The 57,671-nt window shown below is 60.1% G+C and carries 50 protein-coding genes and 1 pseudogene (2 of these 51 only partly in view); 12 read left to right on the forward strand and 39 right to left on the reverse strand.

Annotated elements, in window-relative coordinates:
• Positions 1–546: the beginning of a multicopper oxidase domain-containing protein gene (locus tag BMS17_RS02920; protein WP_046027952.1), read on the reverse strand. The gene continues 2,262 nt to the left of window position 1, outside the view; only the first 546 of its 2,808 coding nucleotides appear in the window; its start codon is at positions 544–546; its stop codon lies off the left edge, out of view.
• Between the two features lie 186 nt (positions 547–732).
• Positions 733–2,181, reverse strand: a complete 1,449-nt coding sequence (locus BMS17_RS02925) for a sensor histidine kinase (RefSeq protein WP_046027953.1) — start codon at positions 2,179–2,181, stop codon at positions 733–735.
• A 291-nt stretch (positions 2,182–2,472) separates the two neighbouring features.
• On the opposite strand from BMS17_RS02925, the gene BMS17_RS02930 reads away from it, so the two are divergent.
• Genes BMS17_RS02930 through BMS17_RS02945 form a run of 4 tightly spaced genes read left to right on the forward strand, consistent with a single transcriptional unit; the run spans position 2,473 to position 8,096 of the window.
• Positions 2,473–3,819 (forward strand): hypothetical protein, encoded by a 1,347-nt coding sequence (locus tag BMS17_RS02930; protein ID WP_077430384.1) that lies wholly within the window; start codon positions 2,473–2,475, stop codon positions 3,817–3,819.
• 35 nt (positions 3,820–3,854) lie between these two features.
• Positions 3,855–6,101 carry an Ig-like domain-containing protein gene (locus tag BMS17_RS02935; protein ID WP_046027955.1) on the forward strand — a complete coding sequence of 749 codons (2,247 nt, stop codon included), beginning with the start codon at positions 3,855–3,857 and terminating at the stop codon, positions 6,099–6,101.
• 60 nt (positions 6,102–6,161) lie between these two features.
• Positions 6,162–6,623 (forward strand): curlin, encoded by a 462-nt coding sequence (locus tag BMS17_RS02940; RefSeq protein ID WP_046027956.1) that lies wholly within the window; start codon positions 6,162–6,164, stop codon positions 6,621–6,623.
• A gap of 27 nt (positions 6,624–6,650) precedes the next feature.
• A complete protein-coding gene (locus BMS17_RS02945; RefSeq protein WP_046027957.1) occupies positions 6,651–8,096 on the forward strand; it encodes a curlin in 1,446 nt (481 codons plus the stop codon).
• A gap of 70 nt (positions 8,097–8,166) precedes the next feature.
• On the opposite strand, the gene BMS17_RS02950 is transcribed toward BMS17_RS02945, so the two are convergent.
• The 26 genes from BMS17_RS02950 to BMS17_RS03075 all read right to left on the reverse strand — a co-directional run bounded on the left by BMS17_RS02950 (position 8,167) and on the right by BMS17_RS03075 (position 36,822).
• The gene (locus BMS17_RS02950; RefSeq protein ID WP_077430385.1) at positions 8,167–9,549 is read right to left on the reverse strand and encodes an LLM class flavin-dependent oxidoreductase; all 1,383 of its coding nucleotides are present in this window, start codon (positions 9,547–9,549) and stop codon (positions 8,167–8,169) included.
• A gap of 57 nt (positions 9,550–9,606) precedes the next feature.
• Positions 9,607–10,371 carry an ABC transporter ATP-binding protein gene (locus tag BMS17_RS02955; protein ID WP_046027959.1) on the reverse strand — a complete coding sequence of 255 codons (765 nt, stop codon included), beginning with the start codon at positions 10,369–10,371 and terminating at the stop codon, positions 9,607–9,609.
• Between the two features lie 25 nt (positions 10,372–10,396).
• Positions 10,397–11,182 (reverse strand): ABC transporter permease, encoded by a 786-nt coding sequence (locus tag BMS17_RS02960; RefSeq protein ID WP_046027960.1) that lies wholly within the window; start codon positions 11,180–11,182, stop codon positions 10,397–10,399.
• Positions 11,179–12,081, reverse strand: coding sequence for an ABC transporter permease (locus tag BMS17_RS02965; RefSeq protein ID WP_077430386.1), 903 nt, complete (start codon positions 12,079–12,081; stop codon positions 11,179–11,181). Before BMS17_RS02965 ends, BMS17_RS02960 begins: the two co-directional genes overlap by 4 nt.
• A gap of 4 nt (positions 12,082–12,085) precedes the next feature.
• On the reverse strand, positions 12,086–13,198 hold the full coding sequence (locus BMS17_RS02970) for an ABC transporter substrate-binding protein (RefSeq protein ID WP_077430387.1): 1,113 nt from the start codon (positions 13,196–13,198) through the stop codon (positions 12,086–12,088).
• 36 nt (positions 13,199–13,234) lie between these two features.
• Entirely contained in the window at positions 13,235–14,146 is a 912-nt protein-coding gene (locus BMS17_RS02975; RefSeq protein ID WP_077430388.1) for a TauD/TfdA family dioxygenase, read from the reverse strand.
• 321 nt (positions 14,147–14,467) lie between these two features.
• Complete coding sequence (locus BMS17_RS02980; RefSeq protein ID WP_046027964.1) at positions 14,468–15,325, reverse strand: CsgG/HfaB family protein; 858 nt, start codon at positions 15,323–15,325, stop codon at positions 14,468–14,470.
• A gap of 31 nt (positions 15,326–15,356) precedes the next feature.
• Complete coding sequence (locus tag BMS17_RS02985) at positions 15,357–15,776, reverse strand: curli assembly protein CsgF (RefSeq protein WP_046027965.1); 420 nt, start codon at positions 15,774–15,776, stop codon at positions 15,357–15,359.
• Positions 15,773–16,165: a curli production assembly/transport protein CsgE gene (gene csgE / locus BMS17_RS02990; RefSeq protein WP_046027966.1), complete on the reverse strand. Its 393-nt coding sequence runs from the start codon at positions 16,163–16,165 to the stop codon at positions 15,773–15,775. The genes BMS17_RS02985 and csgE overlap by 4 nt, the downstream gene beginning before the upstream one ends.
• Positions 16,162–16,701, reverse strand: coding sequence for a type II secretion system protein (locus BMS17_RS02995; protein ID WP_046027967.1), 540 nt, complete (start codon positions 16,699–16,701; stop codon positions 16,162–16,164). The genes csgE and BMS17_RS02995 overlap by 4 nt, the downstream gene beginning before the upstream one ends.
• Positions 16,676–17,050 (reverse strand): type II secretion system protein, encoded by a 375-nt coding sequence (locus BMS17_RS03000; RefSeq protein ID WP_046027968.1) that lies wholly within the window; start codon positions 17,048–17,050, stop codon positions 16,676–16,678. Before BMS17_RS03000 ends, BMS17_RS02995 begins: the two co-directional genes overlap by 26 nt.
• A 4-nt stretch (positions 17,051–17,054) precedes the next feature.
• Positions 17,055–17,528 (reverse strand): type II secretion system protein, encoded by a 474-nt coding sequence (locus tag BMS17_RS03005; RefSeq protein ID WP_077430389.1) that lies wholly within the window; start codon positions 17,526–17,528, stop codon positions 17,055–17,057.
• A gap of 2 nt (positions 17,529–17,530) precedes the next feature.
• Positions 17,531–19,405 carry a secretin N-terminal domain-containing protein gene (locus BMS17_RS03010; protein ID WP_077430390.1) on the reverse strand — a complete coding sequence of 625 codons (1,875 nt, stop codon included), beginning with the start codon at positions 19,403–19,405 and terminating at the stop codon, positions 17,531–17,533.
• Entirely contained in the window at positions 19,402–19,923 is a 522-nt protein-coding gene (locus tag BMS17_RS03015; protein ID WP_046027971.1) for a hypothetical protein, read from the reverse strand. Before BMS17_RS03015 ends, BMS17_RS03010 begins: the two co-directional genes overlap by 4 nt.
• Positions 19,923–20,471: a GspMb/PilO family protein gene (locus tag BMS17_RS03020; protein ID WP_077430391.1), complete on the reverse strand. Its 549-nt coding sequence runs from the start codon at positions 20,469–20,471 to the stop codon at positions 19,923–19,925. Before BMS17_RS03020 ends, BMS17_RS03015 begins: the two co-directional genes overlap by 1 nt.
• Positions 20,458–21,003, reverse strand: a complete 546-nt coding sequence (locus tag BMS17_RS03025) for a PilN domain-containing protein (RefSeq protein WP_046027973.1) — start codon at positions 21,001–21,003, stop codon at positions 20,458–20,460. The genes BMS17_RS03020 and BMS17_RS03025 overlap by 14 nt, the downstream gene beginning before the upstream one ends.
• 1 nt (position 21,004) lies before the next feature.
• Complete coding sequence (locus BMS17_RS03030; protein WP_046027974.1) at positions 21,005–21,808, reverse strand: hypothetical protein; 804 nt, start codon at positions 21,806–21,808, stop codon at positions 21,005–21,007.
• On the reverse strand, positions 21,789–23,495 hold the full coding sequence (locus BMS17_RS03035) for a GspE/PulE family protein (RefSeq protein WP_046027975.1): 1,707 nt from the start codon (positions 23,493–23,495) through the stop codon (positions 21,789–21,791). Before BMS17_RS03035 ends, BMS17_RS03030 begins: the two co-directional genes overlap by 20 nt.
• An 84-nt stretch (positions 23,496–23,579) precedes the next feature.
• Positions 23,580–24,113 (reverse strand): response regulator, encoded by a 534-nt coding sequence (locus BMS17_RS03040; protein WP_046027976.1) that lies wholly within the window; start codon positions 24,111–24,113, stop codon positions 23,580–23,582.
• Between the two features lie 221 nt (positions 24,114–24,334).
• Positions 24,335–25,288: a peptidylprolyl isomerase gene (locus BMS17_RS03045; protein ID WP_077430392.1), complete on the reverse strand. Its 954-nt coding sequence runs from the start codon at positions 25,286–25,288 to the stop codon at positions 24,335–24,337.
• A 13-nt stretch (positions 25,289–25,301) separates the two neighbouring features.
• Positions 25,302–26,852, reverse strand: a complete 1,551-nt coding sequence (locus BMS17_RS03050) for an ABC transporter substrate-binding protein (RefSeq protein WP_077430393.1) — start codon at positions 26,850–26,852, stop codon at positions 25,302–25,304.
• A 7-nt stretch (positions 26,853–26,859) separates the two neighbouring features.
• Entirely contained in the window at positions 26,860–27,480 is a 621-nt protein-coding gene (locus BMS17_RS03055) for an SCO family protein (RefSeq protein ID WP_046027979.1), read from the reverse strand.
• The gene (locus BMS17_RS03060; RefSeq protein WP_077432163.1) at positions 27,477–28,133 is read right to left on the reverse strand and encodes an SCO family protein; all 657 of its coding nucleotides are present in this window, start codon (positions 28,131–28,133) and stop codon (positions 27,477–27,479) included. The genes BMS17_RS03055 and BMS17_RS03060 overlap by 4 nt, the downstream gene beginning before the upstream one ends.
• A gap of 13 nt (positions 28,134–28,146) precedes the next feature.
• Positions 28,147–30,099 carry a YncE family protein gene (locus BMS17_RS03065; RefSeq protein WP_077430394.1) on the reverse strand — a complete coding sequence of 651 codons (1,953 nt, stop codon included), beginning with the start codon at positions 30,097–30,099 and terminating at the stop codon, positions 28,147–28,149.
• Positions 30,100–30,183: 84 nt separating this feature from the next.
• The gene (mnxG, locus tag BMS17_RS03070) at positions 30,184–36,006 is read right to left on the reverse strand and encodes a manganese-oxidizing multicopper oxidase MnxG (RefSeq protein WP_077430395.1); all 5,823 of its coding nucleotides are present in this window, start codon (positions 36,004–36,006) and stop codon (positions 30,184–30,186) included.
• A 207-nt stretch (positions 36,007–36,213) separates the two neighbouring features.
• Positions 36,214–36,822, reverse strand: a complete 609-nt coding sequence (locus BMS17_RS03075) for a lytic transglycosylase domain-containing protein (protein ID WP_046027981.1) — start codon at positions 36,820–36,822, stop codon at positions 36,214–36,216.
• A gap of 194 nt (positions 36,823–37,016) precedes the next feature.
• On the opposite strand from BMS17_RS03075, the gene gspG reads away from it, so the two are divergent.
• From gspG to BMS17_RS30540, 3 genes and pseudogenes are all read left to right on the forward strand, one after another.
• Positions 37,017–37,451 carry a type II secretion system major pseudopilin GspG gene (gspG, locus tag BMS17_RS03080; RefSeq protein WP_046027982.1) on the forward strand — a complete coding sequence of 145 codons (435 nt, stop codon included), beginning with the start codon at positions 37,017–37,019 and terminating at the stop codon, positions 37,449–37,451.
• Positions 37,452–37,463: 12 nt separating this feature from the next.
• On the forward strand, positions 37,464–38,651 hold the full coding sequence (locus BMS17_RS03085) for a type II secretion system F family protein (protein WP_046027983.1): 1,188 nt from the start codon (positions 37,464–37,466) through the stop codon (positions 38,649–38,651).
• Positions 38,652–38,802: 151 nt separating this feature from the next.
• Positions 38,803–39,357, forward strand: a pseudogene (locus BMS17_RS30540) (hypothetical protein); the annotation flags it as partial.
• A gap of 500 nt (positions 39,358–39,857) precedes the next feature.
• Here the strand turns inward: BMS17_RS30540 and BMS17_RS03100 are convergent.
• The 8 genes from BMS17_RS03100 to BMS17_RS03135 form a co-directional block, all read right to left on the reverse strand.
• A complete protein-coding gene (locus tag BMS17_RS03100) occupies positions 39,858–40,754 on the reverse strand; it encodes a LysR family transcriptional regulator (RefSeq protein WP_046027984.1) in 897 nt (298 codons plus the stop codon).
• Between the two features lie 272 nt (positions 40,755–41,026).
• Positions 41,027–41,653, reverse strand: coding sequence for an isochorismate family cysteine hydrolase YcaC (gene ycaC / locus BMS17_RS03105; protein ID WP_008032694.1), 627 nt, complete (start codon positions 41,651–41,653; stop codon positions 41,027–41,029).
• A 70-nt stretch (positions 41,654–41,723) separates the two neighbouring features.
• Positions 41,724–43,562, reverse strand: a complete 1,839-nt coding sequence (locus BMS17_RS03110; RefSeq protein ID WP_077430397.1) for an amidohydrolase — start codon at positions 43,560–43,562, stop codon at positions 41,724–41,726.
• Entirely contained in the window at positions 43,559–44,152 is a 594-nt protein-coding gene (locus BMS17_RS03115) for an antibiotic biosynthesis monooxygenase (protein ID WP_077430398.1), read from the reverse strand. The genes BMS17_RS03110 and BMS17_RS03115 overlap by 4 nt, the downstream gene beginning before the upstream one ends.
• On the reverse strand, positions 44,145–44,561 hold the full coding sequence (locus BMS17_RS03120) for a DoxX family protein (protein ID WP_046027988.1): 417 nt from the start codon (positions 44,559–44,561) through the stop codon (positions 44,145–44,147). Before BMS17_RS03120 ends, BMS17_RS03115 begins: the two co-directional genes overlap by 8 nt.
• 478 nt (positions 44,562–45,039) lie before the next feature.
• Entirely contained in the window at positions 45,040–46,803 is a 1,764-nt protein-coding gene (locus tag BMS17_RS03125; RefSeq protein WP_077430399.1) for a hypothetical protein, read from the reverse strand.
• Positions 46,804–47,015: 212 nt separating this feature from the next.
• A complete protein-coding gene (locus BMS17_RS03130) occupies positions 47,016–50,864 on the reverse strand; it encodes an Ig-like domain-containing protein (RefSeq protein WP_077430400.1) in 3,849 nt (1,282 codons plus the stop codon).
• A gap of 317 nt (positions 50,865–51,181) precedes the next feature.
• Complete coding sequence (locus BMS17_RS03135; protein WP_046027990.1) at positions 51,182–51,541, reverse strand: DUF6124 family protein; 360 nt, start codon at positions 51,539–51,541, stop codon at positions 51,182–51,184.
• A gap of 502 nt (positions 51,542–52,043) precedes the next feature.
• Between BMS17_RS03135 and BMS17_RS03140 the strand changes: the two genes are divergently transcribed.
• The 4 genes from BMS17_RS03140 (at position 52,044) to BMS17_RS30555 (ending at position 53,273) form a co-directional block, all read left to right on the forward strand.
• The gene (locus BMS17_RS03140) at positions 52,044–52,190 is read left to right on the forward strand and encodes a transposase (protein ID WP_077430401.1); all 147 of its coding nucleotides are present in this window, start codon (positions 52,044–52,046) and stop codon (positions 52,188–52,190) included.
• Between the two features lie 62 nt (positions 52,191–52,252).
• Complete coding sequence (locus BMS17_RS30545) at positions 52,253–52,558, forward strand: IS3 family transposase (protein WP_046033372.1); 306 nt, start codon at positions 52,253–52,255, stop codon at positions 52,556–52,558.
• Between the two features lie 164 nt (positions 52,559–52,722).
• A complete protein-coding gene (locus BMS17_RS30550; protein WP_256577240.1) occupies positions 52,723–53,160 on the forward strand; it encodes a DDE-type integrase/transposase/recombinase in 438 nt (145 codons plus the stop codon).
• Positions 53,085–53,273 carry an IS3 family transposase gene (locus tag BMS17_RS30555; RefSeq protein ID WP_256577131.1) on the forward strand — a complete coding sequence of 63 codons (189 nt, stop codon included), beginning with the start codon at positions 53,085–53,087 and terminating at the stop codon, positions 53,271–53,273. The genes BMS17_RS30550 and BMS17_RS30555 overlap by 76 nt, the downstream gene beginning before the upstream one ends.
• A gap of 1,131 nt (positions 53,274–54,404) precedes the next feature.
• Here BMS17_RS30555 and BMS17_RS03155 read toward each other — a convergent pair.
• Both BMS17_RS03155 and BMS17_RS03160 read right to left on the reverse strand, forming a co-directional pair.
• Positions 54,405–55,328, reverse strand: coding sequence for a LysR family transcriptional regulator (locus tag BMS17_RS03155; protein WP_046027991.1), 924 nt, complete (start codon positions 55,326–55,328; stop codon positions 54,405–54,407).
• Between the two features lie 47 nt (positions 55,329–55,375).
• Positions 55,376–56,362, reverse strand: coding sequence for an MBL fold metallo-hydrolase (locus tag BMS17_RS03160; protein WP_046027992.1), 987 nt, complete (start codon positions 56,360–56,362; stop codon positions 55,376–55,378).
• Between the two features lie 210 nt (positions 56,363–56,572).
• Between BMS17_RS03160 and BMS17_RS03165 the strand changes: the two genes are divergently transcribed.
• Positions 56,573–57,019, forward strand: a complete 447-nt coding sequence (locus BMS17_RS03165; RefSeq protein ID WP_046027993.1) for a helix-turn-helix domain-containing protein — start codon at positions 56,573–56,575, stop codon at positions 57,017–57,019.
• A gap of 231 nt (positions 57,020–57,250) precedes the next feature.
• On the opposite strand, the gene BMS17_RS03170 is transcribed toward BMS17_RS03165, so the two are convergent.
• Positions 57,251–57,671, reverse strand: partial view of a catalase gene (locus BMS17_RS03170; RefSeq protein WP_305879761.1) — the final stretch only. Its footprint extends 1,022 nt past the window's final position; the window shows 421 of its 1,443 coding nt (coding positions 1,023–1,443); the start codon falls outside the window, past its right edge; the stop codon is at positions 57,251–57,253.

The following is a 57,671-nucleotide window of genomic DNA, read 5'->3' on the forward strand; positions in this document are numbered from 1 at the left end:
CGGCGTCAGCCCCGGTTGACGCATGAAGGCATCGAGTGCCGCGCTCGGTGGTGCACTGCGGGCCACACTGGTCGGGTCCTGCTGTGGCAACGGGCCGATCGCTGCCGGTGGAAACCCCAAGGGCGCCGCCGGTGTGGTGGGATCGAGTTTTTCCGGGCCGAACTCTTCAAACAGCACCAATTGCTGAGTAAAGGGCTGAGCACCAAACAACGGGCTCGGCTTGCCATTGGTGGGGTAATTGAAACTGGTCTGCACCGCAGGCGGCAGGACGTTCTCTATGCGCGTTTCGTCGCGGTTGCCCTTGACGCCATCGGGCAAATCGAAGGAGTCCTGGTTGGCCTCCGGCATGCTCAAAATCGCATTCAACGCCGTGGCTTCGTCAGCCGGCTCATCGTAGTAAGCCGAAGGGTCGGAGGGTTCAGGCTGTCGCTCGTCATCGATCGGGCTGGCACGCAGACTCGCTGTGCCCAGCGTCATCGTCAGAACGACGCCTACAGGCGTCAATAGGCCAAACCATTTGAAGGGATAACGCGCTTTTCTTTCCATCACCAGCCGCCTCGAAGTCGTGAAGGGGGTAATGGGGTTTTGCAAAGAGCTCGCCAGATTTGTAACTGATTTATACGAAAGTATTAAAACCTGACAAAACAATGGCTTATCAACATCAATGTGCCATACCAGGAAAAAAGCGACTGGGGCTTGACACCCGCTAACGGGGAAAGTTCATACCCGCTTTCAGGGAATCCGATTAAACGACAAACGGACAGTAGTGCCCTCGCCTTCACGGCTATTGAGGGTAACTCCGCCCCCGAAACGATCCATGATTCGCTTGACCAGCACCAGTCCGACCCCCAGCCCGCCTTGCTTGGTGGTGTAAAACGGACGGAACGCCATGCTGCGCTGTTCTTCGCTCATGCCTTTGCCAGTGTCGCTCACCACCACGCAAATACCTTTGGTATCGGTTGGCTCCAGCGTGATGGTCAGGGTGCCACCCTCGTCCATGGCTTCCAGTGCATTGGCCAGCAAACTATTGAGGATCTGCGTCAGTTGCACCTGCTGGCTCAACACCATTGGCGTTTCCTTCGGCTGAAACACCACGTGAATCCCCGCCTTGGCGATTTGATGCTCGAAGGCCAGCAGACTGTCATGCAAACACGCGACCAGGTTCACCGGCTCCGCCTCATCGTTGAGCGGGCGCAAGGATTGCAGCAATTCCCTGATCCACTTCGACATGCGGTCCACTTGCCCGATGATGTCGTTGATGTTCTTGTGCGCCGGGCCGCTGTCAAACTCCAGCGCCAGCTCGGCACTGGAGCGGATCGTCGCCAACGGGTTGCGCAGGCTATGGGCAACCGCCGAAGACATCTCCCCGAGTACAACAAAGGTTTCGTTGGTGATCAGTTGTTTTTGCTGCGTGGCCAATAGAATCGCCGCCCGCCGCACGATCCAGTACAGCCCCAGGTAAATCAGCCCTCCGCCCAACGCGGTGGCCAGCCAGATCAGCGCCAGGCCGCGCTCCATGCGTTCGATCAAATCCTTGGGCTCCTTGTAGATCTCGACCATTGCAGTGACGGTATCGCGGTCGGCATCGAACAGCGGTATGTAGTTCTCAATAAAGATGAAGTCCGGGGGGGTAATGAATTTTTGCTCCATGCGCGCCTTGTCCACGTTGTGATAGCTGGCGGACACCGGGGTTTTGGAAGCGAACGCTTGATCGAGATCGGCATCGGCATGAATCGTGGTGCCCATCAATGCCGGGTTGGTGGACCAGATCACCATGCGGTCAGGCGCATAAATATTGGCCAGGATCACGTCGGGCAAATGCTCGATATGGTCGAGGAACTCGCCCCGCGAGTTGGCACGGGCCAGCGGGTCAACGTCGGGAAAATCCTTGTCCTTGCGTGGGTCGAGCAGCTCACCCATGGTCCGCACGTGGGAATACGAGACATGGCGCTCCTCGGCCGCCGCAATCGCCTGAATGAACTGGGAGGTCAACAACGCATCGCGTTGCACGCTTTCGGTAATCACGAAACGCGTAGACACCACACCCAACGCCACTGCCACCGTGCCGATGATCGCCATGCTGATCAGCGAAAACCAGCGCAGCAGATTGAACGGCTGTTTGCGCGAGCTCAAGCGAATATCACCCTGTTCTTTGAGAAGGGCTGTTACTTGCGAATTCATGGCCGATGTTCCCCGGTACTCCCTATAGGGTTATAGCCCACTGCTCGGCGATTGCCCATTTCCGGGGGGGCTCCCTCCCCTCTTTTCCCCACCTACCCACTGACCCCATCCACCCCCAAAAGTGGGGACAGTCGCCCGCTTCAGTGTTCGTCGCCATCAGACCTTTGTAGCACCCCAAGCCTTCAATAACGGGCCTCTGCCGTCAGTTTTCAAAGATTGGTATGGAAGTTGCCGACCTCACCCGCAACTGACCCGCCCCCAAGGGACGGTACTCTGATAGAGGGAATACTCATGCACCCTTTACTGTCCAAAACCGCGACCGCCCTGGTCGTGACCGCTCTGGCTCAAGGCGTTGCGCACGCGACGCTGTTTGCCGTGGACACCGGGCCCTACTTGCCCGCCAACGGCAATTTCGCTGCGTGGTACCAAGACACCCACGGCCGCACCCTGGATTTATGCCTGTCAAAGGCTGTCAGCTCCAGGGTACCCAGCGCCCCTGGCGCCCCGACGTACATGTGCTCGTTGATTCCCGCACCAGGTGTTTTCGACGACACCCAACCGATGGTCTTCCCGACCAACTTCCCTGACGAAGCGTTCTGGGCGACCGGCGAAACCACCATCGTCGATGCGGCCCGAGGCATCGATCTAACCTATGTCTCGGCAGTCGAAGCCGCCTTCAGCGGCGGCGACCCCGTGGAAGGCGACCAGATCAGCTTCGCGCGAATCCGCATCCGCATCGATGTGCCCGTTGCCGGGACCTATGTCGTGACCCACCCCTACGGCGTCGAAGTGTTCACCGTCGATACCCCCGGGCGGCGGGCGATCAACATGACCCGGGACATCGGCATCGGCGCAGCGAAAACCTATGACGGCGCGCTCAAGGGCGATGTCGGGCCATTCTTGCGCAGTGTCAACGGTCCTTATACCGAGACCAACCCGGTCAACGGCGCCGCCGAACAATTCGTCGGCGACCCGAACCTCACGGAAGCCGTCACCGGCAGCCCGTTCAACACCAACTACGTGCGCATCGAAGGTCCCAATGGCCTGGACTTGCGTACCACCCTCTTTGCTGTCTCCGGCAAGCTGTCCAGCGTGGTCCGGCCAACCCCGGTCATTGCGCAACGCAGCACCTACTCACGGCATGCCGGCGCCAGTGCACCTGAGGCCCAGCAGGATGTTTTCGTCCTGGCCCCGCCGCCACCGGCGACTGTGACCCTGGACAGCAATAACCCGGTGCTGAACTTGACCGAAGCGGACAGCACCGGCCACTGGTATGCGCAGTCGTCGACCGATCCGACGTTGCCGAGCACCCTGCAAGTGACTGCCGACAACCACCTGGCCATCGCCAGTAGCACTCCCACTACCCTGTCGTCGCCCCTGACCGACCTGGTGGTGATTTCCCGTGCCGAGTACAGCCTGAACAGCGGACAAATCACCATCGTCGCCTCGACCAGTGATGAAACCTCACCACCGGTGCTCACCGCCACCACGGGTACGGGGGTCGCCATCGGCGCCCTCATTGGCGATGGCGCAGTGAAAAGCCTGGCCACCGGCATCTCGCCGAATCCGCCAGCCCAGGTTCGAGTGACGTCATCCAATGGCGGCAGCGACACCGAAGAAGTGGTCATCGTGCAATGAACGCTCTCATGCCCAGATCCTCATCAGGAGGCATCATGAACAATTGGCCACGCCTGGCGCTCAACGCCTTGGGACTGACTCTATCGCTGTCCGGCAGTGCTTTCGCGCAACTCGCTGCCGTTGACCCCGGCCCTTATACCTTTGCCTCCGGGAAGTTCCCGATCTGGTATCAGGACAACAATCTGCTGTCGATGGAACTGTGCCAGTCCCGAGCCGCCAGCTCGCGGGTCCCCGTCAGTGTGCCACCGGCTTACATGTGTACCCTGCTGCCGACACCTGGCATTTTCGACGACACCCAGCCGATGGTGTTCCCGGATAACTGGCCAGACGAATCCTTCTGGTTCCTCGCAGAAACCAATATCCCCAACAACGCCGCAGGCTATGGGATGGACGCCTACGTCGCCGGGATCGAGGCTGCATTTGCCGGCGGAAACCCGCTCGACGGTGATCAAATCAGCTTCGCGCGGATCCGTATGCGGATCAACATTCCCGTCGCCGGCACCTACACCATCACCCACCCTTACGGCGTGGAAACGGTCAACGTCACCAGCCCTGGCCGGCGTGCGATCAACATCACCAGAGACGTCGGCGTCGGTGCGCCAGGGGTCTTCAGCGGCGCGGTCAACGGTGCCATCGGGCCGTTCCTGAAAAGCGTCAACGGGCCTTATACGGAAGTGAACCCGGACACCGGCGCCATCGAAACCTTCGTTGGCGACCCGAACCTCACCGAAGCAGTGACCGGTAGCCCCAACAACACCAACTTCGTGCGCATCGAGGGGCCCGCCGGGACTATCCAGGCCAACCTCTTCACCCTGTCCGGCAAAGTGCTCGACAACCGTGCGCAAACACCGGTGGACTTGAGCCGTGCCACTTACCGCCGCACCTCAGGAACAGGGGGCATCAACACCCGCGTCGAAGTCTTCGGTAAAGCAGACACCGGCTCAACCCTGTGCTTCCGCGAAAGCATCGCTCTGGTCCCCGGCCCGCCTGTTTCGCCTTGCCTGACCACCATGGTGGGCGATAACAACGGCGTGTTCTTCGGCCAGCATCTCCTGGTCAATGGCGCTGTGCCTCCCGTCGTCGTGATCACCGCCACCAACCCGACCGGTTCGACCCGCCCGACGTCCGTGTCGAGCAAACTCTCGGACGTGGTGAAAATCCAGACGGCTCGCTACAGCTGGAGCAATCACAGCCTGCTGATCGAAGCCACCTCCACCGACGAAGTGGGCATACCTGACATGGTTGCCCAGGGTTATGGAAGGCTGTCGAAGAACGGCACTCTGCAGAGCTTGACCGTCCCGGATCTGACGCAGCCACCGGCCACCGTTACGATCAAGTCGGCCGCGGGCGGCAGTGACACCGAGCCAGTGGTCGTCGTGGGCAAGGCACCGGACACCGGTGAGAACCAGGCACCGATTTCCGTCGCCGACACGGGCAGCACCAGTTTCGGGGTGCCGGTCACCCTCAACCTGCTGACCAACGACAACGACCCAGACGGCAACGTGCCACTGACCATCACCGCACTGACCCCACCGGCGGCCGGGCAAGGCACCGTGGCATTGAGTGGCACAACAGCCGTGGTCTACACGCCACCCGCCACCGTCACGACACCGCTGACCACGACCTTTACCTACAAGGCCCAAGACTCTAAAGGACTGGCCTCGACCACCGCCGCGACCGTGACCATTACGGTGGCACCTAACCGGCCACCAGTGGCTGTCAACGATGCCGCTACGACCCTGGGCGTGGCGATACCGATCAGTGTGCTGGCCAACGACACCGATCCGGAAGGCAACGTGCCACTCAGCGCAGCCATCGTGAGCCAACCGGCGGCCGGTCGCGGCACCGTCAGCACCGACGGCACCGTCATCACCTACACCCCACCGGGCACGGTGACCACGGCCTTCACCACGACCTTTACCTACATCGCCCGGGACAGCTTCGGTGCCGCGTCGACGCCGGCAACGGTCACGGTGCAAGTCTCGCCAAGGCCTGCTGCGGAAACCTTCACGGTGACCACGGCCTCTGTGACGGCTCGCTCCAACAACCGCTTCACCTGGGACTTTGCGGGCACCTCATCGGTGACCACCGGCAACACCATCACCATCAAGGTGACCACCCCGACCGGGCTGGTAACCCTGGGCACCACCGCGGTACCGGTGAACGGTCGCTGGAAGCTCACGGTGAACAACACCACCACGGTCATTCCGTCGGTTAATCCGACGGCCACCATCAGCTCGTCCCAAGGCACCGTGCGCTCGGTGTCGGTGGTCTCGAACTGAGCCCTCGCCCCATCCACCGTCACGGTGGATGGGGCAGGCCGTTTGACAAAGGATTGAATCATGAAAACGCCGACCGCCGCCCTGCTCTGCCTGCTCCTGCTTTGCAGCAGTGCGGGCGTGCGCGCCGACGACTTGATGGAAAACGACGACCTCGGCCCGGGCACCGACCTTGGCGAGTTGCCACCGCCGGTTGGCCAGCATGCGCTGATCGATCAGAACGGTCAGGCCAATGTCGCGCTGTTGCAGCAGAACGGCCAGTCGCTGCTCGGCACCATTGTCCAGTCGGGCAGTAATCAGGAAGCGTACATCCTGCAACAAGGCAACGACCTGATGGCAATGATCAACCAGCAAGGTTCGGGCAATAACGCCGCCATCACCCAGAACGGCAGCCACAACCGTGCGCAGATTTCCCAGAACGGCAACAACAACGACGCCAGCATCGACCAGGCCGGTACGGGGCTCTCCAGCGCCGTGACCCAGTCCGGCAACGGCATGAGCGTTTCGGTCAAACAATATCGCTAAGCACTGCATCACTTTGGAGGTTTCACCATGTTCAAACTGACGCCCCTTACCGCCGCCATCCTGGTCATTGTCAGTGCCCAGGCCATCGCCGATGACAGCGTTTCCAACCAGAGTCAGTTCGGTGATACCAACATCGCCGATGTCAAACAGACCGTGGCCCCGTTCAGCACCGCCACCCAGCAGCAACAGGGGCTGGGCAACGACGCGGCGGCGGTGCAAGACCACGCCAGCAGTACCATCGACCAGAACCAGGTCGGTGAATACAACGCCGGCTATGCCGAGCAGTTATTCGAAGACGGCAGCACCATTACCCAGCAACAGGTCGGCTCCCTGAACGTCAGCCATGCCAGCCAGTCAATCGGTGTGGGCAGTAGCGAGGCGCTGCAACAACAGTCAGGCAGCGGCAACTTCTCGTTCATCTATCAGGACAGTCAGGACGCTACGACCGCCAAGACCTACCAGTTCGGTGACAACAACGAAGCCAACATCGAACAGACTGAACTGGGCGTCGCCAATAACGCGACAGTCATCCAGTACGGCAACGGCAACTACGGCACCGCTGAACAGACGTTCCAGACCAACGGCCAGATTGGCATCAACCAGGCCGGCAGCGGCAACTATGCCTACGGCGACCAACGTGACGGTGACGGCAGCACCCTGACCATCAACCAGTACGGCGACCTCAACGGCACCGAAGTCTGGCAAGACAGCCAACTCGCCAGCGAAACCACCATCAATCAATACGGGCAGTCCAACGAAACCGTAGTCGACCAGAGCTTCGGCGAAAACAACTCCGCGACAGTGCTGCAAGTTGGCGACCTCAACGCCATCTACGCCGACCAGTTCGAGTCCCTCAGCTCGACCGTCGCGCTGTACCAACAGGGCACGGGCAACGTGCATTTCACCTATCAAACCGGCGACGGCCATGTACTCAACGCCACCTCGATGGGTGACGGCAACAAGGTCTACGCCAGCAACTGGAAAGGTCCGCAAGCGGGTGGCCAGTTCGGCAGCAACCAAATGGCAACCGTCAATCAGTACGGCAGCAACAACGTCGCCAACTTCACCCAAAAAGACACCGGCCACATCATGACCACCAACCAGTCCGGCACCGGGAACAAAACCACGGTCAGCCAGGCTGATTCCTACAACGAGCTGTACTTCGACCAAAACGGCAGCGACAACATCCTGATCTCCGACCAGCGCGGTGAGACCAACCTGGCGCAAGGCAGCAGCAACGGTTACGGCAACAGCACCGAGTTCGACCAGTCCGGCAGCAGCAACCAGGCATACACCGCACAATACGGCAGCGACAACATGATCACGGTCAAACAGGCTGACACCATGAACGTGGCCTATGTGACCCAGGGGGGCAGCGGCAACATTGCCAGCGTCGACCAAAGCGGCATGACCCAGACGGCAACCGTGCAGCAATATGGCAGTACCAACAAGGCCACCGTGCTACAGCAATGATTTAATGGGGGGAAATGAACCGCGACCCTTGGTGCTGGGTCGCGGTTTTTTATTTTGGCGGATAAAGAAATCAAACAAAATCTGGAAGCGATTGCACTCCGTTGCGCAATGGCGAGATCGATGAGGCGGACTTCAAGGCAAAACGCGAAACCGGGCGACTCAGACCATAATGCTCTCGCAGCGTACTTCCCGCATATTCAGTTCGGAACAGGCCACGCTTGCGCAGAATCGGCAGCACTTCATCGAGGAACACTTCAAAGCCCTCGGGGAACGCTGGCGGCATCACGTTGAAACCATCAGCAGCGCCACTGCGGAACCACTGCTCAATCAGGTCGGCAATCTGCACCGGCGTACCGACCGGCACCCAATGCCCGCGAGCTCCGGCCAGGCGATTAATCAGCTGGCGCAGCGTCGGCTTCTCGCGGTCGACGATGTCGATGATCAACTTGAAACGACTGGACTGGCTTTCGCTGCTGTCGAAGTTGATCAATTGGCGCGGGAATGGCGCATCCAGATCGTGACCGGACAGGTCGACCCCCAACATGCGGCGTAGCTGGCCGAGTGAAACGTGCGGCAGCACCAACTCGTTGAGCTCGTCGAACTTGCGCTGGGCCTCGGCTTCGGTGCTGCCGATGTACGGGCTGATGCCTGGGAGAATTTTCAGCTGACGAGGGTCACGCCCCACCGCCTTCGCCCGGGCACGGATATCGTTGGCGAATTCAGTCGCGCTTTGCAGGGTCTGGTGCGCGGTAAAAATCGCTTCAGCATGCCTGGAGGCGAAATCGCGGCCATCCTCGGAAGAGCCGGCCTGCACCTGCACCGGTCGACCCTGCGGGGAGCGTGGCGAGTTGAATGGGCCTGCGACCTTGTAGTGAGTGCCCACGTGGTTGATCGAATGCACCTTGTCACTGTCGGCAAACACCCCGGAAGCCTTGTCCAGCACCAGTGCATCGTCCTCCCAGCTGTCCCACAGGTCACCGACCACCTGCACGAATTCTTCGGCCTGGGCATAGCGGTCATGAGCCGACGGATGTTGCTCCAGGCCAAAATTGGCGGCGGCTGCCGCCATCGACGTGGTGACGATATTCCAACCGGCGCGACCCTTGCTGAGGTGGTCCAGCGCACTGAACGAGCGAGCCAGGTTGTAGGGCTCGCTGTAGGTCGTGCTGGCCGTGGCGATCAGGCCTATGCGTTGGGTCACCGCGGCAATGGCCGCCAGCCAGGTAATGGGTTCGAAACGAATGCGCAAACCTTCACGCCCGCTTTCGGCCAGTGACGGCGAGTCAGCGAAGAAAATCGCATCAAGCTTCTCGCGTTCAGCGCGTAGCGCCAATTGCTGGTAATAGCCGATATCCATGGAGAATTCCGGCACCGACTGTGGGTGACGCCAGGCGGCTTCGTGATGGCCGTTGGGGTAGATAAAGAGGTTAAGGCTGAGCTGGCGTTCGGACATTTCCCGTTCCTTGAAAAAACACGCTTGAAAAGATGAGCTCGCGCGCGGCGCAAAGGCTTAGTGCAGCTCGGCGAAATCACTCAGCACATCGTCGCGCAGGGCGATGAAGCGGCTGTCACTGCGGTTGCGCGAGCGCGGTAGATCGATGTCGACAATGCGTCGGATGCGGCCGGGATTGGGCTGCATGACCACCACCCGATCGCCGAGGAATACCGCCTCATCCACATCGTGGGTGACCAGGATCATGGTGATTTTTTCCTTGAGCCAAATGTTTTGCAGCTCGCCCTGCAGGCGCGCACGGGTCAAGGCATCGAGTGCACCCAGCGGTTCATCCAGCAACAGCACGCTCGGTCGGTTGACCAGGCCGCGGGCTATCGCCACGCGTTGCGCCATGCCGCCGGATATCTGATGCGGATAGGCATCGATAAAATCGTGCAAGCCGACCAGTTCGACGTGCTCGCGCACAGTGTCGCGTTTCTGCCGGGCGCTCAGGGGTGAGTTCTTGAGGCCAACAGCGACGTTCTGCTCGACGTTGAGCCAAGGGAACAAGCGGTGATCCTGAAAGACGATGCCGCGTTCCAGGCCAGTGCCGTCAATGGGTTTGCCATCGAGCAGGATGCGCCCGTCGTATTCTTCGTCCAGGCCAAGTATCAGTCGCAGCAGCGTGGATTTGCCGCAGCCACTGGCGCCGACGATGCTGATGAACTCGCCAGGCGCAATGTCGAGCTGGATGTTGTCGAGTACTTGCAATTGAGTCGAACTACCCGGTCGGGAAGCGAAACGCTTGCTGATGTTTTCCAGGGTCAGGCCGTTGTTGAGCATGTTGCGATCCTTTTGAAAGTGCCAATCAACGAGGAGCGATGCCATACAGGCGCTGCATCCGCCGCTCAAGTGTCCGCGCCAATGCGTTGAGGCCCCAGCCCACCAGGCCGATAATCACCATTCCAAACAACACCAGGTCCATCATGAAATGTTCGCTGCCATCAATCAGCGTGTTGCCAATCCCCTCCCCTGATACCAACAGGTACTCCGCGCCGATGGTCGCCAGCCAGGAATAGACCAGCGCCAGGTAAAGCCCCGTGAAAATCGACGGTAAGGCGGAAGGCAGCATCACCCCGATGATGGTTTGCCAACGGGTGAAGCCATACACCCGCGCCACCTCCAACAGGTTGGGCGGGACGTTGCGCAAACCGTCACAGGTATTCACCACCACCGGCACCAGTGCGGCCAATGACAAGAACACCACCTTGGCCACATCGCCCAGGCCGAACCACACCGAGATCAACGGAATCCAGGCGAACAGAGAGATTTGCTTGAAGGTATTGAAGCTCGGCCCGACTAATCGCTCGAAATACCGCGACAGGCCCAACAGGCAACCCAGTACCAGGCCCAGCGTGGTACCGATAAAAAAGCCACTGAGGTTGCGCGCCAGGCTGGCAGAAATTGCCCGCCAGAATTTGCCCGAGGCCATTTGATCCCAGGCCGTAGCAGCGACTTTTTCTGGCGAAACGAACAGCCCCGATTGGCTCCATCCCTGGTTTGAAGCCAGCCACCAGACGGCTATGGCGGCAATGGGCAAGATCCAACCGCGATATCGGCGGCTACCGCGACCGACTGACAAGATCGCACTCATGACAGGCGCCCCCCGGCCGTTGGCCGCCCCCGATTGAGGCGTTTCTCCGCGTAATCGAAACCGCGGTCTATCAACAGGCCCAGCGCACCCACCACCACAACGGCCGCCATCACCAGGTCCAGCTGAAACAGCTGGCGCCCGTAGACGATCAGGTACCCCAGCCCCTCACTCGATGCCACCAATTCGACCACTACCAGCGATAACCAGGCTTTGGTGAAGCCCAGACGCAAACCGGTAAACAACGTCGGGATCGCCGCAGGCAAGACGATGGAGGTGACGCTTTGCCGACGACTGAAACCGTAGGCCCGGCCGACTTCCAACAACCCTTTGGGCGCCTGGCGGAAAGCCTGCAAGGTACACAGCGTGATCGGCACCAAGGCCGCCTTGGCAATCAGCACATACTTGAGCGTCTCACCGATGCCGAACAGCAACAGGGCAAACGGTAACCAGCCCAATACCGGTATTTGCACCAGTGCGTTGAAGGTGGGTAACAGATAATCCTCCAGGGTCCTGGACAATCCCATGGCCAGGCCCAGAGCGATGCCGATCAAGGCGCCCAATGTAAATCCGACGACCACCCGCTGCAGGCTGGCGGAGGCGTTGAGCCAGAGATCACCGCTGGTGACCAGGTCCGACAAGGTCTGGTAAACGTAGACGGGTGGTGGCAGCACCTGCTCTGAAAGCCAGCCGCGTTCCACCCCCAGGTACCATAAGCCCAGCAACACCAGCGGCAACAGCCAGGGCAAGGCCTTGTCACCCAGACTGACGCGCCAGGCTGAGGTGCGCGACACCTCAACCTTGCGTACTGGGCGGGCCGGTGACGGTGGAAAACGTTTGACGTTGTCGTTCGGTGCCGGCGCCGTGTACGGCTCTAGTCTGACGGTCTGTGCCCTGGCCATTTGCCTAGCTCCCTTGCTTGCTGGTCGCGGCCGCTACTGCATTACCAGCCGGCTGTTTGCCATCCGGTCCGTAGGGCGTCCAGTAATTCTCAAGCCCCTTGGTTTTGAGGGATTTTTGCAAATAACGGGTCTCGAACCAGCCATCGATACTGACGGGGCGACGGATCAGTTTTTCTTCCTTGGCTTGATCCGCCACAGCCTGATAGCGACTCAGCAAGAAGTTGTCGACCAGAGGCGAAGCCCTGTCCCTGATGCTGACCCCGGTAAAGTCGGCGCGCAGTGATTCTGCAGGCTCATTACTCTTGGCCCATTCAGTGAAGACCGCGTCACGATGGCTGTCTTCCGACGTCCATTTCGCCGCGTCCACTAGCGTATCGACGACCTTTTGCACGTTGTCCGGGTGTTCTTTTTCATAGGCCCCCCGAACCACCAGTGCAGTCTGCCGGGTGTAGCGCACATCCTGAGTGGGGTTGTCGTAAACGATGTCGATCAGACCTTTATCGCGCAGTTTGAACAGTTCGCGACCGCCAAATGCGGCATCTACCCCATTGGATACCAATGCAGCTTGAGTGCTGCCGGTATCGAGGTTGATCACCTTGATTTCGCGTTCGGTAAGACCGTGCTCCGCCAAGAGGTTGATTGCCACCAGGTGGCCGTTGGTGCCACGAAACAGGGCGACTTTTTTGTCTTTCAGATCCTCAATGCTTTTGATGGGAGAGCCCTTGGGCACGGCCAGGTAAAGATTGGCGCGTACACCCAATGCCGCCAGCAACTTGGTGTCCAGTCCATTGGAGCGCCCGACGACTGCGGGCAGATCGCCCTGGTAAGCGAAGTCGAGTTGCTGGTTTGACAGGGCTTCGTTGACGGCCGGACCTGCCCCCTTGAAGAAGAACCATTGCACCTCGGTTCCGCTTCCAGCGAAGGCTTTCTCCAACAATTGCTGGTTACGCACGATGCCCAACGTCGAGCCACTGAAGGTGACCGGGTCACCGCCGCCAGCCGTCGCTACACCAATACGCACTACATCAGCCTGGGCCAACGGTACCGTCAGTACCACCGCGAGCGCGGCAGCGATGCGGCCCTTGCGAAACAGGAATTCAGCTTTGAATGAGGCCATGGACACGTCTTCCTTGAATCAATGAGAGTCGGCCGGTCAGGCGGCGAGATGTTTTTTGTCGGCTTCGGTTTTCGGCGAGCGGGTGTCCGGGCTTGGCTTGATCGCCTGGCTCAAGCGACCATCCACCCCCACCGGCACATCACCGTCGATGGTGGTCCGGCGCACGATGCGCTGGGCGTCGCCGTAGTCGTTGATCGCAATGTGCTGCGTGGCGCGGTTGTCCCAGATCACCACATCGCCCTCCTGCCAGCGCCAGCGCACAGTGTTGTCGACATGGGTAATACGGTCGTGGAACAAGCGAATCAGTTGTTTCGAATCACCATGACTTACGCCCTGTATCTGTTTGACAAAGTGCCCCAACAACAAACTTCTTTCACCCGACTCCGGATGCACCCGCACCAATGGATGTTCAGTCTCGTAGACTTCAGCCGCAAACTGTTCGCGATAACGTTTAATACCCGACTCATCGGTATTACGCGGCGCCGCATAGTCATATAAGTTGGTGTGTAACGCGCGCAGATTATCTGCAAGTTGTTTTAATGGCTCGGGCAAATCAGCGTAGGCTGCCGCCGTATTAGCCCATACCGTGTCGCCGCCGTAAGGCGGAATGACCACACCGCGCAAGATGGATATTTTCGGGTAATTGGCAACGAAGGTCACATCGGTATGCCAGGAGTTGGCCCGGGTTTCCTTGGCATCAAGGTGCAGAATGGCGGTGCTTTGCTCAGCAGAACGTACGGTTGGATGCGGCACCTGGTCACCGAAGCGCCGGGAAAAGGCTTCGTGTTCAGCGTCATCCAGATGTTGGTCGCGAAAGAACAGAACTTTGTATTTCAGCAGTGCTTGATTAATAAACTCGAATTGTTCAGCACTGATATACCCATCTAATTTAACGCCTTCCAATTGCGCGCCAATTCGACCCGCGACCGGTTTGATTTGAATTGTCATCGAGCTACCTCCTGTCTCACGAGTTGTTGTGAGACAGATCATAAAGACATAAAAGCAGCCCTGACCAATCACAAATTATTATAAAGATATAAGTGCATCCATATGCTTAAGCCTCGATTAAATTCAGCGAAAAGCTATAAGAACACGGTTATTAGCTAATTACTTTTTAGTTGAATAGACGAACGAATATCGATACGAGTATCCGTTTCGATAGCCGTCTTTGAGAAAGGGTATCAATCGGCCAATCGCAGCCAGCTTCCCTATTTTGACCTGGGTACATCAAGGGGAAGAGCCAGGTTGACCCGAAGGCCGCCCCGGCGCTCACTCACTCTCCGGATCAACCTTGGTCTGAGTCAGGTACCGGTCCAGCGTCGCATTAGCGTCAGGCGTATTATCCCCCGCCACCTGCCACAACTTCCGCTCAATCCCCTGCGCCAGCAAATGCCCCACAGCCGACTCAATCGCCGACAACACACACAACTGCGCCGGCTCGTTCGTGGTGTACCCCACCTCAGCCTCAAGCAACTTCTTGAACTCGATAAACTTGAACACCCCCGCACTGCGGCCAACGGAATAAATCGTCTTGCTCGTCATCACGTTAGCCAGCACCTGCCCACTGCGCACATCCACCGCCCGCAAGTTCACCGTCACCTGATCCACCCGATACTCCCGGGAAATATCGATCCCCAGATAACGCGCGCCCTCCCCTCCACTGCGCACATTGGTGTCATAGGCAATGATCCCCCCCTCGAGCATCATGTTCGCCGCTTGCAGCGGAGGCAGCTCACCCTGGATATTCACCGGCGTATTAGGTTTTTTTTGCGAGGCACGAATGATCTTGCGCTCGGTCAGCAGGTTCTGCAGACCTTCACGTTCCAGCACCACAAACCAGCCGCTGGCCTGCAATGCATCCATCAACATACTCGCCGCACCCTGAGTCACACTGGTCGAAAACGAACTCGCCGGGGTCGGTTTGTACTGCCCCGTCTGATCGCGAAAACCGTACACCACTGCCATCAACCGGCCCTTGGGTCGAGGCAAGGCCAACAAGTCGTAATAGGTCGACGCCCGAGGTGTCAGGGTCGGGGTTTCGGTGTCCTGCTCGGCCGACATCGGCTGACGCAGATTACAGCCTTGCAACATTGCCACCATCAGCCCTAGCGCTATTATTTTTTTCATATCCCTAACTCCCCATCGTCCCAAAACCCCCTCAAGGGGCCAGGCCATTCACCTGAATTTCCGACACTTCACCGGTCGATCGGTCCGTCACTTCAATGGTCAGTGCACCGGAGTCATCGACAACGTTGACGATAAAAGCGTCGGTAGAAAGGCTCCCCGAGTTGCCCGAGGATATGTTGTCCAGCACTTGCCCCAGCAAGCGTGATTGCAACTGACTGGTGAACCGCTCCAAGGCCGAAGTCCCGGCCACAGCGGTGCGGCTTTTCAGGTCAGGGTCGTCGTAGTCGTTCTGCGCCTGGGCGTTGTTGAGCAGCCAGGTGCCGTTCAACGGGTTGCCGCCGAACGAGGGGTTGATGGGGGTGTAAACCAACTCCGTGGCCTGGACCACGCTACCGCTTCCAAGCCCGAGCAGTAGCATGCCGGTGCACTGCAAGAACGTTTTCGTTTTCATAATTCGTCCCTCTCCAGGTCCGTAGTGTCTTGCAACAAAGCCTCCAGCTTCTGCCGGACAATCTGCGCGCGGACCAAGTCGGCTGCCTCATAGGCTTCGTCCTTGAGTTCCACGGTGTTTGGCGGCAGGAAGCGCCGATAAACCAGTCGCTGCCGAAATTCCACGGTCACCAGGCTGCCCCAACGCGCCGATGGACGTTCGCGAACCACCAGGTTGAAATCCATCCGGCTGGAGGCACGCACTCGTTCACTGAACGAATAGTAAAAGTCGTGGCCGATGTGCGAGATCGTGTCATCGACGATGAAACCGAGCATTTCGTCCTCTTCAGCGGCGCTGGCGAAGGACGCCACGCACGTGAGGATCACTGCCGCCAGCCAGCGCCTCGTCATGGCGCCAGCGCCTGAGGTGTCTGGGACTGAGGCTTGGGCCCGGACGCACCATCATTGAAGGCTTTCTCGGCCACGAACTGCCAGTCCTTGTAGCTCGCCATCCCGGCGAAATCGGACCATTGACTGGGGAAGTCAGTCTGCTTGAGCGGCGTGTCCGTCGAGGCGCTGCTGAGGCCCGTGATGCGCCCATCGAAACCGCGCATCAACTCCCATTCACCTCCTCCGTTAATCGGGTCCGGGTACAACTGCCGCAGATGGTGTTTGGGCGATGGGAAACGCTCGTCCTGTATCAAGTCGGCCAGCTCTTTGGGGTACTGCGCAAGACCTGGCGAACTGCGGTAATAACTGCGCAGTGCCTGGGCGTATTGGGTCCCGACCCACAGCAATTGGCGTTCGCGGTCCCGGCGCGAAGCGGTTGCCCACAACTCGCCGGCACTGGCCAGGCCCATGCCCATGATCATGATCAGAAACAGCACACCGAGGTAAGTGAACCCCGCCTCGTCGGCCGGCTTACCACTCGGAATACAGGCTGCCATCATGCGCCCTCCCGGTGGCTCCACTTTTGATATCAGCCACCCCGCCCGCCACGCCGTCAGGGGGCGCGACCAAGACCCAGGTGTCCTTGCGCTCGGCAATCGGATCCGTCGGTGAATTGCGCAGATAACGCTTTTCAACCAGTTCATCGAGCGAATCGGGATAGCGCCCTGTGTCGCCGTAATAGTGGTCCAGCGCTTCACGCATGGCCGACAGGCTCTGGCGCAGCGTGGTCTCTTTCGACGCTTCGAGGCTGTTGAAGTAGCGTGGCAAGGCGATGGTCATCAACGTCGCGATGATTGCCATGACCACCATCAGTTCCAGTAGGGTAAAACCCTTTTCCCGACGCATATGCTCACCACTCCCGGTACGCGATGCCGTTGAGCCCCTTGCCGCGGGCCTTGGAATAAACGTCAAAGACGTCTTCGCCCTCCTGCGGGTTTTGCGCCGAGCTGTCATAAGAGCGCACGCCCCAACCCCCATCGTCGTCACGCTTGACCGCAGCCAGCGGGTCATGAGGCACCCGACGCAAAAAGTAGAACTTGGCCCCCTTGGCGCTGCGCACATCGCGCACACCTTCCACCAACACTTTGAGGTTCGGTGGATAACCGTTGCTGCTGAGCGACTTCTCGATATAACCGGCGTCAAAGGCACGTTTGTAGGCGTCGATGGCATCGCGAATCTGGTACAGCGCGTTGCGCATCTCCTGCTCTTTGCCCCGGCGCACCACGGTCTCGGTCAGCGGCGCGGCCATGCCGGCCAGCAGGCCGATCAGGGCCAGCGTCACAACGACTTCGATCAAGGTAAAACCACGTTGCGAGGCGTTCATGATCAAGGCTTCTCAACGGTCACTTGAGTGGTGGCTGCCGCCACCGGCCGGCCAACAGTCACTTCGGTGCTGATGCCAGTCATTGGCCGATCAATGTGCTCATTCTGGATCTGCGGTTCCATCCGGCGGTCCGGGGCCTGGATGTGCATGCTGGTTTCGGTACCGGTCGTGAATTCCATGTCCGATGGGCTCTGGTACGGCAGGTTGCGCACGATCCGCGGGGTAATCGACAGCACCAACTCGGATTTGCTGACGTCGTCCTTGTTGCTGCCAAACAAGCGGCCCAAACCGGGAATGTCGCCAAGGCCGGGAATCTTGTTGCCGGTGCTGCCATGGTCATCACGCATCAGGCCGGCGAGAATCTGGGTTTCACCGTCATGCAGACGCAGCGTGGTTTGTGCATTGCGGGTATCGACCTGGACCGGAATGGTGCCCTGAGCGGTCGGCGTCAGCGGCGTGGCGTTACTGACTTCCAGCGCGATCTTGATCGCTACTTCGTTGTTCAGGTGCACGATGGGTTGCACTTCGAGCTTGAGACCGACGTCAAGGTAGGTCACGCTTTCGGTGATCACCGGGCCCTGGGTCGAAGGCACCGAGGTGGCGCTGATGATCGGCACGCGCTGACCGATGTGGATGCGCGCCTGTTCGCGGTTGCTGACCCGAATCACCGGGCTGGCCAGGGTGTTGATGTCTTTGTCCTGGGCGTTGATCTTGGCCTGAGGCGATGGGTTGATGGTGATCCGGCTGGAGTCGATGCCTTTGAGTTGATCGAGAACGGACACCGCCGAACCATCGCTATTAATCACGCCGAAGGTGTTCGGCCATTGCAGGCCAAGGTCGAGAATCCGCTGGGTGGCGACTTCCATCACTTCCACTTCCAGTACCACTTCCGGATTGGACTGGTCTTGCGATTGCAGGAGCTTTTCCGCCATGCGAACGGCGTCTTCAGTGTCGCGCATGGTCAAGGTGTTGAGGCGTTCGTCGACAAACACGTCGCGGGTCTTGAGCATGGTCTTGACCATGTTCAGTGCGGTGTTCGCATCAATGCTGGTCAGGTAGAACGTGCGCATCACCAGCTCTTGGTAGTCCTTGAGTTTCTGTGGTGAATCCGGGTAGATCAGCAACGTGTTCTCATTCACCACTTTCTGGTGCAACTGGTTCTGTTGCAGCAGCAGTTGCACGGCGTCCTCAATGCGCACGTCACGCACGAAGATCGTGGCTTTCATGTCCGGGCGCAGGTCCTTGTCGAAGATGAAATTCAAACCTGCCACCTGGGACAAGACTTCGAAGATGGTTTTCAAGTTGGCGTCGCGAAACTCCAGGGTCACCGGCCGGTCCAGACGAGTACGCAGCTGTGGGTACGGCACCACGTTGCGGCTCTGCACCAGGCGGATGTTGCCTTGCAGCTCCATGGCCCCCTCGTTCTTGGGGTCGAGTTCGAGGATCTGTTTGACCTGACGGTCGGCACCGTAGATATCGCCACGGCGCAGATCGCCACGGGCCAGTTCGAGTTTTTCATCCATGCTGCGCAGGTAGTCGAGTTGGCGCAGCGCGTCCTGGGCGCGACGGTTGTTCGGCTCGATGTTCAATACCCGGTGGTAGGCCATGCGCGCCGAAGCAAAATCGCGTTGTGTGCGGTCCATGTCTGCCTGGGTCAATAACGTCTTGACTGCCAGGGCACGTCCGCTGTTGAGGGCTATGTGCAGTTGAGTATCGCGAGGGTCTTCGCGCAACCCTTCCTCAATGCGTGCCAGGCCGGCTTCATACTGCCCTGATTCGATCAGTGCAGTGGCCTCCTGGTTAGCGACCTGCGCCGAACTACACGCAGCCAGCGCTGCAGTGATGCAAACGCTCAACAGCAAACGGGATCTGTTCATTGCTCGCTCCCCACAGACAAAGTCTGGGACAAATGCAGAGGCAAGTAGACAAAGCTGAGTTCCATATCGGATATCCGCTCGATCTTCCATGTGTCGTCGATCACATCCCCTTTGCGTACGACGTATATTTTTTCGCCGCTCAGCAAAAATATTTGCAGGTCGGAATGGTCATCAAGCTTGCCAACGAACTGGAATGGCATCGGCGGTACGCTGGGGGCTTGTACCACTGGGGTCTGGTTGACGAGTTGTTGTTCGGTGACGCTGGCCAGCGTCGGCGCCGGCTTCCAGCTGCGGGGGGCGAACAGGTCGCCGGACGGGCTCAGGTCCTTGATCACCGCCGGTTTGCCATTGGCGGATACCGCCGACAGCGCGCCACCGGTTTTGTTTTTACCGGCGGTTGCCACGGCAGTGGCCGAATCATCACCGTCGTCCGCCTGTTGGAAGTATTGAGGCCCCCAGGCCAGCCCCGCGGCCACGCCGAAGAACGCCACCCAACCCGCTACGCGCTTGGTATTCATCATGACCTCGACAGGTAAAGGGTCATGCGGATCCGCCCGGTCAGGTCGGTGTCGGCGATCTTTTTACGCTGCAACTCCAGGTCCTCCACCACCACCGCCGGTAACTGGCCGAGCAAGGCGTGCAGGAAGCGCCGCAGTTGCGGATAGCTGCCCCGCACCGGCAGCAGAATCTGGTAACGGGCCAGGTGCGTCTTGGGATCGATGCCCAGTGAGTACTCACCGCGGCTCAGGGTGATGTGTTCCTGCGTGGCCAGTGCGTAGATTTTGTCGATGGCCACGGTGGCCTGAGGCTGGGCCGGCAGTTTGCTGCGGAAGTCGTCGAGTTGGCGCTGCGGCACCACCGGGGCGGCGACGCTGCCGTCTTCAACCTTGGCCAGGTACTCGCCGGCTTCGCGGGTTTGCTGGCTCAGCTGTTGCAGCGCTTGCCAGTCCGGCATCAACGCGCCCAGGCCATACACCAAGCCGACCACCAGCAGCGCCATGCCCGCCAGACCAGGAACGCCCAGGCCTTGCAGGTATTCGTGGACGATCAATCTAGGGATTCGCATCGCCGATCTCCCAACTGGCCGACAGGTTGAATTGCACCGGGTGTTCCGGCACGTTGGCGACGATTTCGTGGCTGAGCAACGACACGTCGGACAGCTCTTCGCTGGCTTCCAGACGCTGGTGAAATTCGAGCATGGCTTCCAGATCCCGCGCCTCGGCGCTGATCCGCACCTGCCCCTTGCGCGCGTCCGGGGTCAGGGCCAGCAAGGCGATGTTGTCGCGCGGCATGGCTTCGAGCATGGCGAACAGACGCTCCCATGGCCGGCGCAGCTGCTGTGAAACCTTGCGCATTTCCGCCAGGTTCTGTGCCTGCTCGCGGGTTTCGGCCGGGGTCAGCGTGGGTTTGCTGCCGGTGTCTCCGGTGAGGACACGCTGGGCGTGCTGCAAATGTCCTTGCTGCTGCGAGGCCTCGTCATTGAGGTGTTGCTGGACGAAGACGCACACCAGCGCCAGTACCACGCCACCGCCCAGCAAGCTCCAGCCCAATGGACCGGAACGGCGACGCGGCTGGAAGTCGAGCATCAGCGGGCGCATGTCAGGCCACCGCCCGGGACATGACGTACAAACTGTCGCGTACGGATGCCTGGTCTTCTTCAAGGGTGCGCAACTGCACGCCCGGCACATCTGGATGTGAGTCGATGCGGGCCGGCGCATGCAGGTAGAGATGGAGCGGCCGTTCGCTGGTGGAGGCCTGCAACTGGCTTTCACGACCGATCAGTGCGGTCAGTGCGGCATCGCTGTCACTGCTGCCCACCGAGCGCACCGATACCCAACGCCCTTCCCGCGCCAGCAACAACACACTGCGCACCGGTTCGGCGACCACGAACAGAAAGTCGCCGTGGTCAAAACTCTTGTCGAAGTGGTTGAACGCGGCCATCAAGTACGGCTGCACCGAACGCAAACGCAGACCGCGACCGCTGACCAGGCTGCGCAGGCGTGTCAGCAGGTCTTGCGGCAGTGCGGTGGCGATACGGTCGTAACCCGCAGGCTCGGCCGACAGCACCATGCTCCAGGGCTGGGTGGGAACACCATACAGGTCTTCGAAACACAGTTGGGCGAACCCGAGCAATTCGTCGGGGGTGCTGATCGCTTCGCTCCAGGGCACCAGGCAAAAACGACTGAAGTGCCCGGAGATCACCACGCAAAGCTCCGCACCGGCAGGCGCGTGCTCGCCCAGCAAACGGTCGAGGGTTTCGAGGGCGACGGCCCAGGCATGGAAGCCTTCGTCGATGAAGCCGACGCTGCCCAGCCACAGGGTTTCGCTGCCACGGCGCTGGCCAAGGCCAACACCACTGGCGCCGAGTACGGCGACATATCGATCACGAGATAAAAGTGACACGATTGATCTCCTCCAGCGTGGTCCGCCCCTGCTGCACCAGTTCCAGTGCCGACTCGCGCAGCAGGCGCAAGCCACGTTTGCAGGCGTGGGACTTGATTTTCGAAATGGGTTGGCGCTCGACAATCATTTGCCGCAGCTCGTCGTCCAGGTGCAGCAGCTCGGCGATCGCACTGCGCCCGCGATAGCCCGTGCCCCGGCAGTGGCCGCAGCCCTTGCCATGCACAAACTGGTAATGCCCGACCTGTTGAGGGTCGAGGCCCGAAGCCAGCAATTCATCGTCGGTAGGGGTGACAGGCGCGCTGCAACTGGCGCAGACCAGTCGGATCAAACGCTGCGCCAGCACCGCGTTGAGGGCCGACACCAGGCTGTAGGGGTCGATTTCCATTTGGGTGAAACGGCCGATCACGTCGAACACGTTGTTGGCGTGGATGGTGGTGAACACCAGGTGCCCGGTGAGCGCCGATTGCACGGCGATTTGCGCGGTTTCAGGGTCGCGGATTTCACCGACCATGATCTTGTCCGGGTCATGACGCAGGATCGAGCGCAAACCACGGGCGAAGGTCAGGCCTTTCTTTTCGTTGACCGGGATTTGCAGCACGCCCGGCAGTTGATATTCCACCGGGTCTTCAATGGTGATGATCTTGTCCACGCCGTGGTTGATCTCGGTGATCATCGCGTACAACGTGGTGGTTTTACCGCTACCGGTAGGCCCGGTGACCAGCACCATGCCATAAGGTTCGCTGGCCAGGCGCCGTAGTTGGCGCAGGGTTTCTTCTTCGAAGCCCAGCGCCTGCAATTGCACGCCGCTGACCTTGTCGGCCAGGTCCTGTTTGTCGAGCACCCGCAACACCGCGTCTTCACCGAAAATACTCGGCATGATCGATACCCGGAAGTCGATTTGCCGGCCACTGATGCCGATCTTGAAGCGACCATCCTGGGGCACGCGTTTTTCGCCGATGTCCAGTTCGGCCATGACCTTGACCCGGGAGATGACCTGCTCGGCGAACTCGCACCCCTGGATTTTACTGATGTTGTTCAGCACGCCATCGATCCGGTATTTGATCACCAGACCGCTGCCGGTGGTGCCCAGGTGGATGTCACTGGCGTGCATTTTCAAGGCGTCGTAGAGGGTCGAGTTGACCAGTTTGACGACGACGCTGGAGTCTTCGCTGATGCTGGTCAGGGACAGGCTTTGCAGGTTATCGATTTCGATGGTGCCATCGGATTGGGCATTGAGCGACTCCACCGCGTGGAAGCTTTCTTCGTGGCGGGCCAGGTAGGCTTTCAGGTCATCGGCATGCACCAGGTACAGCGGCGCGCCGTGCAGGCAGTCGTCGATCCAGGCCAGGCGCGCCGTATCAAACGGGTCGGCAAACACGCCAATGACCGCATCGTCATGACGCAGCAGAATGAATTCGCGCTTGAGGCATTGGGCCAGGGTGACCCGGTCGAATACCGGGGTGGACTTGAACAGGCTGTCGGTGTCGAGCACCGGATAATGCAGGGTGGTGCCCAGGCACTGGATGAAGGGCATCGGGGCCAGTTCGCATAACTCCCCGAGGGCGTCCAGGACCCGTTCGCCGGAACTGCTGGCCAAGGCTCGCGCCTGAGCCAATTGCTCACTGGAAAAACGAGACGGCACACAGTCCAACAACGCCGGTTCGACGGCAACCAATAGACGGTCCATGGCAAGCTCTCCAACGCCCGGGGCTTTGAGCCCTGTCGGCGCGGCGAGTCATCGCGGCGGATGCCGGAACGTCTTGTCGCGCCATTACTCCCCGGTGAGCAGTTGTTCGTCGTCTGGCGCCATGGAGGCCGATGTACTACGTCGGCGATCCGCAAGCACCCAACTACCGTCGTACAACTGCAGCGGGAAACTCTCGGTCCTGCTCTGGCGTCGTTCGACGAAGCCTTCAGAACTGCTCACACCCGCTTTGGGTTCGCGTTGCCTCCCCAGAAGATCAAGTACTGCACGCGCCAATTCCGCCAATGGAAACGGTTTGAACAGAATGTGGCTGACTCCCAGTTGCCGGGCCCGCTCGCATACCTCTGCGGTTGGATGCCCTGTAATCAGCACAAAGTGACACTTCTGTTTCTGGCGGATGGCATCGAGCACCTCAAAGCCTTCCATATCCGGCAAGCGGTAATCGAACACCATCACATCGGGTGCGAAATCGTCAGCCTCTACGATTCCTTGTGCACCATCGTGAGCAATCCGGACCTCCAACTCTTGCGCCTGCAGGTAACCCTGGAGGTTTTCCGCAAGAAGTTGCTCGTCATCAACAACCAGTATTTTGTTCAACAAGGTCGACTCCTTGTAACCGCAGGTCCGAAATTCGTGCCTGGGAGTACGCGCCTTCAATCAGGCTAACGCACACTTCATGCCAGACTCGGAGCCGGTTTTTCGCCGACTCATCTCTTTGATTTCCGTGACAAATCTTTTTCGCCCGCGTACCCCTTCCCCCAAACACGGGGAAGCGCTCGAATTTACGCGCAAGCTTTCCCCACTTTTGGGGGAGAGTACATTCAATCATCATCAATCCGCTCGATTCGATTACTTGATCGAAGTTGCGCCAAAACCTGTAGGCGAGCCTGGGCCTGATGTTGTCGGGCAAGGTAGGCCCGGACCATTTCAAGACCCTGCTGCTCTGAGACATCGGCCGCCTCCACGTGGTTCTGAAGAAGTATTAAGTGCCAGCCCAATGACGTGCGCACGGGCTCACTGACGGCACCCGGCGCCAGGGCAAACGCTGCCGCTTCGAATTCAGGCAGCATGCGCCCACGAGGAAAATAGCCCAGATCGCCGCCTTCACTGGCAGAAGCGTCTTCGGAGCCGGCCCGGGCAACGCTGGCAAAGTCTTCACCCTGGCTGATTTTCACGCGCATCGCGCTTAAGCGTAGACGTGCCGCTTCAACCGTGGCGGCATCGGCGCCCTGGGGCACTTTGATCAGGATGTGCCGGGCCTGGATTTCTTCGGGCCGGCCCATGTCGGCGCGATGTTCCTGGTAAAACGCCCGGACCTGTTGCTCATCCGGCTGGCCCACCTGGATCAGGTCGGCAAAGATTCGCTGGGCCGCCAGCTCCCGGCGGGTGTATTCGGTAAAGCTGGCCTCGTCAAACCCGGCATCCTGGAGCCTGCGGGCAAATACCTCGGGGCCGCCAATCGCTTGCCGGGTCTGTTCGACCTGGCTCTGCACTTCCGTATCGCTGATCACCACACCACGCTTGACCGCTTCCTGCCACAGCAATTCCTTGTCGATCAGCGCTTCCAGCGCTTTCTGCCGCAATTGTTTGTATGCCTTGGGGTTACGAATATTGCCCACCGCCCGGCCCTGATCCTCCAGGAATTCGGCGAAGTAACGCTCCAGGCGAAACTCGGAAATCTCTTCGCCATTGACCCGCGCGGCAGCCGGGCCGTTAGTGCAGAACGCCACCGGGACCCACATCGTCAGCAGTATCAGTACCGTGTTGAGTTTCATGATCGGCCTCCGGTCAGGGCATGGCGGCAATGGGTTTGTAGGGGGCAACCAGAAAAAATCGCTGGTCGGGCAGGTCCACCGTGACGACGTGTGCTCCGCGCAAGCCCAGGCGACGGCCCGGGCCAAAGCTGATCAGCGGGGTCAGGCCGGTATCGAAGTCGTGCAGACCTTCCAGGGCATTGATGAGCTTCTCGCGGCTGGCATCACGTCCGGCCTGCTTCATGCCTTCGCTGAGCAGCAGCATCGAACTGAAGGCGCCCACTTGCAGCACCGCGTGCTGACCGCCAAGCCCCTGGTTTTCGCGCAATTGCGTCAGCGCCAGGCGCCCGGCCAGCGTCCAGTCACTGGGCACGAACGGGTAGGCCAAAAACAACCGCCGGGAAAACCCGCTGGGCACTTGCAACACGTCACCGGCCACCTGATTCGAAGCCGCAAACAGGTAAGGCACCTGCCCCGCCGTCTGCAAACGCTCGGCCAAACGACTGAAGTGACTGCCGCTGCCCAGGTAAAACACCGAGCGCGAGCCCAGCGGCAGGTCGTCCTGCGCAGAGTCGTAGGCTTGCAACCGCACGTGTTGCCAGGCGTGATCTTGCAAGTATTGGCCGAGGTTCTGCGCCGCCAGCCGCTGGTTTGGTTCGTCCGGGTAGGTAATTAGCGTCGGGCCCTGGAGCACACGCAAACTGGTGGCGGCGTAGTCAGCCAGGGCGATCAGCTGTTCGCGAAGACCCGGCAGCGGTTCGAAAATCTGCCGGCTGGACTGCGCCGAGCCTTGCAACGAAAGCGGCCCGATCAACGGGACTCCGGCCTGTTCCAGGCGTACCGCCAGGTCCGAATCCAGCGCTGGCGCCAGCGGTGCGATCAGGGCGAACACCTGTTCCTGTTCAATCAACTGGCCTAGCGCCTTCTCGGCACTGGCGCGGGTGGGGCCAGGATCGAGGATGGTCAGGCGCAATTGCCGGCCATGAATCCCCCCCGCCGCATTAATCCGCAGCACGCTGCCCTTGAGCACGGCCGCCACCGTTGCGCCCTCTTGCGCCAATGGTCCCTGACTCGGCAACAACGAGCCCAGGTGCAACGTGTCAGCGGTCAAACCGGGATCGCGGTCATCGGCCACGTGTTTGAGGTACGCCGTCAGGTTGCGCTGATCCTTCATCGACAGCACGAACCGGGGCATTGCCGGGTCGAGCCGATTGTTGGCTGAATCGCGACCTTCCTGAATGGCTCGCGCCAACGCCCCCTCGGTGTAGGCCGGATAATCGCGGCCATTGATCTGTTCCTGGCCGTAGCGGCTGGAAAGGCGCGACCAGCTGATGTCCGGTGGTCGCACCCCGCCTTCCGGCCGTCCCTGTCCGTCGGCCCCATGGCAGTTGGCGCACGGCAGGCTGCTGGCGGGCAGCACCATATCGGCCGCACCCACTCGGGCCATGACCGGCTCTCCACTCTCGGACACACCTTCGCGGTACAGCCGCTTGCCCGCGCTTTCGCTCGGGCTCAGCGTCAACGCCTGGACGGCGAAAGGGACGCCGCCCAGGAGCAACAGGCCGAGAATCAGGGCAGTTTTCATGGCGCGCTCAGCGACCGGCCACGGGCATGGTCAGCAACTGCAAGCGCTGAGCAATGGCGGCAGCCGGAGCATCGGGACGGATTTTGCTCCAGCGCTTGTTGGCCACATCACCGACGATCAACTGCGTTGAATGCTGTTCGGGGGTCGGCACGATCTGGCCGATGCGCCCCAGGACAAGGTCCATTTGCGCCTTGTCGCCGGTAAGAAAAAACCAGTGGGGCCCATCGACGCCCTGTTTCAAGGTGTAAGCCTTGAGTACCGCTGGCGTATCGCGCAGCGGGTCACTGGTAAGGGAGATAAAGGTGATGCCATCCGCCTTGTCGCCCAGCAACTCACGCACTTCCTTGAGTTTGCGGGTGATCAGCGGGCAGGCATCGTTGCAGCTGGTGAACATCACGTTCAGCAGCACCACGCGGTTTTGCAACGCGTCACTGTAGAAGCGCAGGGTTTCGCCGTTCTGGTCCTGCAACGGCGTGTCGGTGAACCAGGTTTTTGCGTCGTGCGTGCCGGTCGCCGGTTGTGCGCCAGCCACCGCTGGCGCGGGTTCTTCGTGCCCTTCGTGGGCAAGTGCCAGTGAACTGAACAGACAAACAGCCACCGTCAGGGCAATCCGGTCGAGGGTTTTCATGGCTGCTCCTCCATGGCAATGGCGGTGTGTTTGGCGTGGACATTGCGCTGGCCGCTGAGTTTCTCGACCTCACGGGTCAGCACCGCCGGGTCGGTGAAACCGTAGTAGCGAGTCCAGTGACGGCTGTTGCCGTCGCCGACGAGAATCAACGGTTGATGGTTCTTGAAGTCGCCATTGAACGAGCCCAGGCCCTTGAGGGTTTCATTGATCGACTGCGAACTGCCGGTCAGCCAGCTCCAGCCCGGGCCGTTCTGAAAATTGCGGGCGTAGTCGTTCAGGCGTTTGGCGTCGTCGCGCTGCGGGTCAACACTGATCGACACCAGTTGCACCTCGCCACCGACCCGCGCACCGAGCTGCTTTTGCACTTTGCCCATGATCGAGGACACCACCGGGCACACCGTGGTGCAGCTGGTATAGATGAAGCTCATGACCACGATCTTGTTACGTACCAGGTCCTTTTCCAGGCTTACCGGTTTACCGTTCTGGTCCACCAGCGCCACATCGGCGAACTTCACCTGGGCGCTCTCGGAACTGGCGCTTTTGGCGGGCATGTCGTGTCCGGCATGCTCGTCCGTCGAGTGCGCCAGGGCTTGACCCAGACCGGCAGTCAACAGACACAACATCAGCAATCCACGGTTTGCGAAACGGTTCATGTCCATGTCCTCTTCAGTTCGCATTGCCGGGCAGAACCCGGACGCTGGCAAAAGTCTTGTCGTCAAAGTTCGCCCCCAACGACGCCGCACGGACGTGCAGGTACCAGGCGCCGTTCTGGTCCAGGGTCACCGGGGCTTCATAAATGCCGTTACCCACTTCGAGGGCGGCGACTTCCTGAGCCCGTGAAGTCGGGGCGCGGAAGTAGCGCACCTGAACATCCTTGACCCCGCTGCGCTGGGCCTTCTGCTGGCCCTGAACGATACGAAAGCGCACCACATAAGGACTGCCGAGGGCGGCCGTTGACTTGTCGAGCATGAACTCCACTTTCGGCACGCCGGGGTGTGAGGCGAGTTGCTTGTCGGGTTCAACCAGCGCCGTGAAGCAATGGATGATGTTCGGTTGATTGAGCAGGAACGCCACGTCGAACCGCCCGGCCGCCGGCAACTTGATCCGCGCGCTGTACAGCCCCGGTTCAACCTCGCGCAAGCTGCGGTCGATGACCATCGCCGCCCGCGCCACTTGCCCGCGGTTGGGGTAACCGGACATCGGCGCGTTCATGCCTTCGGCGTAGAAATAGGTGGTGTTGTCCACCGGGTTGACCACGAACACCGCGTTGTCGTCCCGCGACACCGCCAGGCTCGACGCCAGTGGCAGATCACCGGCCAGCCGTGGCGCCTGCGGGCCGGCTTCAAAACCCTGGCTGATCGGCGTGCGACCTTGCCCCAGCGACGACAGGTTGATCATCGTGACTTTGGCCGAAGCGAGCCCGCGCACGTAGGCATAGGCCTTGGTGAACACCACTTGATAGGGCTCGGCCGACACGTCCAGTTCATGGATCAGCGAATCGGTGGCGGCATCGATCACCGAGGCCTGGTTTTCCAGCGTATTGAGCACGATGCCGAATCGACCGTCAGCGCTGAACCCCATCGGCCCAAGGCCCTGCCTGACCTTGATCACCCGGCGCACGTCCAGGCTGGCACCGTCGACCACGGTCACGGTGCCGTCCTTGCCATCGGCGACATACACCGCCTGAGACAGCGGCGAGTACGCCACTGACAACGGGTGCGAGCCGGTCTTGAGCTGCTTGCTGAGGGTCAGGCTGGCGATGTCGATGATGCTCAGCGTGCCGTCGTCGCGGTTGGTGACGAAGGCAAACCGGCTGTCCTTGCTGAAAGCGATTTCGTGATGGCCGGCGCCAGTGGCCAGGTGTTTGAGGGGCTTGAGGCTTCGGGTGTCGATCACCGTGACCCCGGACTCCTCCGCTTTCGACGCATTGTTGCCAACCCACAGCAGGCGCTCATCGGGTTGCAGGGCCACGCGAACCGGGTTGCTGCCAGCGGCCACCGATTCCAGCAACTTGAATTGCTCACTGTCGATCACGGCCACTTCCCCAGCCGTTGGCATCGACACGAAGACGCGTTTGTTGTCCTTCGGAGTGATCCAGTCCATTGGCGGTTGTTTGATGTTGATCCGCGCCATGGTGCTGGTGATGCCACCGACCGACACCGACGGGTCGACCACCGAAACGCTGGCATCGCGGTTCATCACCAGCAGGAAGTAGCTGTTCAAGTCCAGCAGTGGCCGCGCGCCGATGCTCGACTTGAGGAACACCCCGACCCGCGATTTGCAACTTTGTTCGCGGCCCTGGGCCTGGTCGGCGGCGACGGTTTCGGGGTCGAGCCAGGCACCGGGGTTGACGCCCGACAACGGCTGGCCCGAGGCGCTGTCATTGACCCGGAACTGCACATCGGCAAATTCGCCTTCGCGCAGCACACCGTCCTTGGCCAGCGGTTTGACTTCAAGCGCCACGGAGACCCCGTCACGCGACAGGTTCTGGCCGCTCCAGGTATCCGGCAGCGCGACCTCGCTGAGCATGTCCGGCGGCATCGTGCGCCACACGCCCAGCCAGATCAGTGCCGACCCCGCCACCAGCGCGAACCCGGCCAACTTGATAGTCCTGGTCATCCCGCTCTCCCCTTCAGATCTGTGTCTGCCTTCGAACCCTGATCCTGTGGCGAGGTCGCTTGCGCCCTCGCCACGGCCATGTTGCTAAGGTGCCGGAGCCGGCTCTGGCTCGTTGGTCACCCGCAACAATCCCCACAACCCAGCCGTATTGCCGTAAGCCGCGTAATCACGGAACAGGTAGTCGCCCGGTATCGCGTTGCTGCCCCCGGCACTCGGGTGCATAAAGCTGAAATGCGCCGCTGGCAGGATGCTTTCGTGTGCGCCGATGTACATCGACATCGGGTTGTAACCGAACCGCACTGAACCCACGCCGGGGGTCGCCATCGGGTAACCGCCGGTGTCGCTCTTCTCCGACTGGAACGGGTTGACCGACCAGACGTGACCGTCCAGCTGGAAGGTCGAACCACGGCTGCCACCAGTGGGCATCAAAATGTGGGTGCGGAACGGTTGCCCGGGTTTGACATACAGCACCGGCGTCTGCGGATCGCCACCCACCAACGCATTGCTATAGGCCATGTGCGCATTGGGGACATCGCCGTAGCCGTAGCCGCCGGCGTGACCGAATGGCGCGTCAGGGGGCAGGCCAAAGCGGAACCACATCGGTTCGGTTTTGTAGTTGATGGCCATGCTGGAGTTGTCCTGCGGATCGGTCGGCACGCCGGCTTCTGCGGCAATACCTTCCACCGGACGACCATTGGCCCAGCGCATGTTCAACGCCTTCTGCCAGACCATCGCAAAATCGCGGTAGCTGGTTTGCCCCGGCGCGGTGACCGTCGCATTGACCTTGCGTGCGTCTTCAACCCAGGTCGCACCCATCGGCAGAATGCTCATCGCTCCACCGAGGCCTTTTTGTGGCTGCTTGATCACGTCCGCCGGGGTGAAATTCAACCCGCCGAACTCGATCGCCGTGGCATTGATGTTGTCGACACTGCGGCCCAGTTGCGTGATCGGCTTGCCTTCACGCTCCAGGTGCCCGGCATAGTACTGATAGGTACGGGTCGGGTACGCCCCAGTGTTGCCAACGCGTGGCGGGACGGTCTGGATCGGGTTGGTGCCGACGTTGGTGCCATCGGACTTGGTGATGTCGTAAGCCAGCAATTGTGCGTGCAGCCCCACCGTACTGGACGGCCGCAACAGGTTATTGCTGAAGGTGGTGGAGCCTTCGCCACCGTTGCGGTCACGCTTGACCATGCCCATCACCGAGGCCATCTGCGCCAGGTCCGGCATGACCGTCGGCAAGCGGTTTTCCAGGGTGATGTTGATGCAATCCCCCGCCGCCGCACGCAGCACCAGCGGCTCGACAGGCACACCAGGCTTGAGCTTGCCGCTGACCGGGTCCAGATCGGATTTGCGCACGTACAGGATCGCGGTCGGATCATGCAACGGCCCGCTCTGCCCGCCGATGGTGAAGGTCTCGCCATCTTCAGGGTCGGTCACGGTGACTTGGGGAATGCTCACCGCACGCGAGTTGTACACCAGCGTACCGCCCGCCGGATTCAGCGGCCCGCCGACATGCTGGCCGAGCCCTTCCGGATCAGCGATGGACAGGTTCAGCGGATTGCCGAGGATGTCGTTGGCCAGCGCCGCGACCACTTCATAGTTGCGTTGCACAGTGGGCCGAGTGCCGATGCCGTTCGGGTTGGCGCCGATCCGTGGGCAAGTGCCCTCGAAGGCCACGGTGTTGCGCATGCCGGCCGGTTTCGCGTTGTTCGGCAGTGCGAACAGGTCGTTGCGTTGCGCGGTGTAGTTGCGCATCACGCCCCAGATGCCGCTCCAGTAACCTTCCAGAGAAGCGTCCATCGAGTACAGATAATCCCCGGTGGTCGCCGCCGAACTGGACAGCATCGAGACCGGCGCAATGAAGCCCATCTGCTCGGAAATCCCGATCATCTGCGACGAGCGCCAACCGGAGTTGGAACTGTTGCCGAAACCGGAACCGCTTTGCAGCCACTTCACGCCATGCAGGGTCACGTTGTGCTCTTCTTCATGACCGCCGGCATGCACCCGCAGCCGCACATTGTCACCGGTGTAGGTGCGCAGCATCGGGGTGAACGGGTCACCCGGTTCCGCGCCGCCACGGTTGATGTGCGGCGGGAACAGCGTGGTGCCACCGGTAGGGCCGGTCGCAGCGGTGACCAGGTTCGGCGCCAGGTTCATCGCCGCGATTGCACGGTCGGTACGGCTTTGCATGGCATACGCCAGGTCGCCGCCGAGGCCGTCGGCCTGCATTCCGCGCTTGCCGTCCGGGCCGATCTTGTTCGGGTCGTACACCCGCAGGGCCAGCGGTTCGTTGCGGTAATTGACCACGAACATCCCCGGATCATCCACCGAGATGGCTTGCGGGCACGGCCGGCTTGGACAGCCGGGCGTCAGTCCACCGCGCGCTTCAACCACCTGTTCAAGCAGGGTCTCGGCTTCCTTGCGCACCGGCGGATTGATCGCGTAGCGGAAGCTGTCGGCGGTGGCCGGGAACGCTTGCGCATTGGGCACGCCATTCGGGCCGGCGCCCACGTACACGCCGGCTTCATAGGCGTGCTGGAAGTCACTGTATTCGAGGAAGAACTCACGGAAGCTGTCGTTCTTGCCGTCGCCGTCCAGGTCACCGGTGGACACCACCGCTTGCCACGACGTTGGCCCGCCGTCCTGCCGCGCGCCGCTGTACAAAGGCTCGCCGGTTTCGGCGTGGAACCAGGTGGAACCGGCCGGTTCTGCCAACACGGTGGCGTACAGACCGATCTGTTGGTGCGTCGATGGGCCTAAGTGGTCGTGGGTGAAAATGGTGCCCAGGCCACGGTCGACGCCCTTGGTGTTGACCACCGGGTCGACGAACCAGCGCTGCATCGCCGTGCGCGCACCCACCCAGTCGGCCCGGCCATATTGACCAAAGAACGGATGCGACTTGGCCACCGGGCAGGCTGGCGTGCCGTCACGCGGGTCGGCCCCTTCGCACTGGTTGAACTGGCGAATGGCGTGGATGCGCTCTTGCACGGCACCGGGGGAAAGCACGCCGTCTTCGTAGTTCCAGCCGTTGGCCGAACCGTCAGCCGCCGTCAGGTCCCATTTAGGCAAGTGAATGTGCTGACCGATAACGTCAGTGGGCGTGCGCACCTGATAGTCGTCCATCTCGTAGGTGGCCGGCACCAGGTTGGTTTGCTGGTACTGCACGCAGTCGAAGGTGTTCATGCGCATCACTAGAGGTTCTGGCGGACGCTGTTTGGTAATCACCGGCCAGGCGTCTTCCCACAGCGCCAGGATGCGTGCCTGCGGGAAGTGGTAACCGACCTTGTTGTACACCGCGTCGAACTGGATGTTGGCCGCTTTATAGATGCGCGGCCGGTCGGCGGTGAAGGTCGAGGCACCGGTGAACGACAGGCCGTCGGCCTTTTCACCGCTATTGAATTCGCCGGTGCCGGCACTGCTGGTCAGGCGTTTTTGCCGGTCATCCATGCACGGTTCGTAATACGGCGCTCCCGCCGTTGGCAATGCACCGTTGGTGCGGAAGTTACGCGCCACCACCTGATTGCCCGGCAGAACGGCGTAGCTGGGGTGTTCTTTTTTGGCATGGAACGCCATAGCTGCCTGTTCGACTTCAGTGCCTTCTTCAGGCATGTAAATCGGTTTGGCGCGAGTCACTTCCTTGGAAAAATCCAGGGAGGTGGTCACGGTGTGCGCTTGGCCACCGGAGGAGAAACCGTCCAGTGAGTGGCGACCCAAACCGCCGTCCCAACCACCGGACTGAGCGGGGTCAAGGTTGGCCCACAAGGCATTGCCGCTGCTTTTCAGGGTTTGCGCCTTGGCGGCGTCGAGCATGTCCAGCGGTGGGGTTGGCGGACGTTGGCCGACCGAACTTTCCATGCCGCCGATCCAGAACGGATAGCCCGGGTTTTTCAGGCTGCCGTCGGCATTGCGATTGGCTTCGCTGCGGTCCACCAATGCCAGGGAACCGATGGCTTGCACACCACCGCTGCCACCGTGATGTTCGCCGTCGTCATCGCCCTCCTGATCATCGTCGCCATGACTGGCCACCAGGCTTTCACCGATCTTCGGCACGACCGCGACTTTGCCCGGCATCGGCGCCATGGCTTTGCCCGGCAACGGTACGACGGCTGGAATCGGCGTACCGGCAATGATCTCGCCATCGGGCAAGGCCCGTGCGCCCGACGCCGGTTTACCGCTGCGCAAGGCATACGGTTCGCTGTGATAACCGTCGGCACCCTGCTGGGACACTTCGAGTTTGGTGCCTTCCTCAAACACATCGTGCACCCGCCACATGGCCCACATGCCTTGGGCAAAGTGCGGGTAGAAGTGGCAGTGATAGATCGCATCGCCCGCCACGCGGTTGCGGTTGCCCGACCCACCGTTGGCGATTTCGTAGGTGTAGCCGGCGCCTGGGCCAATGCCTTGGGCGTCGACATAGTCCGAATTGTCGTCGTTGGGGTTGAACAGCCATTGATGCCCGTGCAGGTGGAAGATGTGCTGCTCGTGGCCGTTGTGCGTGTTGCGGAATTTGACGAAGTCACCGATGTAGCTGTGGTTGACGTTGGAGGGTTCGGACGGATACAGCGCCATGGTCGCCTTGACCCCGACCTGATCGGCGCGTGGTGTTTCACCCGGACGAATGTTTTCCAGGCCGGCGTTGGCCGGTACGTCCACCAGCATCGCCACGTCCCCCACGGTGTGGGAACTGAGGAAGAATTCTTCATAGGCGCACGACAGGCAATCGTGCATCGGCCCCACACCCAATCGGTTGGCCACCACCTCGGCGCCCATGCCGCCAGAGCCATAGTTGATCATGAACGAGTCGCGGGTCGGCTCCAGCACGTGGGCCATTACCGGATCTGCCCAGTACGCAGGGAATGCCTGGGTCGCGGCGGTTTCATCCTGGAACTGCGAGGCGAAATCGCGGAACGGTTCCAGCCGGTTGGGCAGCGCCGGATTGCGCTTGCCGATGGCTTCCAGCGGATAAGTCGAGGGCGGGAAGCTGCCGTCGGCGTTGCTGCCCATCACGATCGCGTCACTCTCGCTGGAGATGATTTCGTTGCCGTCGACCATGTTAATGATCGGCGTGCCGGCCTTGCCTTCACGGATCCACGGTTCGCGCTGCGGATAGCGCGCCTGGTAATCGACAATCGGCTGACCGGCCGGAGTGCGGCCGGTGCTGGCCAGGCGCATCTCTTCTTCGGTCACGGTGTTGCGATAGGTGCGGCCACCCTTGGGCACCACCACCACTTCGCCGAACAGGCCGTTGGCCACGTTGCCCGCATCGCCCTCCCCACCAAAAGTGGCACCACGGCTGCTGGCGGCAAACGCGCCTTCACGCTCGGCGTACAAGGTGTAGGAACGGGTGGCGCCTGGCGGGATCAGGGAGTTGGCGTTGCGCCCGGTAAAGGAGGCGATGTCGTCAATGCTGTTGACGGCTTGCAGGCCGTTGACCTGGAAGCCGACATGGCGGTCCGTGACTTGCTCATCGACCTTGAAGTCGTCCACATTGCCGACTTCAGTGCCTTCCTCCCCCTCGGGCTCCGCGCCTTCGTGTTTCCCGGGGTTAGCTTGATACGCCAGCAGGTTTTGCAGATTGATCGTCAGGCAATCACCGGCGGCCACTCGCAGCACCAGTGGGCGCGGACGCTTGTCGGGCCGCAGCGAGACTTTGCCCGGCACTGCCGCGCCACCCTGGGCGAGGGACATATTGCGATCGTCAACGACATCGCGGCGCAAGGCGAACAACATGCCGTTGGCGTTCTGTGCACCGAGGCGGTTGAACATCAGCGGCTGATCCAGTGCCACGACGTTCGCCACCAGATTGCGTTCGCAGCGCGCGGCCGCTTCGGCCAGCTCGATACCGAGCATCGGTGCGAAAAACAACAACAGGTTAAACACATGATGAGCGTGGGGTATGCCGGACATAATCACGGGCCTCGTTTTAAATGCTCACAGGGAATAATTCTCGACTGAATGCCCTTGAGCAATCCTCATGCCAAATATATTTTTCTTTGTTTTCAGTGCTTTACGTTTACGACTTAATAACTCGGGGGATATTCCCCACTTATTCCCCACTTTTCTGCCGGGGCCATCATTCCCCACTATTGGGGGGAGCCGACGCGTGGTGTTCCACTACAACGGCGCATCCACGGCCAAGCCCTGCAGACGGCGGTATTGGCGTAAAACATCCGGCACGTAGCGCTGGGTTTCGGCGAACGGCGGGATCACCCCGCCACGGCTGAGCACGGCTTGCGGGCCGGCGTTGTAGGCCGCTACCGCGAGTGCGATGTCGTTGTCGAACAGGGTCAACAAACGCTTGAGGTATTTGGCGCCGCCCTGGATGTTGGCCTTCGGATCGTAGACATCCTTGACCCCCATCTCCCGCGCGGTATCGGGCATCAATTGCATCAGCCCGCCAGCGCCTTTGGCGGACGTTGCGTCAGCGTTATAGCGGGACTCGGCGCGGATAACCGCGTGCAGCAGCGCAGCCGGTACTTCATTGGCCGTGGCCGCTGCCGAGACCAGCTCGGCATAGGGTTGTGCGGCGATCATCTGGGGTTGCTGATCGAGGCTGACAACAGCCGCCGTTGGCTCGTGAATGACCCGCTCATAGGTACGACCGGGACGGTGGACATTGGACAGCACGTAGCTGCCCTTGGCGTCCACGGAAACGAATACATCGGCCTGTGCGACACCGGTCAAAAACAGACATCCGATCAATCCAGCGGTGAGTGTTTTCATTTTTTTCCTCCCCTGGCCGGCCCCAAAAAATGGGGATAATGCCCCAGTGGCCGATCGTAAATCAGCCATACGCAAGCACTGTGCCGTAAGCGCAAAAGGCCTTGGCACGGGGGGGCCAGAAGGTTGCCCAAGGCTGAGCATGGCAATTGCATAAATCTTTATTGCGACCCTTCTGCCGACTGTGTGAGGTCATCATGAATCAACGTCTGTGTTATGCCCCGCGTATGCAACGCGGGTTCACCCTGCTCGAACTGTTGGTGGTGCTGGTGGTGCTGGGGTTGTTGGCTGGCATCGTCGCGCCGAAATATTTCGCCCAACTGGGCCGTTCCGAAGTCAAAGTCGCCAAGGCGCAAATCGAAGGCCTGGGCAAGGCGCTGGATTTGTATCGCCTGGAGGTCGGTCACTACCCGTCGACCGAACAGGGCTTGCAGGCGCTGGTCACCGCGCCCAGCGATGAAACGCACTGGACCGGCCCTTACTTGCAGAAAAAATTGCCGCAAGACCCGTGGGGTCGTAACTACACCTACCGCTATCCCGGTGAAAACGGTGAATACGACCTGTTGTCCATGGGCAAGGACGGGCAACCCGGTGGCGAAGGCGAAAACGCCGAAGTCACCAGTTGGCAATAACGGGGGAAAACCATGCGCTTTCATCTCAAAGCCGTGGGTAAAGCCGGCGTGGTCTCGATGACAGTCGAGGCCCCCGGCCACAGCGAAGCCCGGCGCATCGTCGAGGACCAGGGCCTGAGGGTGGTCAGCCTGCATGCCGAGCGGCATTTTCTCTCGCTGCATTTTCGCCAGCGCGAGACCTTCAACCTGGTGTTATTCAGCCAGGAGCTGACCACGTTGCTCAATGCGGGCCTGCCGCTGATCGATGCACTGGAAAGCCTGGCCGAAAAAGAAACCGCGCCACAGGCCCGTAAAACCTTAAGTGAACTGGTGCGCCTGCTGTATGAGGGCAAGTCGTTCTCCCAGGCATTGGGCCAGTTGTCGGCGGTGTTCCCGCCGTTGTACGTGGCGCTGGTCCAGTCCAGTGAAAAGACCGGTGCCGTGGGCGAAGCGCTGGGCCGTTATGTCAGCTATCGCCAGCGCATGGACGAAGTCCGGCAGAAAATCGTCAGCGCTTCGATCTACCCCATGCTGTTGCTGGTGGTGGGAGGTGGCGTGGTGTTGTTTTTGATGGGCTACGTGGTGCCGCGCTTCAGCCTGGTGTTCGAAGGCTTGGGGTCGAATCTGCCGTGGATGTCACAAGTCCTGATGAGCAGCGGGATGTTCCTTCATGCGCACCAGGGCGAATTCTTCGGCGGGTTGCTGGCGCTCATCGTCGCCCTCACCTTCCTCCAGCGCCAACCGGCCTTTCGTCGGGGCGTCGACCGCCTGATCGAAAAACTCCCGGCAGTCCATCAACGCATCTTCATGTATGAACTGGCGCGCTTCTACCGCTCGCTGGGGATCTTGCTGCAAGGCGGCATTCCCCTCGTCACGGCCATGGGCATGGTGCGGGGCCTGCTCACCGTGGCCTCCCGCACACGCCTGGACGAAGCCTGCGAACGGGTGCGTGAGGGCCAATCGCTGTCGGCCGCGCTCGAGCTCAATCACCTCGTGACCCCAGTGTCCCTGCGCTTGCTGCGCGCTGGCGAGCAGTCCGGTAACCTCGGGCAAATGATGGAACGCAGCGCCGACTTCTATGACGAAGAAATCAGTCGCTGGATCGAATGGTTTGTACGACTGTTTGAACCGCTGCTCATGACCTTCATCGGCTTGTTGATCGGGGTCATCGTGATCCTGATGTACATGCCGATTTTCGAGCTGGCCTCCAGCATTCACTGACCCTCTGCAACAGGTTCGAGCGGTACGTTGCATTTTTTATCAACGATACAACTGAATAAATCTGAACGCTGGGGTGTTCATTAACTGAATCCAGCAGCACGTTGCATTGTTCATCAACGTTCCAACCCTGAACAAGAAGACGGAGAACGACATGCACATCAACAAGCTTTTACTTGCAGTAGCTATTGGCGCAGTCCTGTCGGCGTCTACCGTATTGATACCGGACAGTCTGTCCAGCATGTCGACCGCTCAGGCCAAGGATGGTGGTGGCGGTGGCGGTGGCGGTAGTGGCGGCGGTGGCGGAGGTCATGGCGGCGGTGGCAATGGTGGTGGCGGCGGCGGCAATGGTGGTGGTGGCGGCGGCAATGGTGGTGGCGGCGGTGGTAATGGCGGTGGCGGCGGCGGTAATGGCGGTGGTGGCGGCGGTAATGGTGGTGGCGGTGGCGGCAACAGCGGTGGTCACGGTGGAAGCGGCAGTGGCGGCAATAGTGGCAGTGGCAGCGGCGGCAACAGCGGCAGCAGTCACAGCGGCAGCGACCATGGCCCGGGTAATGCCGGCAACACAGCCTCCTCCAACTCCGGGCGCAATGGCACGCACGCCGAACCTGGCGACGATCATGGCGTTCATCGTGCCGGTGAAATCGGCGACGATCATGGCGTTCACCGTGCCGGTGAAATCGGCGACGACCATGGGGTTCATCGTTCCGGTGAAGTGTCCCACAACCAAAATGGCGCTCATCGCTCCGGCGAAGTGTCCCACAACCAAAATGGCGCTCATCGCTCCGGCGAAGTGTCCCACAACCAAAATGGCGCTCATCGCTCCGGCGAAGTGTCCCACAACCAAAATGGCGCTCACCGCTCGGGTGAAGTATCCCACAACCAAAATGGTGTTCACGCCAATGGCGAAATCGGCGACGACCGTGGCGTACACGCCAATGGTGAAGTCGGTGATGACCGCGGTGTTCATGCCAATGGCGAAGTCGGTGATGACCGAGGTGTTCATGCCAATGGCGAAGTCGGCGATGACCGCGGTGTTCATGTCAACGGCGATGACAAAAGGACCTGATAACCACTAAGCCCAGGTCATCCACACATCAATGTAGGAGCGAGCCTGCTCACGATAGCCATATGTCATTCAACATTGATGTCGTCTGACACTCCGCCATCGCGAGCAGGCTCACTCCTACAGGGGGAACTGTGTGAGGCTTAGAGTCCGTCTTCAGTCTGATCCAGCCGCTCACGCAAAAACTCGATAAACGCCTGTACCGGCCGCGAACTCTGGCGGTGCTGCGGATAGACCGCCGACAACCTCAGCGGCTCAGGCCGAAACGCGTCCAGCACCGGCACCAGCCTGCCGTCCTTCAAGGCTGCACCGACGATAAACGTCGGCAAGTAAGTAATCCCCATCCCGGCAATCGCCGCGTCTTTGAGCAAATCACCGTTGTTGACCCGCATCCGGCCTGTGACATTGACGGTCAGCGGTTTGCCCTGCCCGTCGAATCGCCATTGCACCTGACGACTGTGGCCATACGGCAGGCAGTCATGGCTGTGCAGGTCTTCGGGTTTGAGCGGCGTGCCGCGCTCGGCCAGGTACGTCGGGCTGGCGCAATACACGCGCTGGATCGACGCGATGCGCCGGGCGATCAGCGTCGAGTCTTCCAGAATGCCGATGCGCAAGGCCAGGTCGTAGCCTTCGCCGAGCAAGTCCACCGGGCGATCACTCAGGTCCACTTCCACGGTGACATCACGATATCGCTGCAAAAACACCGGCAGCAGGCTGCCCAAATGCGCCAGTGCAAACGACAAGGGTGCGCTGATGCGAATCGTGCCCCGTGGCTCGGTGGTCTGGCCGGCGATGCCCTGCTCCACTTGCTCGACTTCACCGAGCAGGCGCAAGGCCGATTCGTAATAACTTTGCCCCAGCGGCGTGACGTCCAGTCGCCGGGTCGAGCGATTGAGCAAGCGCACGCCCAGGCGCTCTTCGAGTTGAATCAGGCGCCGGCTGACGAATTGCTTGGACAGCCCCAATTGATCTGCCGCAGCCGTGAAGCTGCCGGAGTCCATGACCTGGCAAAAAATACGCATATCTTCGAACGGGTTCATTGTCACAGCCTGATTGACAGTCGAACACTTTATAGCCGCTTTCTGAATTATCGACACCCTCATTAATCTCGCGCCTGGCCCGTGTAGCCGCTATCGAGGCTGCGTTCGGCTGCGAAGCAGTCGTGAAATCAAACAATGCGGTGTGTCAGACAAAACTCGCACTCAGGTTTTACGACTGCTCCGCAGCCGAACGCAGCCTCGCGCTGCTCGTCAGCTGCTACAAGGCAAAAAAATGCCCGCACATTGGCGGGCATTTTTCATTGGGGCAGAACTTACTTCGACGTCAGCACCGAGTAGCTGTTCATCAAATTGCGGTAGTTGGGAATGCGTGGCGACAGCAGGTTCGCCAGGCCTTCCATGTCGTTGCGCCAGTCGCCTTGCAGCTCGCAGGCCACCGAGAACCAGTTCACCAGTTGAGCACCGGCCGCCGCCATGCGCGCCCACGCCGCTTGCTGCACGGTTTCGTTGAACGTGCCCGAGGCGTCGGTGACGACGAACACTTCAAACCCTTCGGCCAGCGCCGACAGTGTCGGGAAGGTCACGCAGACGTCAGTGACCACGCCGGCGATGATCAGTTGCTTGCGGCCCGTGGCTTTGACGGCTTTGACGAAATCTTCGTTGTCCCAGGCGTTGATCTGGCCTGGACGCGGGATGTACGGCGCGTCCGGGAACTGTTCTTTGAGCTCAGGCACCATCGGGCCGTTCGGGCCGTTTTCGAAACTGGTGGTGAGGATGGTCGGTAGTTTGAAGAACTTGGCCACGTCGCCCAAGGCCAACACATTGTTCTTGAACTCGTTTGGCGAGAAATCCTGGACCAGCGAGATCAGGCCGGTCTGGTGGTCGACCAGCAGGACAACAGCGTCGTCTTTGTTCAGGCGCTTGTACGGAACGTTGCTCATGTGAAACTCCTCGGTGGATGTTTATCGCTCAAAGCGCCGGCCGCGGTGGCTGGCGCTTTTTTGGTAATCGTCAGAACGCAAAGCACGAGCAGCCAAAGGCGCCCCAAAAACCGGCGAAGTCGCTGACCGGCGCGTTCGACAAACGCGCCTTCTCATGGCTGTGGGCATGCACGCCGCACGGCCCGCTGCAATGGTGAACCTGCGCTTGCATCGGCGACGTTGGCCGCCAGTGACCCGGCACCTTGACCACCGGCGACCAGTCGGGCAGCACGGGTACGCTGGCCGGGCCGAGTTTTTCGAAGTCACCGGCGGCGTACACCACTTTGCCGCCGACCACGGTCAACACCGACTCGATCCACTTGATCGCTTCTTCATCGACACTGAAAAAGTCCGCACTCAGGGCCGCCACGTCCGCCAGCTGGCCGACCTTGATCATGCCTTTCTTGCCCTGCTCGGAAGAGAACCAGGCGCTGCCGTGGGTGAACAGTTCCAGCGCGGTCTGGCGCGACAGTCCTTCTGCGTGCAATTCCAGGCCGCCGACCGTGCGGCCGCTGACCATCCAGTACAGCGAAGTCCATGGGTTGTAGCTCGACACCCGCGTCGCATCGGTGCCGGCGCCGACCGGCACACCTTCGGCCAACATGCGCTTGATCGGCGGTGTCGCTTCGGCCGCTTTGGCGCCGTAGCGCTCGACAAAATATTCGCCCTGAAACGCCATCCGGTCCTGAATCGCAATACCACCGCCCAACGCCCTCACCCGCTCGATGTTCTGCGGGGTGATGGTTTCGGCATGGTCAAAAAACCATGGCAAACCATTGAACGGGATGTCGCGATTGACCTTCTCGAACACGTCGAGCATGCGGCTGATCGATTCGTTGTAGGTGGCGTGCAATCGGAACGGCCAGCGCTGTTCAACGAGGTGACGCACCACCGGCTCCAGCTCGGCTTCCATGGTCTGTGGCAGGTCCGGGCGCGGTTCGAGGAAGTCCTCGAAATCCGCCGCCGAAAACACCAGCATTTCCCCGGCGCCGTTGTGCCGCAGGTAATCGTCGCCCTGGTGCAGGGTCACGCTGCTGGTCCAGTTCTTGAAGTCAGTGAGTTCTTCTTTGGGCTTTTGGGTGAACAGGTTGTAGGCGATCCGGATGGTCAATTGCTGGTCTTTGGCCAACTGTTCGATCACCTGATAATCGTCCGGGTAATTCTGGAAACCGCCGCCGGCATCGATGGCACTGGTCAGGCCCAGACGGTTGAGTTCGCGCATGAACTGGCGGGTCGAGTTGACCTGATACTCCAGCGGCAACTTCGGCCCCTTGGCCAGCGTCGAGTACAAAATCATCGCGTTGGGTCGCGCCACCAGCATGCCGGTCGGCTCGCCATTGGCATCGCGGACAATCTCGCCACCCGGCGGGTTCGGCGTGTTGCGCGTGTACCCGGCCACGCGCAATGCGGCACGGTTGAGCAAGGCGCGGTCGTACAAGTGCAGCACAAACACCGGCGTATCCGGCGCGGCCTGATTGAGCTCTTCAAGGGTCGGCATGCGTTTTTCGGCGAACTGGAATTCGTTCCAGCCACCGACCACCCGCACCCACTGTGGTGTCGGCGTGCGGTCGGCCTGGTCCTTGAGCATGCGCAATGCATCGGCTAGCGACGGCACCCCTTCCCAACGCAGTTCGAGGTTGTAGTTCAAACCACCACGAATCAGGTGCAGGTGCGAGTCGTTGAGGCCGGGAATGACGCAGCGCCCCTTGAGGTCGATGACCTGCGTACCCGAGCCGCGCAGGGCCATGGCCTCGGCATCGGTACCGACCGCGACGAAACGACCGTCGCGGATCGCTACAGCACTGGCGCGCGGGTTTTCACGGTCAACGGTATGAAATTGGCCATTGAATAAAATCAGATCAGCGTTCATCGCGTTTCCTTGGGCTGAGTGGAAGGAGATAACCAGGGCGCGAACAGGCGCGTCGCCATCGGCATGAACAGGTACACCACCGACACGACAATGGTCAGCGTGATCAGGAACGTCGCGACCACGTAGTTGGAGAGGAACTCATTGAGCTGTAGTAGCGGCCCCCAGATCAGTGGCACCAGCAAGGTGTGCGGCAGAATGACCAACAGCGTCACCACGGCTTGCTTCCAGCGCGGCGGCGGTGGCGATGTGGTGTCTGCCTGCGGCGCGAACCAGAATTCCTTGACCGGGTTGACCTCGGTCTGGTCGCCGTCGGCGAGCATCGGCGTGGCTTCCTGGACCAGTGCCAGCCGTTGCGGCGAGTCGAGCCAGCGCTGCATCGCGTCGGTGGTGCAAAAGCGTAATACGCAGGTGTACATATCGAGCCCGGCACTTTTACCGCGCATCACATCCACGCCCAGGTGCCCTTCCTGTTGCCCGGCAATGTTCACGATGTTGCGCAGCCAGGCTTCATAGGGCACTTCAAATCCAGCCTTGACCCGGTGCTTGATGACCAGGGTCACGACTTCTTCGAAACGATTGGATTCAGGCATAACGCAACACTCCGGCGAATCGGACATTGAGCGCCAGCCGTCCCGGCCCGGCGATAAAAATGCTGGTGAACAGGATCAACAGCAGCCAGCCGAACTGCCCTTCTTCAACACTCCATTGCGGATGCACAACCAGCAGCGCCACCAGCAACACCGTCAAAATCGGCAGGCACGCCAAACGCACCAGCACCCCGGCGATGATCAGCAGCGGGCACAGTACCTCAGCGAAAATCGCCAGCATCAGCGTGATAGGTGCCCCCAGATGGAAAGGGTCTTCGATGATTTGCAGTTGAGCGCTGTAGTTAAGCAGCTTCGGCAAACCGTGCACCCACAGCAAAAACAAACTGCTGCTGATCCGCAAAAAAAGCAGGCCCCAATCCTCAGCCTGTTCATCCCATCGCGATGCGTTCATGGGCTACCTGCACAAATGAAAAACCACCGGCAGCGATGCGCCGGGACTTGATTCGATAGTGCCGGTGGGGGGACGCAAAAAATTGGATGTACGTGCTCTTTTTGTGAATGACCCCGCCGCGACCTACCTGCGTAGATCTCTGTAGGAGCCGGGCTTGCCCGCGATGGCGGTCTTCCAGTCAATACCGATGTTGACTGACCCTGCGCCATCGCGGGCAAGCCTGGCTCCCACAGGAACCTGCTTTGCCGGAAGGTTTCTTGCAGGCACAAAAAACGGCCTCTGGTGAGGAACGCGGTCCGTAGCAACTGGCGAAGCCTGCGTTCGGCTGCGAAGCAGTCGTGAGATCAGGTGATGAGGTGTTTCAGGAAGACCGCAATCTGAGCTTTTTACGACGGCTGCGCAGCCGAACGCAGGCTTCGCCAGCGGCTACAAAAAATCGCGTTTGTGCTGAAATCAGTGGCCATGAAACATGGCCCTGTTAACGGGTGGTTCGAACGGTATATTCACGCCTGTCAAAGACCACCGCCGTCGCAGGATTCGCGACCTGATCCATATTCACCCTGAAGAGAATGGACAAGGTGCTGCCATCCCTCAGCTGTTGTAGATAGCTGTACGCAATCGTGAGCCTGTAGCTATTGGATATAGCCCAGCTTCGATAAACCGTGTTGGCCGTGCCGGTCCATGGCGTGAGCGTGTGGCTGTTGCCGTTTGCGTCCTCGCCCATCAGATCCAGCCAGACCCGCTGTCCGGTGGCAATATGCGGCCAGCCGCCAAACTGCAGACTCGCGCCACCGGTTACGTCTTCAAGCACCAGCACGTTGGTACCGTTCGCCTGGGTAATCACCGGGGCAATGAACGCGGCTGCCGGGAGATTGAGTACGTTCAGCGGTAATGGTTGTGAGGTCACCGGCGCTGACACGCCACGCTGGAAGGTGAAGGTCACTTCCACTGTCTTGCCCAGACTGAACGCCACTAATGAAAGGGGCAGCGGTATTTCTCTAGGTCGAATGGTGCCAGCCATCACAGTGTTCGTGGTATGCGAACCCGCTGCTGGCGTGCCTTGGGCGGCGGTCCAGGTCACCCTGAGCCTGTCGTCGGGCTGCATGTCGTAATTCAACACGGCAGTCAGGCTGCCAGTGGCCGCAAGGGGATCAAGACTGGCGTTATCAGGCGCTTCTCTGATCGACAACTGCACATCTTGCAACGTCACGTTGAACGTCCATGGATTGGACACCTCACCGTTGCCGTACAAGGCTCTGGCCGTCAATACGTATGAACCGTTTGTCAGTCCCGCCACCCGGAGTTCCCAATTCCCGGACTCGGCCCTGATCGTGCCCAAGGAAGTTTGCCGGTCAAAGAGCTCCACCTCTTCACCCGCCATGGCAGTGCCTTGCACCGTGACACCCGTGTGAACCGTGGTTCCCCCATCGGCGATGTCCCGACCGAGTGGATCCTTCACCGACCCGATCACCGGTCTCACCGGCGTTATCGGTGGGTTCGTCCTGACAAGGTAGTTTCGATGCGCAAACCGTTGGGCGCGGGCCTCGTCCTGACTCCCTTCCAGGCCAGCCATGAACTCCAGGGTCAGCGTGCTGCGATCCTTGAGCCCCTTCAACGGGTCGGCGGAATAGTTTCGCGCATAAAAGCCTCGACTAAATTCCTCGTCGACAATGTTGCCTGGCGCACTCCAGTACACCTCATTGAATACGCTGTCGTTGGCGTTGGTGCCTCTGAGCCGCAACCAAAAGTACTGACCCCGGGTTTGCAGCGGCCATGCGTTTGTCCGCAGAGTGAACTCAGTCAGGCTAGAGGCATCAAGGACCAGACCTTCACCGAAGCCGGGCGCCTGTGTGATAAACGGTCGGGGCAAATCGCTTTGCGTAATCGGCAGCACGTACAAAATCAGCGGCTGCGAAGTCACAGGCGCCGAGGTGCCTCGAATAACGGTGTAGGTGAGCGTCACCGTTTGCCCCAGGTTAAAGATCACCAGCGGCGTGCCGCCTATCCCGACCTCCAATGGTCGCAGCTCACCGACCGGGAAGAACACCGACGTGTAGGAACCAGCCCCCGGAGCCCCCGCCCACGCCACGCTAACCCTGTCGGTGGGGTCATCGGCGTATTCCATGATGATCCTGCAGCTGTACCTGAGCGCCACGGGATTCAGGAGGGAGGACGTCGGGCTTTCCCGAATGCGCGGAGGCGGCAAGTCGTCGGTGACGAGTTCAGCATACTGACCATTCATCATTCGTTCCCTGTGCGTGATTGACCTTGCCCTCCCGTGGGGCACGGCCTATCTCACACCCGATGGGGAACATCCGCTACTGTCAGAATTGACAGGTCAATGGGATTAACGGACGAGTGGTATGGGTGCCAGGCATAAAAACGGCCTCTTGCGAGGCCGTTTTTTAACTGTCGCAGTGACTGCGGACCGCATCGTAAATGAGCATTACCGCCTTAGGATGCGTTCTCTGGCACCAATGCATAGGCGCGGTTTCGTCCGTGGGTCGGGTCAAAATTCGGCATGCCGAGGTCCCACTGGAACGTAAGCTGGCGAGAACTGTCGCTAATCACCAAACCTATCCCCGAGAGGGGAAACGGAGGGGGGAACATGTTAGCCGTTGCAACTATACGATAGCTGTCACGCAGTACAGGCGGGTTGAAAGGGACAATCTGCTCGTGATTAGTAAAGTTTGCGGTGAATGCTGGCACGGCCGCAATGCCACCCATAACCGGGTGAGAATCATTGATTGCGCCTACCGAGGTTAACCATGCCTGAACTTCTGGTGCATAGAGGTAAGTGTCGTTCTTGAGCACTCGATAGATGTTGGAGACGCTCACCTTGTACGACGCTGTTGCGCCCCCCGTGGCATTGCCCACGATGATCGTTGTTTCTCCGTTTTTAAGACCTCTGACCATGCCACTGGCGTTAACGGTTGCCACGGTCGGGTTCTGTGAGGTGTAGGTATAGGGCGCAATGCCTGCGGTCGGAACGCGGGTGGCCGTATTACCCGGTACTTCGCGTGTACTCCACCCGAAGTCCTGCAGTAACTTGACGCCGTCCAGAATCATGGGGTCCTGCCCGATTGAGATCGGTTCGCCGACCGTCAAAAGGCGCACGTTCGAATAAATATGGCTACTGTGATACAGCGACTTGGCGTACAAACGGCGGCCCCCCACCGCTACGGTGATGGTGCGTTCCCAGACGCCTGTCGTTGCATGGGCCGTTGCTACTCCCTTGGACACCGCAGTTGAATAGCTCCCCTCATAAATCTCGACTTGCTTGCCGTTGCTCGCCTTGCCCGTGAGTTTCAACGTTGTGCTGGGCGTGGTTCCCGCCTCTGGAATTTCCTTGCCGCTGGCGTCCTGCACACTGGTGAGCGTCGGGACCATCACAGCAACAACGGTAAGGGTGCGCGCCGCCGAAACCTGGCCCGAGCTGTAAAGCGCCTTGGCGGTGAAACGGTGCGCCGCCACCGCCAGGCCGCTGACGGTCAGGGTCCAGATGCCCGTTGTCGGATCGGTGCTGGGCTGGCCTTTGGACACGGTGCCATCGAAGACTTCGACTTTTTCCCCTCTGCTGGCCGTGCCGGTCAGCACCACGCTGGTCTCGATGGTGTTGCTGCCGTCGGCGATCTCGTCGTTGCTGGGCGAGCCTTTCACCGTGGTAATGGTCGGCGCAACCGTCGCCACGACCGTCAAAAGGCGCACGTTCGAATAGACAGTGTCTCTGTGATAAAGCGATAGCGCGTACAAACGGCGTGCACCGACCGCTACGGTGATGGTGCGTTCCCAAACGCCTGTCGTTGGATCGGCCGTGGCTTCCCCCATAGGAACTTTACCTGTGCCAGTGCCTTCATAGATCTCGACTCGCTGACCATTGCTCGCCTTGCCCGTGAGCTTCAAGGTGGTACTGGTCGTGGTTCCCGCCTCTGGAATTTCCTTGCCGCTGGCGTCCTTTACGTTGGTGAGCGTCGGTACCATCACAGCAACAACGGTAAGGGTGCGCACCGCCGAAACCTGGCCCGAGCCGTAAAGTGCCTTGGCGGTAAAACGGTGCGCCGCCACCGCGAGGCCGCTGACGGTCAGGGTCCAGATGCCCGTTGTCGGATCGGCGCTGGGCTGGCCTTTGGACACGGTGCCATCGAAGACTTCGACTTTTTCCCCTCTGCTGGCCGTGCCGGTCAGCAACACGCTAGTCGCGACAATCAACCCTCCATTGGGAATGTCGAAATTGCCGGGTGAGCCTTTCACCGAATCAATCGTTGGCGCAACCGCTGCGACGACCGTCAAGAGGCGCACGTTCGAATAAATATGGCTACTGTGATACAGCGACTTGGCGTACAAACGGCGGCCCCCCACCGCTACGGTGATGGTGCGTTCCCAGACGCCTGTCGTTGGATCGGCCGTTGCTATTCCTTTGGACACCGCGCTTGAACCGCTACCGTCATAAATCTCGACTCGTTGACCATTGCTCGCCTTGCCCGTGAGCTTCAAGGTGGTACTGGTCGTGGTTCCCGCTTCTGGAATTTCCTTGCCGCTGGCGTCTTGCACGTTGGTGAGCGTCGGTACCATCACAGCAACAACGGTAAGGGTGCGCACCGCCGAAACCTGGCCCGAGCCGTAAAGTGCCTTGGCGGTAAAACGGTGCGCCGCCACCGCCAGGCCGCTGACGGTCAGGGTCCAGATGCCCGTTGTCGGATCGGCGCTGGGCTGGCCTTTGGACACGGTGCCATCGAAGACTTCGACTTTTTCGCCCTTGCTGGCCGTACCGGTCAGCACCACACTGGTCGCGACAATCAACCCTCCATTGGGAATGTCCGCGCCGCTGGCTGAGATTTTGATCGTAGTAATAGCGGGTTTGACATCCTCCACGGCCTTGATCGTGTACTGACGATCCGGAAACACCACGGCGGTCGCCTCGACATTGCTCTTGTCCAGAGAGGCCTTGAACTTGACCGTCAACGTGGTGCCCGATCCCAATTCCTTCAGGTAGCTGTTGGCCACATTGTGGGGCCAGAATCCCTGGGTGACCCATGTGGTGTTGACTTGGGCCGGAAGGCCGTTCCACAAGGACAGATTATGCGCTGTGCCATTCGCTTTCTTGCCTTCCAGGCTCATCCAGCACGGCTGGCCCGCGTCAATCAGCGTCCAGAGCAAAGCGTGAAGAGTGGCATTTCTAGTGCCCAGCGCGCTCACGTCCAGCACGTTATTCGCATCAGCCTCCACAATCACTGGTGCGATCAGGGCAGTCGCCGGCAGCACCAGGATATTCAGCGTCAAGGGCAGCGAGGTAGAGGATGTGCCGTTACGCTCGATGACATAGGTGACGGTAACGGCTTTACCCAGGCTGTAGGCCAGCACCGATCGCGGCACTGCTATTTCCAGTCCCGCGCTGACCAATCGTTGCGGGCTGGTGTAGGAACCTGCCGCTACAGCCGTCGCACCTTTCCAGATGACGGTCAATTTGTCGCCGGGCAGCAGCGAACCTTGGGGCACCAACACCCTGACTTCCGGCTGTGTGGGACTGAAATTATTACCCGTCATGCCTTTAACGGTCGGGGCAGGCAGATCAAGACGGTCAAGATGAACATCCAGCCGCTTGGTCGGCGACTGAGCGAAGTTGCCCAACTGATCGAACACAATAAAGTCGGCCGGGGTGTTCGGATCGTCACCCACTTTTAGAAAGGTGTCGGTGAACAGTTTCCGGACAACCGGCGCCGGTGCATCGGGCACCTCCCATTGAATCGTCTCATCGCCCAGTTGAAAGCGGACAAGGTCGAATGGGCGGCGGTTGGACCAGATGAACCCGAACTCCACGCCCCGCGCTGCGCGTTCGGCACTGACGCCGTCGGTGATCACGTCAGGCGGGATCACCAGATCCAGCGTCTCCGGGATGAGCCGGTTGTACAGCACCAACAAATCCCGGGAATCTTCGACGTTTCCCCCTGGGCGAGTGACCTTGTAATGCAGGCGATTGACGCCCTGAATCAGCCGTCGGTGAGGGATGTACAGGCGCATACGCTGGTTTTCTTCGCCGGATGCAACGGTCTTGCCCGTCACGGGGGTCGCATCGTTGTTGATGTACAAATCCACCCGGTCATCGACCGCCATGGTCCAGGACTGCAGCTGAAGCTCGGTCCATGGATCAATCAGGCATTCAAGGCCCTGCGTCTGGTCATCGTAGAGCGCCTTGGGTATGCCGCCGTGCGCAATACCGTCAGGTTTCACCGGAGTCACCCAGCCCTGAATGATCAGGGGATACAGCACGAACAGCTCGTTGAATGCGGTTGACTGGATGTCCATCGATCTCTCCTGGAATGGGATAAGCCCTGAGTCCACTGGGGACACAGGGCTCATCACACTCCGGAAAGGAAGAGCTGGCTACTGTCAGAAATAACAGGTTGGAGGGGCTTTCAGACGAGTGGTGGCGATTGGCTGGAACACGACGTTTGACTCAGCCCGAATTCCCGGTGGACGCGAGCCGCCATGTTGATCGTTCCCACGCTCTGCGTCGGAATACAGCCCGGGACGCTCTGCGTCGCTTTCGAAAGCAGGAACGCGGAGCGTCCCTTGAGGCATTCCCACGCAGAGCGTGGGAACGATCAGTACAGAGACTTCTGTCAGCCTTGCGGATCGAAATTATCCAGCATCTGGTTCACCGCCAGTTCACCCAACATTACGGACTGTTGAATACCGAGCAGGGTGTGGCGTTGCGGGCCGCTCAGTTGCCCCGCGAAATCGCTCAGCATGACGCTGGCGGACGCCAATGACTCGCAGGCGTTGACCAGCAGGGTTTCGTTACCGGTTTCGGGATCGACGAGGTAAATCGTGCTGGGTTTGCGTGGCGTGTCTTTGGGGATGACGGGTTTGAGGTAGAAATCGAGGGCGCGGTCGGCGGCGGTGTTGAGCTTTTTGGAGTCGGTGGTTTCGTAGGGTGAAACGTCGTCGGATTCTGGCGGATTGGGTGTGATTTTGAACATGGTGAAGCTCCTTATACCTGATGGAGCCACCAGAACCTGTCGCTAAACAAGTAAGGGTGGCGGCTGTACGCAGGTTAGCGAACCGAGAGGTATAAGACCCGGCAGACCCGAGGGCCTCCCGCGCACAGCCACCATATCGAAACTACAGACATGGAATGCCTGCAATAAAGACGGAGCGTTGTTGTGCTTATACCTGATCAGGTCGCTAAACCCGATCGCTGATTGGCAGCGATGCGGAAACGATAGAGTTCAGGGTCAAAGCGCACAAGCCGGCGGATTCTGGCGCAGTCGTAGGCAACGGCGCAAGACTCTGTGGCTTTCAGGAAGTAACGCTAAACAGCATTAAACAGAGCGCTTGAATGAGTGCAAATCCCCTGTGGGAGCGGGTCCATTTGCTGGAGGTAGGTTGGCTGTCAGGCCGCCATCGCGGGCAAGCCTGAACTGGCCTAATAATTTCGGACACCTCTTAAGGGCGATATGATTTCGCCAACTTGGAGGCTCCATGAACGAAAGAAAGGTCTATACGCGCGAGTTCAAGCTTCATGCTGCCAGCATGGTGCTTGATGATAACTGCCCGGTTTCAGATGTTTGTGCATCGCTGGATATCGGGCCCACCGCTTTACGGCGCTGGGTCGATCAGGTAGCCTGAACTGGCCTAATAATTTCGGACACCTCTTAAGGGCGATATGATTTCGCCAACTTGGAGGCTCCATGAACGAAAGAAAGGTCTATACGCGCGAGTTCAAGCTTCATGCTGCCAGCATGGTGCTTGATGATAACTGCCCGGTTTCAGATGTTTGTGCATCGCTGGATATCGGGCCCACCGCTTTACGGCGCTGGGTCGATCAGGTTCGTAAGGAACGTGAAGGGCAGCCAGTCAAAGGCACCAAGGCAATCACCGAAGATCAGCGCCAGATCCAGGAACTAAAAGCCAAGATCAAGCGCATGGAGATGGAAGCCGATATCCTAAAAAAGGCTACCGCTCTCTTGATGTCGGATCCCGATCGTTTTCGATGATCGCAGAGCTAAGAGAGTCATTCCCGACGGCTGTGGTGTGTCGTGTTTTCGGTGTGAAGCGCAGCAGCTTTTATGAGTGGATTCAGCGACGCGCCAAACCGAGGCGCAAACGCGAAGAGCTCAAGCTGAAAGTAGTTGAGCTGCACAGCGAAAGCCGCGAAGCCATGGGCTCCAGAATGATCAGTAAAGGCCTGAAATCCCAAAGCATTACAGCTGGAAGGAGTCTTGTCAGAGCGCTGATGAGAGAGGCCAATATCGTCAGTAAACAACGCCAGCCTCACCCTTTCAGATCCAAAGGAGTGGAAGCATTTGTCGCGCCCAATCGGCTCAAGCGCAACTTCAAACCGACTGCAATCGATCAGGTTTGGTGTGGCGACGTCACCAGTTTGATGGTGGGCAAACGTTGGGTTCATCTGGCCATCGTGATCGATCTGTATGCCCGAAGGGTTATTGGCTGGGCATTTTCTCTGGTCAATGACGCCAACTTGGTCAGCAAAGCGCTGCGTATGGCGACAGAGGTACGAACGTGTCCTCCTGGGCGACAGAACGCTTTTTCGGCACGCTCAAGTCAGAGTGGGTGCCTCGTGGCGGTTACAGCCTGATCGAGGAAGCCAAAACCGATATCGTGCGCTTCTTCATGTACTACAACCGCACCAGACTCCATAGCTATAACGACTACCTGTCGCCAATAGCCATGGAGCAAAAAGCGGCATAAACACCGTAATCGGTGTCCGAGATTACTTGACCAGTTCAGCCCGGCTCCCACAGGGAATAGGTACACTTGCTAGAAATTGGTTGGTTGGCAGGCCGTCATCGCGGGCAAGCCCGGCTCCCACAGGGAATAGGTACACCTGCTAGAAATTGGTCGGCTGGCAGGCCGCCATCGCGGGCAAGCCCGGCTCCCACAGGGAATAGGTACACCTGCTAGAAATTGGTCGGCTGGCAGGCCGTCATCGCGGGCAGGCCCGGCTCCCACAGGGAATAGGTACACCTGCTAGAAATTGGTCGGCTGGCAGGCCGCCATCGCGGGCAAGCCCGGCTCCCACAGGGAATAGGTACACCTGCTAGAAATTGGTCGGCTGGCAGGCCGCCATCGCGAGCAGGCTCGCTCCTACAAGGAATGAGTACACCGGCAAGAGATCGGTCGGCTGTCAGGCCGCCTTCGCGGGCAAGCCCGGCTCCCACAGGGAATAGGTACACTTGCTAGAAATTGGTTGGTTGGCAGGCCGCCATCGCGGGCAGGCTCGCTCCTACAATGAGTCGGCGTACAGCCCCTGCTTCTCACCACTCATCAGGCCGAGCGTTAGCTCGCCTACAGCTCTTGATCTTGATCCACCCGCCCCTTCGGGAGGCTGAGTGGAGGTGTTCATCCGGGGAGTGGCGCGCAGCGCCGTTCGACGCAGTCGAACACGCTGCATGTAGGTCGAAGCGAAGCCGACCGGAGGGCAGTGTCCCCGGAGGGATACCGGAGCGAAGGAACGCCGAGCCCCAGCGAGGGGCCGGACGCTCGGGGCGAGCCTTTTTTTGCTTACTTTTTTTTGGCGTTTGAAAAAAATGTTCATCCGGGGAGTGGCGCGCAGCGCCGTTCGACGCAGTCGAACACGCTGCATGTAGGTCGAAGCGAAGCCGACCGGAGGGCAGTGTCCCCGGAGGGATACCGGAGCGAAGGAACGCCGAGCCCCAGCGAGGGGCCGGACGCTCGGGGCGAGCCTTTTTTTGCTTACTTTTTTTTGGCGTTTGAAAAAAAAGTGAGTCGCCGTAAGGGCGAAACCCTAAGCCGCCGTTACCGTAGCAACGGATATGTACACCAAAAACAACAACCTGGTCGGCCCAAAGGCCGCCACGTTCAAGCAGATACCAAAGGCAAAGGCCCAGACATAAACTCACTGATCCGCGACCGCAACCATCGCTCCGCCGGATCATTATCATGCACCCCACTCCACGCCATCGACAGTTGCGCCGCATCAATGGCAAACGGCGGGTCCTCAGCACGCAACCCACACCCCTCCACCAACGCACACGCCGCATAATCCGGCACCGTGGCAATCATCTCGGTGCCAGCAAGGATCGCACGCAAACCACTGAACTGCGGCACCCCCAACACCACACGCCGACTACGACCAAGCTTGGCCAGGTCGAGATCGATGTTGCCACTCAGATCACCTGAAAACGAAACCATGGCATGCGGCCGCTCACAATATTCATCCAGCGTCAGCACCCCAGGACGCTTGTCCCCACGCAGCACCTTGCAAGGAATGTCGCGCAGTTTTTTGCGCTTGGCATTCGCCGGCAATTCGGTGGTATAGCTGACACCCACGGAGATTTCCCCGGATGCCAGCAACGCCGGCATCAACAGGTAATTGGCGCGGCGCACCACAATCACGATCCCCGGCGCCTCCTCCTGAAGCTGTCGCAGCAGCGGCGGAAAAAGACCGAATTCGGCATCGTCCGACAGCCCGATGCGAAACACATCGCAACTGCTGGCCGGCTCGAACTCCTTGGCGCGACTGACCGCGCCGGAGATCACATCCATCGCCGGCTGCAACTCCTTGAGAATCGCCAGCGCCCGCCCGGTCGGCTCCATGCCGCGGCCATTGCGCAGCAACAATGGATCGTCGAACAAATCCCGTAACCGCCCCAATGCCGCACTCACCGCCGGCTGGCCCATGAACAGTTTTTCAGCAACACGGGTCAGGTTTTTTTCGAACATCAAGGCCTCGAAAATCACCAACAGGTTCATGTCGACACGGCGCAGGTCGTTACGGTTCATAGGCATGGCTCCCTTGTGAGTTCAGACAGGCACGAAGCGCTGGGACTTTACTCGATCAGCGGTACGTTGGCTGCTCGTTTGTAAGGGCCGTACTCGACCGGCACCCATTGGAAGTGCTTGCCCTCCGCCGCGATGTGGCCGATGCCCGGAAACGGCAGGTGCGCCGCCGTGACCCAGGTCTTGCTGGCCACCGCGTCGCTGAACACCTTGGCGCGGCGTTTGATGGCTTGCTGGCTGTCGACGTCAAAACCGATCGACACTTCCGGGTGTTCGAACTGCACGGCGAGGTTATGCACCAGATCGCCCATGAACAAAATGCTCTGGCCCTGAGAGGTGAAACGGTAGGTGGTGCTGCCCGGCGTGTGCCCGGCTTCCAGCTCGGCATCGACCACGCCTGGCACGGGCGACTGACCGGCGTCGAACGTTTTGAAGCGACCCTGCGCGACGTAAGGCCCGGTGGAGTCCTGGGCGATTTTGAAATACGGCTTTGCGCCCTCGGGGGCCTTGGCGATGGCCTGAGGGTCAAGCCAGTAATCGGCTTCTGCCTTGGCTGCATACACCGTGGCATTGGCGAACACCGGTTTTTGCTCGGCATCGACCAGCCCGCAGACGTGGTCCAGGTGCAGGTGAGTCAACAGGATCGCGTCAACCTGAGACGGTTCATAGCCGGCGGCTTTCATGTTGTCCGAGAGCATGCCGGCGGTGGCGCCGATGCACTGGCCGGCGCCGGTATCCACCAGGATCAACTGCTTGCCGGTGTTGACCAGGAACGCATTGAACGCGGTTTGCACGCCCGGTGTTTCAATCGAGCGCCGGGCGAGCAGCGCGCGTATCTGGCTTTGGCTCAGGCCTTTGAGCAGCTTGGGCGACAGGTCGTTGTAGCCATCGAACAACGCCGTCACTTCGTAATCGCCCACCGCCAAACGGAAGTAGCCCGGCACTTGGGTGCCGACCTGCGCCGGTGCCTGAGCCGAGGAAATGCCGGACGCCAGCGCTACCGCAAGCCCTATCGCGCAAACCAACGAATGTTTCATGTGTTCACCCTTGATCGAATCAGAAAAACGGCCACAGACACGCCGCCGGATGACGCCGATTGTGCCGGCACCTCGCCCACGGAAAATTGCAGCGATGTGCTGAGTTAGAGCGGTTACTCGATATAGACAAAACCAGGAAATTAACAACGTTTAACTCGCCTGCCAGCGCCCTGCGACCAAGAATGAAGCTCACCGACACGGACATTTGTCATGGCTCATTCTCAGCAAAACACTGCCCGCGCGGCAGTTATTGATACGCGAAAGAAGACCACCGGCGGCCTGACCCCATGGCGAGAAAACCTGGCCAAGCAACTGATTCTGGATCGACTGGGTGAAACGGTTGAAGTGACCGAACTGGCCCACGCCTGCGCCCTCTCGCGCAGTCATTTCTCCCGCGCGTTCAAGTGCAGCACCGGTTACTCGCCCCAGGACTGGATTCGTCACCAACGTATTGCCCGGGCCAAGGAACTGATCCGCACGACCGATTTGAGCCTCACGCAAATCAGCCTCGAATGCGGCTTCTGCGATCAAGCGCATTTCTGCCACATTTTCACCCGCAGCGAGGGCATCAACCCGTTTGCCTGGCGTTGCCGTGCTGTACCCGCTCAGCCCCGCCGCCCCGTCTGTACCGCTCAAGCGCAGCCGAACACTTTGTAGCAGGTGTAGCAGCTGTCGAGCTTGCGAGGCTGCGTCCGGCTGCGAAGCAGTCGTGAAACCTGACAGCGCGGTCTACCTGAAACACCGCGTTGGCTGATTTTACGACTGCTTCGCAGCCGGACGCAGCCTCGCAAGCTCGACAGCTGCTACAAGCCGAACGCAGGCTCGACAGCTGCTACAAGCCGAACGCAAGCTCGACAGCTGCTACAAGCCGAACTAGCTGCTACAGGGTTAACCCAGCGGGACCAGACGTTCCAACGCCTCAGCCACACCGAACCCATACGCCGGATCTGCCTTGGTGCAGTTCTCGATATGGCGCTGACGAATCGCCCGTGGCACGCCATTCATGGCCCGCGCGGTGTTGTCGAACAGCAACTGCTTGCGCACCGGGTCCAGCAACCGGAACAGGTTCCCCGGTTGCTCGTAGTGGTCATTTTCCAGCCGATGGTCATAGTGCTGGGCGAAGCCTTCCACTGGCAGCGGCGGATCGGCCAGCTCTGGCGAATCCTGCCACTCGCCCACGCTGTTGGGGAAGTAACTGGCAGTGCCACCGAGGTTGCCATCGGTGCGCATGGCGCCGTCGCGGTGGTAGCTGTTCGCCGGGGAGCGCGGTGCGTTGACCGGGATGTGATTGAAATTCACACCGAGGCGA

Origin of the sequence: Pseudomonas sp. C9 (genome assembly GCF_002000165.1) — a bacterium.
In the GTDB taxonomy this organism is placed as follows: domain Bacteria; phylum Pseudomonadota; class Gammaproteobacteria; order Pseudomonadales; family Pseudomonadaceae; genus Aquipseudomonas.

Bases quoted from the DNA above. Each gene is read 5' to 3' on its own strand.
- BMS17_RS02925 (WP_046027953.1), bottom strand. From the start codon at position 2,181: ATGAATTCGCAAGTAACAGCCCTTCTCAAAGAACAGGGTGATATTCGC.
- BMS17_RS02930 (WP_077430384.1), top strand. From the start codon at position 2,473: ATGCACCCTTTACTGTCCAAAACCGCGACCGCCCTGGTCGTGACCGCT.
- BMS17_RS02935 (WP_046027955.1), top strand. From the start codon at position 3,855: ATGAACAATTGGCCACGCCTGGCGCTCAACGCCTTGGGACTGACTCTA.
- BMS17_RS02940 (WP_046027956.1), top strand. From the start codon at position 6,162: ATGAAAACGCCGACCGCCGCCCTGCTCTGCCTGCTCCTGCTTTGCAGC.
- BMS17_RS02945 (WP_046027957.1), top strand. From the start codon at position 6,651: ATGTTCAAACTGACGCCCCTTACCGCCGCCATCCTGGTCATTGTCAGT.
- BMS17_RS02950 (WP_077430385.1), bottom strand. From the start codon at position 9,549: ATGTCCGAACGCCAGCTCAGCCTTAACCTCTTTATCTACCCCAACGGC.
- BMS17_RS02955 (WP_046027959.1), bottom strand. From the start codon at position 10,371: ATGCTCAACAACGGCCTGACCCTGGAAAACATCAGCAAGCGTTTCGCT.
- BMS17_RS02960 (WP_046027960.1), bottom strand. From the start codon at position 11,182: ATGAGTGCGATCTTGTCAGTCGGTCGCGGTAGCCGCCGATATCGCGGT.
- BMS17_RS02965 (WP_077430386.1), bottom strand. From the start codon at position 12,081: ATGGCCAGGGCACAGACCGTCAGACTAGAGCCGTACACGGCGCCGGCA.
- BMS17_RS02970 (WP_077430387.1), bottom strand. From the start codon at position 13,198: ATGGCCTCATTCAAAGCTGAATTCCTGTTTCGCAAGGGCCGCATCGCT.
- BMS17_RS02975 (WP_077430388.1), bottom strand. From the start codon at position 14,146: ATGACAATTCAAATCAAACCGGTCGCGGGTCGAATTGGCGCGCAATTG.
- BMS17_RS02980 (WP_046027964.1), bottom strand. From the start codon at position 15,325: ATGAAAAAAATAATAGCGCTAGGGCTGATGGTGGCAATGTTGCAAGGC.
- BMS17_RS02985 (WP_046027965.1), bottom strand. From the start codon at position 15,776: ATGAAAACGAAAACGTTCTTGCAGTGCACCGGCATGCTACTGCTCGGG.
- csgE (WP_046027966.1), bottom strand. From the start codon at position 16,165: ATGACGAGGCGCTGGCTGGCGGCAGTGATCCTCACGTGCGTGGCGTCC.
- BMS17_RS02995 (WP_046027967.1), bottom strand. From the start codon at position 16,701: ATGGCAGCCTGTATTCCGAGTGGTAAGCCGGCCGACGAGGCGGGGTTC.
- BMS17_RS03000 (WP_046027968.1), bottom strand. From the start codon at position 17,050: ATGCGTCGGGAAAAGGGTTTTACCCTACTGGAACTGATGGTGGTCATG.
- BMS17_RS03005 (WP_077430389.1), bottom strand. From the start codon at position 17,528: ATGAACGCCTCGCAACGTGGTTTTACCTTGATCGAAGTCGTTGTGACG.
- BMS17_RS03010 (WP_077430390.1), bottom strand. From the start codon at position 19,405: ATGAACAGATCCCGTTTGCTGTTGAGCGTTTGCATCACTGCAGCGCTG.
- BMS17_RS03015 (WP_046027971.1), bottom strand. From the start codon at position 19,923: ATGAATACCAAGCGCGTAGCGGGTTGGGTGGCGTTCTTCGGCGTGGCC.
- BMS17_RS03020 (WP_077430391.1), bottom strand. From the start codon at position 20,471: ATGCGAATCCCTAGATTGATCGTCCACGAATACCTGCAAGGCCTGGGC.
- BMS17_RS03025 (WP_046027973.1), bottom strand. From the start codon at position 21,003: ATGCGCCCGCTGATGCTCGACTTCCAGCCGCGTCGCCGTTCCGGTCCA.
- BMS17_RS03035 (WP_046027975.1), bottom strand. From the start codon at position 23,495: ATGGACCGTCTATTGGTTGCCGTCGAACCGGCGTTGTTGGACTGTGTG.
- BMS17_RS03045 (WP_077430392.1), bottom strand. From the start codon at position 25,288: ATGAAACTCAACACGGTACTGATACTGCTGACGATGTGGGTCCCGGTG.
- BMS17_RS03050 (WP_077430393.1), bottom strand. From the start codon at position 26,852: ATGAAAACTGCCCTGATTCTCGGCCTGTTGCTCCTGGGCGGCGTCCCT.
- BMS17_RS03055 (WP_046027979.1), bottom strand. From the start codon at position 27,480: ATGAAAACCCTCGACCGGATTGCCCTGACGGTGGCTGTTTGTCTGTTC.
- BMS17_RS03060 (WP_077432163.1), bottom strand. From the start codon at position 28,133: ATGAACCGTTTCGCAAACCGTGGATTGCTGATGTTGTGTCTGTTGACT.
- BMS17_RS03065 (WP_077430394.1), bottom strand. From the start codon at position 30,099: ATGACCAGGACTATCAAGTTGGCCGGGTTCGCGCTGGTGGCGGGGTCG.
- mnxG (WP_077430395.1), bottom strand. From the start codon at position 36,006: ATGTCCGGCATACCCCACGCTCATCATGTGTTTAACCTGTTGTTGTTT.
- BMS17_RS03075 (WP_046027981.1), bottom strand. From the start codon at position 36,822: ATGAAAACACTCACCGCTGGATTGATCGGATGTCTGTTTTTGACCGGT.
- gspG (WP_046027982.1), top strand. From the start codon at position 37,017: ATGAATCAACGTCTGTGTTATGCCCCGCGTATGCAACGCGGGTTCACC.
- BMS17_RS03085 (WP_046027983.1), top strand. From the start codon at position 37,464: ATGCGCTTTCATCTCAAAGCCGTGGGTAAAGCCGGCGTGGTCTCGATG.
- BMS17_RS03100 (WP_046027984.1), bottom strand. From the start codon at position 40,754: ATGAACCCGTTCGAAGATATGCGTATTTTTTGCCAGGTCATGGACTCC.
- ycaC (WP_008032694.1), bottom strand. From the start codon at position 41,653: ATGAGCAACGTTCCGTACAAGCGCCTGAACAAAGACGACGCTGTTGTC.
- BMS17_RS03110 (WP_077430397.1), bottom strand. From the start codon at position 43,562: ATGAACGCTGATCTGATTTTATTCAATGGCCAATTTCATACCGTTGAC.
- BMS17_RS03115 (WP_077430398.1), bottom strand. From the start codon at position 44,152: ATGCCTGAATCCAATCGTTTCGAAGAAGTCGTGACCCTGGTCATCAAG.
- BMS17_RS03120 (WP_046027988.1), bottom strand. From the start codon at position 44,561: ATGAACGCATCGCGATGGGATGAACAGGCTGAGGATTGGGGCCTGCTT.
- BMS17_RS03125 (WP_077430399.1), bottom strand. From the start codon at position 46,803: ATGAATGGTCAGTATGCTGAACTCGTCACCGACGACTTGCCGCCTCCG.
- BMS17_RS03130 (WP_077430400.1), bottom strand. From the start codon at position 50,864: ATGGACATCCAGTCAACCGCATTCAACGAGCTGTTCGTGCTGTATCCC.
- BMS17_RS03135 (WP_046027990.1), bottom strand. From the start codon at position 51,541: ATGTTCAAAATCACACCCAATCCGCCAGAATCCGACGACGTTTCACCC.
- BMS17_RS03140 (WP_077430401.1), top strand. From the start codon at position 52,044: ATGAACGAAAGAAAGGTCTATACGCGCGAGTTCAAGCTTCATGCTGCC.
- BMS17_RS30545 (WP_046033372.1), top strand. From the start codon at position 52,253: ATGAACGAAAGAAAGGTCTATACGCGCGAGTTCAAGCTTCATGCTGCC.
- BMS17_RS30550 (WP_256577240.1), top strand. From the start codon at position 52,723: ATGGGCTCCAGAATGATCAGTAAAGGCCTGAAATCCCAAAGCATTACA.
- BMS17_RS03155 (WP_046027991.1), bottom strand. From the start codon at position 55,328: ATGAACCGTAACGACCTGCGCCGTGTCGACATGAACCTGTTGGTGATT.
- BMS17_RS03160 (WP_046027992.1), bottom strand. From the start codon at position 56,362: ATGAAACATTCGTTGGTTTGCGCGATAGGGCTTGCGGTAGCGCTGGCG.
- BMS17_RS03165 (WP_046027993.1), top strand. From the start codon at position 56,573: ATGGCTCATTCTCAGCAAAACACTGCCCGCGCGGCAGTTATTGATACG.